The sequence below is a fragment of the Bradyrhizobium sp. G127 genome, from assembly GCF_021502575.1.
In the GTDB taxonomy this organism is placed as follows: domain Bacteria; phylum Pseudomonadota; class Alphaproteobacteria; order Rhizobiales; family Xanthobacteraceae; genus Afipia.
Map to the genome: position 1 here is coordinate 678835 of NZ_JAKFGN010000001.1, position 57222 is coordinate 736056.

General features: G+C 61.6%; 52 protein-coding genes, 1 tRNA gene, 1 other RNA gene and 2 pseudogenes (1 of these 56 only partly in view). 26 read left to right on the forward strand and 30 right to left on the reverse strand.

Annotation, left to right across the window (positions count from 1 at the left end; all coding sequences use genetic code 11):
* Window positions 1-235, reverse strand: the beginning of a protein-coding gene (gene pyrE, locus LVY71_RS03230; RefSeq protein WP_235098122.1) for an orotate phosphoribosyltransferase. The gene continues 329 nt to the left of window position 1, outside the view; only the first 235 of its 564 coding nucleotides appear in the window; the start codon lies at window positions 233-235; its stop codon lies off the left edge, out of view.
* A gap of 109 nt (window positions 236-344) precedes the next feature.
* On the opposite strand from pyrE, the gene LVY71_RS03235 reads away from it, so the two are divergent.
* Entirely contained in the window at window positions 345-971 is a 627-nt protein-coding gene (locus tag LVY71_RS03235; protein ID WP_235098125.1) for a glutathione S-transferase family protein, read from the forward strand.
* Between the two features lie 82 nt (window positions 972-1053).
* Here LVY71_RS03235 and polA read toward each other — a convergent pair whose 3' ends face one another.
* Both polA and LVY71_RS03245 read right to left on the reverse strand, forming a co-directional pair.
* Complete coding sequence (gene polA, locus LVY71_RS03240) at window positions 1054-4122, reverse strand: DNA polymerase I (protein ID WP_235098127.1); 3069 nt, start codon at window positions 4120-4122, stop codon at window positions 1054-1056.
* 218 nt (window positions 4123-4340) lie between these two features.
* On the reverse strand, window positions 4341-5399 hold the full coding sequence (locus LVY71_RS03245; RefSeq protein ID WP_235098129.1) for an acyltransferase family protein: 1059 nt from the start codon (window positions 5397-5399) through the stop codon (window positions 4341-4343).
* Window positions 5400-5542: 143 nt separating this feature from the next.
* Here LVY71_RS03245 and LVY71_RS03250 point away from each other — a divergent pair, with 143 nt between their 5' ends.
* From LVY71_RS03250 to LVY71_RS03260, 3 genes are all read left to right on the forward strand, one after another.
* Window positions 5543-6853 carry a UDP-glucose dehydrogenase family protein gene (locus tag LVY71_RS03250; RefSeq protein WP_235098130.1) on the forward strand — a complete coding sequence of 437 codons (1311 nt, stop codon included), beginning with the start codon at window positions 5543-5545 and terminating at the stop codon, window positions 6851-6853.
* A 160-nt stretch (window positions 6854-7013) separates the two neighbouring features.
* Window positions 7014-9485, forward strand: coding sequence for an ATP-dependent helicase HrpB (gene hrpB, locus LVY71_RS03255; protein WP_235100003.1), 2472 nt, complete (start codon window positions 7014-7016; stop codon window positions 9483-9485).
* A gap of 143 nt (window positions 9486-9628) precedes the next feature.
* On the forward strand, window positions 9629-10168 hold the full coding sequence (locus tag LVY71_RS03260; protein WP_235098132.1) for a TIGR02281 family clan AA aspartic protease: 540 nt from the start codon (window positions 9629-9631) through the stop codon (window positions 10166-10168).
* A 113-nt stretch (window positions 10169-10281) separates the two neighbouring features.
* Here the strand turns inward: LVY71_RS03260 and LVY71_RS03265 are convergent, their stop codons facing one another.
* The gene (locus LVY71_RS03265; RefSeq protein WP_235098134.1) at window positions 10282-10884 is read right to left on the reverse strand and encodes a DUF938 domain-containing protein; all 603 of its coding nucleotides are present in this window, start codon (window positions 10882-10884) and stop codon (window positions 10282-10284) included.
* A gap of 149 nt (window positions 10885-11033) precedes the next feature.
* Between LVY71_RS03265 and LVY71_RS03270 the strand changes: the two genes are divergently transcribed.
* On the forward strand, window positions 11034-12533 hold the full coding sequence (locus LVY71_RS03270) for a phosphomannomutase/phosphoglucomutase (protein ID WP_235098137.1): 1500 nt from the start codon (window positions 11034-11036) through the stop codon (window positions 12531-12533).
* Window positions 12534-12565: 32 nt separating this feature from the next.
* Window positions 12566-13039, forward strand: a complete 474-nt coding sequence (locus tag LVY71_RS03275; protein WP_235098139.1) for a lysozyme inhibitor LprI family protein — start codon at window positions 12566-12568, stop codon at window positions 13037-13039.
* Here LVY71_RS03275 and LVY71_RS03280 read toward each other — a convergent pair whose 3' ends face one another.
* The 6 genes from LVY71_RS03280 to LVY71_RS03305 all read right to left on the reverse strand — a co-directional run bounded on the left by LVY71_RS03280 (window position 13040) and on the right by LVY71_RS03305 (window position 18048).
* Window positions 13040-14506: a methyl-accepting chemotaxis protein gene (locus tag LVY71_RS03280; RefSeq protein ID WP_235098141.1), complete on the reverse strand. Its 1467-nt coding sequence runs from the start codon at window positions 14504-14506 to the stop codon at window positions 13040-13042. It lies immediately after the preceding gene.
* On the reverse strand, window positions 14503-14799 hold the full coding sequence (locus tag LVY71_RS03285; protein WP_349629883.1) for a hypothetical protein: 297 nt from the start codon (window positions 14797-14799) through the stop codon (window positions 14503-14505). Before LVY71_RS03285 ends, LVY71_RS03280 begins: the two co-directional genes overlap by 4 nt.
* Before the next feature lie 230 nt (window positions 14800-15029).
* Entirely contained in the window at window positions 15030-15539 is a 510-nt protein-coding gene (locus LVY71_RS03290) for an Lrp/AsnC family transcriptional regulator (RefSeq protein ID WP_235098146.1), read from the reverse strand.
* Between the two features lie 92 nt (window positions 15540-15631).
* A complete protein-coding gene (locus tag LVY71_RS03295) occupies window positions 15632-16579 on the reverse strand; it encodes a sugar kinase (protein WP_235098148.1) in 948 nt (315 codons plus the stop codon).
* Between the two features lie 94 nt (window positions 16580-16673).
* On the reverse strand, window positions 16674-17612 hold the full coding sequence (nudC, locus tag LVY71_RS03300) for an NAD(+) diphosphatase (RefSeq protein ID WP_235098150.1): 939 nt from the start codon (window positions 17610-17612) through the stop codon (window positions 16674-16676).
* A 22-nt stretch (window positions 17613-17634) separates the two neighbouring features.
* Entirely contained in the window at window positions 17635-18048 is a 414-nt protein-coding gene (locus LVY71_RS03305; RefSeq protein ID WP_235098151.1) for an HIT domain-containing protein, read from the reverse strand.
* Between the two features lie 180 nt (window positions 18049-18228).
* Here LVY71_RS03305 and ffs point away from each other — a divergent pair.
* From ffs to LVY71_RS03330, 5 genes and pseudogenes are all read left to right on the forward strand, one after another.
* Window positions 18229-18325, forward strand: an RNA gene (gene ffs / locus LVY71_RS03310) — signal recognition particle sRNA small type.
* A gap of 45 nt (window positions 18326-18370) precedes the next feature.
* Window positions 18371-20245: a DNA polymerase III subunit gamma/tau gene (locus LVY71_RS03315; RefSeq protein WP_235098154.1), complete on the forward strand. Its 1875-nt coding sequence runs from the start codon at window positions 18371-18373 to the stop codon at window positions 20243-20245.
* A gap of 17 nt (window positions 20246-20262) precedes the next feature.
* Window positions 20263-20589: pseudogene (locus LVY71_RS03320) on the forward strand (YbaB/EbfC family nucleoid-associated protein); the annotation flags it as partial.
* Window positions 20590-20624: 35 nt separating this feature from the next.
* Window positions 20625-21230 carry a recombination mediator RecR gene (gene recR, locus LVY71_RS03325; protein WP_235098157.1) on the forward strand — a complete coding sequence of 202 codons (606 nt, stop codon included), beginning with the start codon at window positions 20625-20627 and terminating at the stop codon, window positions 21228-21230.
* Window positions 21231-21252: 22 nt separating this feature from the next.
* Window positions 21253-21681, forward strand: coding sequence for a hypothetical protein (locus tag LVY71_RS03330; protein WP_235098159.1), 429 nt, complete (start codon window positions 21253-21255; stop codon window positions 21679-21681).
* On the opposite strand, the gene LVY71_RS03335 is transcribed toward LVY71_RS03330, so the two are convergent.
* Complete coding sequence (locus tag LVY71_RS03335; protein WP_235098161.1) at window positions 21650-23041, reverse strand: AmpG family muropeptide MFS transporter; 1392 nt, start codon at window positions 23039-23041, stop codon at window positions 21650-21652. The genes LVY71_RS03330 and LVY71_RS03335 overlap by 32 nt on opposite strands.
* A 95-nt stretch (window positions 23042-23136) precedes the next feature.
* The gene (locus LVY71_RS03340) at window positions 23137-24351 is read right to left on the reverse strand and encodes a DNA recombination protein RmuC (RefSeq protein WP_235098163.1); all 1215 of its coding nucleotides are present in this window, start codon (window positions 24349-24351) and stop codon (window positions 23137-23139) included.
* Between the two features lie 173 nt (window positions 24352-24524).
* Between LVY71_RS03340 and def the strand changes: the two genes are divergently transcribed.
* From def to LVY71_RS03360, 4 genes are all read left to right on the forward strand, one after another.
* Window positions 24525-25040 carry a peptide deformylase gene (gene def / locus LVY71_RS03345; RefSeq protein WP_235100004.1) on the forward strand — a complete coding sequence of 172 codons (516 nt, stop codon included), beginning with the start codon at window positions 24525-24527 and terminating at the stop codon, window positions 25038-25040.
* Between the two features lie 26 nt (window positions 25041-25066).
* Window positions 25067-25999 (forward strand): methionyl-tRNA formyltransferase, encoded by a 933-nt coding sequence (gene fmt / locus LVY71_RS03350; protein WP_235098165.1) that lies wholly within the window; start codon window positions 25067-25069, stop codon window positions 25997-25999.
* Complete coding sequence (truA, locus tag LVY71_RS03355; protein WP_235098167.1) at window positions 25999-26736, forward strand: tRNA pseudouridine(38-40) synthase TruA; 738 nt, start codon at window positions 25999-26001, stop codon at window positions 26734-26736. The genes fmt and truA overlap by 1 nt, the downstream gene beginning before the upstream one ends.
* A gap of 112 nt (window positions 26737-26848) precedes the next feature.
* A complete protein-coding gene (locus LVY71_RS03360; protein WP_235100005.1) occupies window positions 26849-27115 on the forward strand; it encodes a GIY-YIG nuclease family protein in 267 nt (88 codons plus the stop codon).
* 55 nt (window positions 27116-27170) lie between these two features.
* On the opposite strand, the gene LVY71_RS03365 is transcribed toward LVY71_RS03360, so the two are convergent.
* From LVY71_RS03365 to rpmH, 11 genes are all read right to left on the reverse strand, one after another.
* On the reverse strand, window positions 27171-27740 hold the full coding sequence (locus LVY71_RS03365) for a phosphorylase family protein (protein WP_235100006.1): 570 nt from the start codon (window positions 27738-27740) through the stop codon (window positions 27171-27173).
* Between the two features lie 11 nt (window positions 27741-27751).
* Window positions 27752-28906: a succinyl-diaminopimelate desuccinylase gene (gene dapE, locus LVY71_RS03370; RefSeq protein WP_235098169.1), complete on the reverse strand. Its 1155-nt coding sequence runs from the start codon at window positions 28904-28906 to the stop codon at window positions 27752-27754.
* Between the two features lie 6 nt (window positions 28907-28912).
* The gene (gene dapD / locus LVY71_RS03375; protein WP_235098171.1) at window positions 28913-29758 is read right to left on the reverse strand and encodes a 2,3,4,5-tetrahydropyridine-2,6-dicarboxylate N-succinyltransferase; all 846 of its coding nucleotides are present in this window, start codon (window positions 29756-29758) and stop codon (window positions 28913-28915) included.
* Between the two features lie 85 nt (window positions 29759-29843).
* On the reverse strand, window positions 29844-30542 hold the full coding sequence (locus LVY71_RS03380; protein WP_235098173.1) for a pyrimidine 5'-nucleotidase: 699 nt from the start codon (window positions 30540-30542) through the stop codon (window positions 29844-29846).
* Window positions 30539-31504, reverse strand: a complete 966-nt coding sequence (locus LVY71_RS03385) for a DUF1036 domain-containing protein (protein WP_235098175.1) — start codon at window positions 31502-31504, stop codon at window positions 30539-30541. Before LVY71_RS03385 ends, LVY71_RS03380 begins: the two co-directional genes overlap by 4 nt.
* Window positions 31505-31587: 83 nt before the next feature.
* A complete protein-coding gene (gene argB / locus LVY71_RS03390; RefSeq protein WP_235098177.1) occupies window positions 31588-32484 on the reverse strand; it encodes an acetylglutamate kinase in 897 nt (298 codons plus the stop codon).
* Between the two features lie 73 nt (window positions 32485-32557).
* On the reverse strand, window positions 32558-32938 hold the full coding sequence (locus tag LVY71_RS03395) for a DUF423 domain-containing protein (RefSeq protein WP_235098179.1): 381 nt from the start codon (window positions 32936-32938) through the stop codon (window positions 32558-32560).
* On the reverse strand, window positions 32935-33603 hold the full coding sequence (yihA, locus tag LVY71_RS03400; RefSeq protein WP_235098181.1) for a ribosome biogenesis GTP-binding protein YihA/YsxC: 669 nt from the start codon (window positions 33601-33603) through the stop codon (window positions 32935-32937). Before yihA ends, LVY71_RS03395 begins: the two co-directional genes overlap by 4 nt.
* Before the next feature lie 69 nt (window positions 33604-33672).
* The gene (gene yidC / locus LVY71_RS03405; protein WP_235098183.1) at window positions 33673-35517 is read right to left on the reverse strand and encodes a membrane protein insertase YidC; all 1845 of its coding nucleotides are present in this window, start codon (window positions 35515-35517) and stop codon (window positions 33673-33675) included.
* A gap of 17 nt (window positions 35518-35534) precedes the next feature.
* Window positions 35535-35921 carry a ribonuclease P protein component gene (gene rnpA, locus LVY71_RS03410; RefSeq protein ID WP_235098185.1) on the reverse strand — a complete coding sequence of 129 codons (387 nt, stop codon included), beginning with the start codon at window positions 35919-35921 and terminating at the stop codon, window positions 35535-35537.
* A 43-nt stretch (window positions 35922-35964) separates the two neighbouring features.
* A complete protein-coding gene (gene rpmH / locus LVY71_RS03415; protein WP_008542748.1) occupies window positions 35965-36099 on the reverse strand; it encodes a 50S ribosomal protein L34 in 135 nt (44 codons plus the stop codon).
* 327 nt (window positions 36100-36426) lie between these two features.
* On the opposite strand from rpmH, the gene LVY71_RS03420 reads away from it, so the two are divergent.
* The 6 genes and pseudogenes from LVY71_RS03420 (at window position 36427) to LVY71_RS03445 (ending at window position 42846) form a co-directional block, all read left to right on the forward strand.
* Window positions 36427-37908, forward strand: a complete 1482-nt coding sequence (locus tag LVY71_RS03420; RefSeq protein WP_235098187.1) for a sensor histidine kinase — start codon at window positions 36427-36429, stop codon at window positions 37906-37908.
* A 119-nt stretch (window positions 37909-38027) separates the two neighbouring features.
* Window positions 38028-38104: transfer RNA gene (locus LVY71_RS03425), tRNA-Arg, on the forward strand.
* 407 nt (window positions 38105-38511) lie between these two features.
* Window positions 38512-38809: pseudogene (locus tag LVY71_RS03430) on the forward strand (integrase core domain-containing protein); the annotation flags it as partial.
* Window positions 38810-39150: 341 nt separating this feature from the next.
* Complete coding sequence (locus LVY71_RS03435) at window positions 39151-40317, forward strand: acyl-CoA dehydrogenase family protein (RefSeq protein WP_235098189.1); 1167 nt, start codon at window positions 39151-39153, stop codon at window positions 40315-40317.
* Between the two features lie 257 nt (window positions 40318-40574).
* Window positions 40575-42035 carry an ABC transporter substrate-binding protein gene (locus LVY71_RS03440; protein ID WP_235098191.1) on the forward strand — a complete coding sequence of 487 codons (1461 nt, stop codon included), beginning with the start codon at window positions 40575-40577 and terminating at the stop codon, window positions 42033-42035.
* Between the two features lie 277 nt (window positions 42036-42312).
* A complete protein-coding gene (locus tag LVY71_RS03445; RefSeq protein ID WP_235098193.1) occupies window positions 42313-42846 on the forward strand; it encodes a TetR/AcrR family transcriptional regulator in 534 nt (177 codons plus the stop codon).
* A gap of 40 nt (window positions 42847-42886) precedes the next feature.
* On the opposite strand, the gene LVY71_RS03450 is transcribed toward LVY71_RS03445, so the two are convergent.
* The 5 genes from LVY71_RS03450 to LVY71_RS03470 form a co-directional block, all read right to left on the reverse strand.
* Window positions 42887-43690 (reverse strand): ABC transporter ATP-binding protein, encoded by an 804-nt coding sequence (locus tag LVY71_RS03450; RefSeq protein ID WP_235098195.1) that lies wholly within the window; start codon window positions 43688-43690, stop codon window positions 42887-42889.
* A complete protein-coding gene (locus LVY71_RS03455; protein WP_235098196.1) occupies window positions 43672-44712 on the reverse strand; it encodes an ABC transporter ATP-binding protein in 1041 nt (346 codons plus the stop codon). The genes LVY71_RS03450 and LVY71_RS03455 overlap by 19 nt, the downstream gene beginning before the upstream one ends.
* Window positions 44709-45611, reverse strand: a complete 903-nt coding sequence (locus LVY71_RS03460; RefSeq protein WP_235098198.1) for an ABC transporter permease — start codon at window positions 45609-45611, stop codon at window positions 44709-44711. Before LVY71_RS03460 ends, LVY71_RS03455 begins: the two co-directional genes overlap by 4 nt.
* A 5-nt stretch (window positions 45612-45616) precedes the next feature.
* Window positions 45617-46660 (reverse strand): ABC transporter permease, encoded by a 1044-nt coding sequence (locus tag LVY71_RS03465; protein ID WP_235098199.1) that lies wholly within the window; start codon window positions 46658-46660, stop codon window positions 45617-45619.
* A gap of 62 nt (window positions 46661-46722) precedes the next feature.
* A complete protein-coding gene (locus LVY71_RS03470) occupies window positions 46723-47886 on the reverse strand; it encodes an alkene reductase (RefSeq protein WP_235098202.1) in 1164 nt (387 codons plus the stop codon).
* Between the two features lie 934 nt (window positions 47887-48820).
* Between LVY71_RS03470 and LVY71_RS03475 the strand changes: the two genes are divergently transcribed.
* The 5 genes from LVY71_RS03475 to LVY71_RS03495 all read left to right on the forward strand — a co-directional run bounded on the left by LVY71_RS03475 (window position 48821) and on the right by LVY71_RS03495 (window position 55061).
* Window positions 48821-49486, forward strand: a complete 666-nt coding sequence (locus LVY71_RS03475) for a TetR/AcrR family transcriptional regulator (protein WP_235098204.1) — start codon at window positions 48821-48823, stop codon at window positions 49484-49486.
* Between the two features lie 55 nt (window positions 49487-49541).
* The gene (locus tag LVY71_RS03480) at window positions 49542-50774 is read left to right on the forward strand and encodes an ABC transporter substrate-binding protein (protein WP_235098206.1); all 1233 of its coding nucleotides are present in this window, start codon (window positions 49542-49544) and stop codon (window positions 50772-50774) included.
* A 128-nt stretch (window positions 50775-50902) separates the two neighbouring features.
* A complete protein-coding gene (locus LVY71_RS03485) occupies window positions 50903-52771 on the forward strand; it encodes an acyl-CoA synthetase (RefSeq protein WP_235098207.1) in 1869 nt (622 codons plus the stop codon).
* Window positions 52772-52857: 86 nt separating this feature from the next.
* Window positions 52858-53874 carry an NAD(P)H-dependent flavin oxidoreductase gene (locus LVY71_RS03490; RefSeq protein ID WP_235098209.1) on the forward strand — a complete coding sequence of 339 codons (1017 nt, stop codon included), beginning with the start codon at window positions 52858-52860 and terminating at the stop codon, window positions 53872-53874.
* Window positions 53871-55061, forward strand: coding sequence for an acyl-CoA dehydrogenase family protein (locus LVY71_RS03495; protein WP_235098212.1), 1191 nt, complete (start codon window positions 53871-53873; stop codon window positions 55059-55061). Before LVY71_RS03490 ends, LVY71_RS03495 begins: the two co-directional genes overlap by 4 nt.
* A gap of 693 nt (window positions 55062-55754) precedes the next feature.
* Here LVY71_RS03495 and LVY71_RS03500 read toward each other — a convergent pair.
* Window positions 55755-56354, reverse strand: coding sequence for a TetR/AcrR family transcriptional regulator (locus tag LVY71_RS03500; protein ID WP_235098214.1), 600 nt, complete (start codon window positions 56352-56354; stop codon window positions 55755-55757).
* 170 nt (window positions 56355-56524) lie between these two features.
* Window positions 56525-57196 carry a L,D-transpeptidase gene (locus tag LVY71_RS03505; protein WP_235100007.1) on the reverse strand — a complete coding sequence of 224 codons (672 nt, stop codon included), beginning with the start codon at window positions 57194-57196 and terminating at the stop codon, window positions 56525-56527.
* Window positions 57197-57222: the final 26 nt, after the last annotated feature.

The following is a 57222-nucleotide window of genomic DNA, read 5'->3' on the forward strand; positions in this document are numbered from 1 at the left end:
CTGCGATCGGCACCGCGCCCATCTCGAGACCGCCGATGTAATCGACCTTGTCGTCCTTCAGCGCATCGAGCGACAGCTCCGCCAGCAGCGCCGCGCCTTCGGGGTCGAGCATGGTGGGCTTGAGGTTGAAATAGAAATCGCTCTTGCGGCCGGAGGCCAGCGTGATTTCGCCGCGCCCGAACGAGCGTTTGCGGATGATGTCGGCAAGGCGAGCGCGGGAAGCTGATTTGGACACGGTGATCTCTTCAGGCTGCGGGGAATTGCGGAAATTTATCCTCTGCGACGTGGACATTCCACGGCGGATCGCTCACCGTCAACAGCGCAAGAGCAATAAAGGGGAGCAAATGACCATCGATCTCTACACCTGGAATACGCCCAATGGCCGCAAGATCAGCGTCGCGCTGGAGGAAATGGGACTGCCCTACAAGGTGCATCCTATCAACATTTCGAAGGACGAGCAGTTCGCGCCGGATTTCCTGAAGATCAGTCCCAACAACAAAATTCCTGCCATCATCGATCCCGATGGGCCGGGCGGCAAGCCGGTCAGTATTTTCGAATCCGGCGCGATTCTTTTGTATCTCGGCGAGAAGACCGGCAAGTTCCTGCCGAAAGATCTCGGCGAGCGGATTCCGGTGCTGGAATGGCTGATGTGGCAGATGGGCGGCTTTGGCCCGATGCCGGGTCAGGTCCACCACTTCATCGCGCTGGAGAATGAGCAGGACCGCCGCTACGGCCTCGAACGGTTTTCAAAGGAAACGCGCCGGCTCTACGGCGTGCTCGACGCGCGTCTTGCGGAGCATGAATTCGTCGCGGATAAAATTTCAATCGCCGACTTTGCCATTCTCGGCTGGGCCTGGCGGCACGAGCGCCACAAGGTGCCGCTCAGCGATTTTCCCAGCGTCGAGCGCTGGTACAAGACGATGATGGTGCGGCCCGGCGTGAAGCGCGGGTTTGAGGTGAGCTTGGGTTAGCTTCGCGACTTGTTCAGTTTGCCGTAAGCCGCGGATGCAATTTCGCGGGGACGACATTGCAAATGATGCGAGGACAGAGGCTCTAATGCGCCTCATCCCAATTGTTCGCGGCGCGGGCATCGACATGCAGCGGCACCGTCATGTCCACCGCGGGAAACGGCGCGTCCTGCATCACCTTCTGTACCACGGGCAGCGTTTTCTCCACCTCGTCGTCCGGCACCTCGAAGATCAGTTCGTCGTGCACCTGCAACAGCATCTGCGCCGACAGCTTCTTCACTGCCAGCTCGTCTTCCATCCGGATCATGGCGCGGCGGATGATGTCGGCGGCGGTGCCTTGCAGCCGCGCGTTGATCGCGGCGCGCTCGTTGAAGGCGCGGATCGACGGGTTCGAGGCCTTGATGTCCGGATAGTGGCATTTCCGGCCGAACAGTGTTTCGACATAGCCGTACTCGCGGCAGAAATCACGCGTTGAATCCATGTAGGCGCGAATGCCGGGAAAACGCTCGAAATACTTCTTGATATAGGCGCCGGCTTCCTCGCGCGGAATGCCGAGCTGGTTGGCGAGGCCGAACGCCGAGATGCCGTAGATGATGCCGAAGTTGATGGCCTTGGCGCGGCGGCGCACCTCGCCCGGCATGTCCTTGATCGGTACGCCGAACATTTCTGACGCCGTCATGGCGTGGATGTCGAGGCCGTCCTTGAACGCCTGCTTCAATGACGGAATGTCGGCGATCTCGGCGAGCAGCCGCAATTCGATCTGCGAATAATCTGCCGACACCAGTTTGTGGCCGGGCTTGGCGATGAAGGCCTTGCGGATCTTGCGGCCTTCCTCGTTGCGTACCGGAATATTCTGCAGGTTCGGCTCGTTCGACGACAGCCGGCCGGTGGTGGTCGAGGCCAGCGCGTAGGTGGTATGAACGCGTCCGGTCTGCGGATGAATGTAGGTCGGCAGCGCATCGGTGTAGGTCGATTTCAATTTCGACACCTGACGCCAGTCGAGAATCTTGCGCGGAAAGGCGTGTCCTTCCTCGGCGAGGTCTTCGAGGATCGAGGCCGACGTCGACCACGCGCCGGTCTTGGTCTTGCTGCCGCCGGGCAGGCCCATCTTGCCGAACATGATGTCGCCGAGCTGCTTCGGGCTGCCGGGATTGACCGGCTCGCCGGCCATCTCGCGGATTTCGGCCTCGACGCGCGCGGCGGTCTGCGCGAATTCGCCGGACAGCCGCGACAGCACCTGACGATCGATCATGATGCCGCGCCGTTCCATGCGCGCCAGCACGCCGACCATCGGCCGCTCCAGCGTCTCGTAGACCGTGTTCATGCGCTCAGACACGAGGCGTGGCTTCAGCGCGCTCCATAGCCGCAGCGTGACGTCGGCGTCTTCCGCCGCGTATTCCGTCGCCTTCTCGATCGAGACCTGATCGAAGCAGACCTGGTTCTTGCCGGTGCCCGCGACCTCGCTGTAGCTGATCGGCTTGTGGCCCAGCCACTTCTCGGACAGCGAGTCCATGCCGTGCGAGCCGCGTCCGGCATCGAGCACGTAGGAGATCAGCATGGTGTCGTCGATGCAGCGCATCTCGATGCCGTGCTGCGCGAACAGCAGCGCGTCGAATTTCAGGTTCTGGCCGATCTTGAGCACGCTGGCATCTTCAAGCAGAGGCTTGAGCGCGGCGAGCGCTTTCCGTGCATCGAGCTGATCCGGGGCCGCGCCGCCCGCGAACAGGCCCGAGCCGTCGCCACCCTGCTTGTGGATCAGCGGCACGTAGCAGGCCCGATCCGGCGGCAGCGCCAGCGAGAAGCCGCACATCTCCGCCTGCATCGGATCGAGGCTGGTGGTCTCGGTGTCGATGGCGAGATAGCCGATGTCCTGCGCGCGCGCGATCCATGCGTTGAGCTGATCCAGCGTGCGGACGGTTTCGTATGTACTGCGGTCGATTTTCGTGGCGCGCGCAGTTTCGATGCGCGAGGCGGCGAGGGCCTGAGTTGTGAGAGTGGCAGCCGCGGGCTTCCTTTCTTTTGCGTCAGCCGCAAACATATCAGGCGCAGACAGCGTTCCCTTGGCATGGGCATCCGGTTCGCCGCCGAGCGGCGGGGTCTCGGGCGAATCCGCGGCCACAGCGGGCGGCGCGAACGCGCTCTTTATACCAACGTCGGCTTCGACATCCGATGGATCGATCTGCGAATACTCCGCCACGCGCCGCGTCAGCGTGGAGAACTCCATCGCCTTCAGGAACGAGATCAGCTTGCGGGCGTCGGGTTCGTGCACGGCCAGCTCATCGAGCGGCACGTCGAGCGGCACATTGGCGTCGAGCTGCACCAGACGCTTCGAAATGCGCGCCTTCTCGGCGTGCTCGATCAGCGATTCGCGCCGCTTCGGCTGCTTGATTTCGCCCGCGCGCGTGAGCAGCGTTTCGAGGTCGCCGTATTCGGCAATCAGTTGCGCTGCGGTCTTGATGCCGATGCCGGGCACGCCGGGGACGTTGTCGACCGAGTCGCCCGCCAGCGCCTGAACCTCGACAACCTTCTCCGGCGGCACGCCGAATTTCTCGATCACCTCGGGAATGCCGATGCGCTTGTCCTTCATGGTGTCGTACATCGACACGCAGTCGGTCACGAGCTGCATCAGGTCTTTGTCGGAGGACACGATAGTCGCCGTCGCGCCGCGCTCGCAGGCTTCGCGCACATACGTGGCGATCAGGTCATCGGCCTCGTAGCCGATTTGTTCGAGGCACGGCAGGTCGAACGCGCGCACCGCCTCGCGGATCAGCGCGAATTGCGGAATGAGGTCGTCCGGCGCGGGCGGGCGGTGCGCTTTGTATTCGGCGTAGAACTCGTTGCGGAAGGTCTTTTCGGACTTGTCGAAGATGATGGCGAGATGCGTCGGCCTGTTCTCGGGCGGCATGTCGCGCATCAGTTTCCACAGCATGTTGCAGAAGCCGAGCACGGCATTGACCTGCAGGCCGTCGGACTTGCGGTTCAGCGGCGGCAGCGCGTGATAGGCGCGGAAGATGTAGCCGGAACCGTCCACCAGAAAGATGTGATCGCCCGAGGCGGGGACTTTCGCGGCAACCGGTTTGGCGGCGGGTTTCGCGGCAGGCTTGTCAGCTTGGGCGGCGGATGATTTCGCGGGGGATGCGGGCTTTTTCGGCATGGCGGCAACTTAAGGATTTTGGCCGCGATTAACACCCCCGAGCGACAAGGTTGCACATCAGAATTCGTCATGGCCGGGCATAGCCCGTCGAAAGACGGGCGTGAACGCCCTTGTGACCCGGCCATCCATTCGCAATTTTAAGGATAAGGACGACAAGGAGATGGATCACCGGGGCAAGCCCGGTGATGACGATCCCTATGTGATGGGAAAGCTGTGCCTTACTCCGCCGCCTGCAACGCCGAGCGCGGCCGCTTCGGCGCGATCCAGAACATCGCGGGCCGCTCGAACAGGAAGTTCAGTCCGACCCGTTTGGCCCCCCACCAGATCGCCAGCGCGCCGAGCACGCCCGCCGTGGTGACGATCAATGCGACAAGCCCGATGTCGGGAACGATGCCGGTCTTGAGCAGGACCACGCGCGTGATCACCATTGGCAGGAAGAAGGCGAGATAGATCACGATGGAGTGCTCGCCGCAGGTGCGCAGGAAGCCGAGCCAGTTCATGCGGGCCAGCAACGTGCCCGTAATGATGATGGCGCAAGCTCCGGCGAATCCCAGCGCCAGCGAAAGGCCCGGCCGCTCGGCAAAGCCCGCGAACACCAGCACGCCGTTGGCCACGGCCCATGCCGCCAGACCGATCAGGGCGCCGCCCGGATGGGCGCGGGCGCGTTCGGCCAGCACAAAAATGTAATTCGCAAACAGGTAGCCGGAATAGAAGTAGACGAAGCGCGCGGCGAATTCGTCGATCACGGTCCAGCCGGTGGAGACATGCGCCATTTCAAGCGCTGCGGCCGCGATCCAGATCACGGGCGCCGGCACCCGCCGCGCCGCCTTCGTCACCACGAAGAAGATCGGCAGCAGGTAGATGAACCACAGCGTGCCGAACGGCTCGATGAAAGATTGCAGATACATGACGCCGACATGCGCCCAGCCCTGCTCGGCGGCGAAGGCGGGTGCCTTGAAGCCGAACTGGATGGTGACCCACAGGACATAAAAGTAAGCGAAATGGACCACCTTGCGGTCCAGGTAGGTGCGCCAGTCGCGGTCAATGACGCGTGCCAGGAACAGGCCCGAGATCAGGAAGAAATCCGGCATCCGGAACGGCTTTGCGAACTCGACGAACAGGTGCATGAAGCCCTGCTGGCCGGCGGCCAGTTCGACGCCCAGCGTCGAATGCATCATCACCACCATGACAATGCAGATGCCCTTGGCATAGTCGACCCAGTCGATCCGCTCGGACGCGGGCGGCAGATACACGGCAGTTGTGCTGTTATTGCTCATGGTGTCCCGTTTCGGTCCAATCCGGCGCCATCCTGGGGCGCATGGGTTTCATTCTCCTTTATTCATACAAATGTTGTGCCCAATTCACGTGGAATTGCGTTAAAAGGCCCGCGAAAACAACGTCGTTAATTGCAGGATGAGACATGCGGATCGCCATGATCGGCACGGGCTATGTGGGGCTGGTATCCGGGGCCTGTTTTGCGGACTTCGGCCATCGCGTCACCTGCGTCGATACCGACGCCGGCAAGATCGCCGCGCTCAACCGCGGCGAGATTCCGATCTTCGAGCCCGATCTGGACCGGCTGGTGGCCGACTCCGTGAAGGCGGGACGGCTCGATTTCACCACGGATCTGGCCGGCCCCGTCAGCAAGGCCGATGCGGTGTTCATCGCAGTCGGCACCCCATCGCGGCGCGGCGACGGCCATGCCGACCTGACCTACGTCCATGCCGCAGCGCGCGATATCGCGAAGGCCTTGCAGGGCTTCACCGTCGTGGTGACCAAGTCCACCGTGCCGGTCGGCACCGGCGACGAGGTCGAGCGCATCATCCGCGAAACCAATCCGCAGGCCGATGTCGCCGTCGCCTCCAATCCGGAATTCCTGCGCGAGGGCGCGGCGATCCGCGACTTCAAGCACCCCGACCGCATCGTGGTCGGCACCGGCGACGAGCGCGCGCGCAAGGTTCTAGGCGAAGTCTACCGGCCGCTTTATCTCAACCAGGCGCCGATCATGTACACCGAGCGGCGCACGGCGGAGTTGATCAAGTACGCAGCCAATGCTTTTCTTGCCACCAAGATCACCTTCATCAACGAGATGGCGGATCTGTCGGAAAAGGTCGGCGCCGACGTGCAGGAGGTTGCGCGCGGCATCGGCCTCGACAATCGCATCGGCTCGAAGTTTCTCAACGCCGGTCCGGGCTTCGGCGGTTCGTGCTTTCCGAAGGACACCCGCGCGCTGGTGAAGACCGCGCTGGATCATGACGTGCCGCTACGCATCGTCGAGGCGGTGCTGGCGGTGAACGACAACCGCAAGCGCGCCATGGCCCGCAAGGTGGCGGCGGCGCTTGGCGGCAACCTGCGCGGCAAGACCATTGGTCTGCTCGGCCTGACTTTCAAACCAGACACCGACGACATGCGCGAAGCGCCGTCGATCCCGCTGGTGACCGGATTGCTCGATCTCGGCGCGAAGGTGCGTGCCTACGACCCCGAAGGCATGGAGCAGGCCAGGCACGAACTGCCGGACATCACCTATTGCGAAGATTCGTATGCGGTGGCGAAGGGTGCTGATGCGCTGGTGATCGTGACCGAGTGGCGGGAGTTTCGTGCGCTCGATCTGAAGCGCCTGAAGCGCGAGATGGCCAATCCGGTGATGGTCGACCTGCGCAACATCTATCGCCGCGACGAGATGGAAGCGCTCGGCTTCACATATGAGAGTGTGGGGCGCGGGAGAGTTTGAGCTTTTCACCTCTCCCCGTTTAAGAGGAGAGGTCGGAGGCACAGCCTCCGGGTGAAGGGCGCTTTCGAGACTTGTATCTGCCGGTAAGTTTCCTCTTTATGCTGATGGCCCCTCACCCCAACCCTCTCACCGCAAACGGGGAGAGGGAGCAGATCGCATGATGAATTTCTCCACGCCCCTTCCTATCGACACCGTCCTCGGCGAGCTCGCCGTAACGCTGGCACGCGGCAGCACCGCCGTGCTGGTGGCTCCGCCGGGCGCGGGCAAGACCACGCGCGTGCCGCTCGCGTTGCTCGATGCGGCATGGACGAAGGGTAAAAAGATCATCGTGCTGGAGCCGCGCCGGATTGCCGCGCGCGCCGCCGCCGAGCGCATGGCGCAGACGTTGAATCAGAAGGTCGGCGAGACCGTCGGCTATCGCGTGCGGTTCGGCTCGAAAATCTCTCGCGCGACGCGGATCGAGGTCGTGACTGAAGGCATCTTTACCCGGCAGATACTGGACGATCCGGAATTGTCCGGTGTCGCCGCGGTACTGTTCGACGAATTTCATGAGCGCTCGCTGGACGCCGATCTCGGGCTTGCGCTGGCGCGCGATGCACAGACTGGCCTGCGCGAGGATCTGCGCATTCTTGTGATGTCCGCGACGCTCGATGGTGCGCGGGTGGCGAAGCTGCTTGGCGATGCGCCGGTGATCGAAAGTGAGGGGCGCGCTTTTCCGGTGGACACGCGCTATCTCGGCCGCAAGCCGGATGTGCAGATCGAACGCCAGATGGCGGATGCCATCGCGACGGCATTGCGCGCCGATGCCGGCTCGGTGCTGGCCTTCCTGCCGGGTGCAGCCGAAATACGACGCACGCAGACGTTTCTCTCTGAGCGAATCAATGATGCCAGCACCGAGATCGTGCCGCTTTTCGGCGCGCTCGATGCGGGGGTACAGGACCGCGCCATCTCGCCTGCGCCGAAGGGCCAGCGCAAGGTGGTACTGGCGACGTCGATTGCGGAAACCTCGCTCACCATCGAAGGCGTCCGCATCGTGGTCGACTCGGGCATGGCGCGAGTGCCGCGTTACGAGCCCGATATTGGGCTGACGCGGCTGCAAACCATCCGCGCGTCGCGCGCCGCGGTCGATCAGCGACGCGGTCGCGCCGGCCGTACCGAGCCCGGCATCTGCTATCGGCTATGGGACGAGCCGCAGACCGTCGCTCTCGAAGCCTATACGCGCCCTGAAATTCTCTCCGCCGATCTGTCGTCGCTGGTGCTGGACCTTGCACACTGGGGTGCGACCGATCCGTCCACCCTGGCGTTTCTCGATCCGCCACCAGTCCCGGCGCTGACCGAAGCGCGCGCGCTGCTGCGTGAACTGAACGCGATCGATGACTCCGGCCGCATCACGAGAGAGGGCAACAGCCTGCGCGCGCTGGCGCTGCCGCCGCGGCTGGCGCGTATGATCGTGGACTCCCATCGGCTCGGCGCAGGCGAAGAGGCCGCGATGATCGCTGCTGTTCTCACCGAGCGCGGCCTCGGCGGCGACAGCGCCGATCTCGATGCACGGCTGGACAATTTCCGCCGTGATCGTTCGCAGCGGGCGCAAAGCGCGCGGCAACTCGCGGGTCGTTGGGCGAAACAAGTTGTGGCGAGCGAACCGTTCGACATTGACGATCAAGCACCATCTACCGGCATCATGCTGGCGCTGGCGTTCCCGGATCGTGTGGCGAGGAATCGCGGCAACGGGTCGTTCGTGCTGGCCAATGGACGCGGCGCTAGCATCGAGCAGACGTCGGTGCTGGCGAAATCGCCCTATATCGCGGTCGCGGAACTCACCGGCACGGCGGCGAACGGACGCATCCTGCTGGCCGCGCCGATCACGCAGACCGAAATCGAGCAGCAGTTCGCCGATCATATCCAGACCGATGACGAGGTGACGTTCGACAGATCGGCCATGGCGTTGCGCGCACGGCGCAGGAAGAAGCTGCACGCGATCACGCTGTCGGAACAGCCGCTGTCGATTGCGCCGTCGGCAGAGACCGCGCGGGTGCTGGCGGATGGTCTTGTCGCGGCGGGCATCGATCGCCTGCCGTGGTCGAAACCGCTCAAGCAATGGCGCGACCGGGTGATGTTTCTGCGCGCAGCCTCTCCTGATGACTGGCCTGATCTTTCCGACAATGCGTTGGCGGAGACGCGCGCCGACTGGCTCGCGCCTGCGCTGTTCGACAAGACCTCGCTGGCGGGCTTTTCCGCAGGCGATCTGTCGGATGCGCTGATGGCGCTGCTGCCGTGGGATGCCCGCGCGCGGCTCGACCGCGAAGCGCCGACGCATTTCGAGGCGCCGACCGGAACCTCGCTGCCGATCGACTATGAAGCGGAGCAGGGGCCGACCATCGCCGTGCGGTTGCAGGAATTGTTCGGGCTGACGGTTCATCCCTCGATTGCGAAAGGCAAGATTCCGCTGGTGCTGGAATTGCTGTCGCCCGCCCATCGGCCGGTGCAGGTGACGCGCGATCTGCCGGGCTTCTGGCGCGGCAGTTACGCCGCCGTGCGCACCGATCTGCGCGGGCGCTATCCGCGCCATCCGTGGCCGGAAGATCCGGCATCCGCGCCGCCGACCCGCCGGGTCAAGCCGCGTGGAACCTGAGCCGCTGCCTCAACGCAGATTGAAATTAACCCTTCGCTCACCCTTATCGCCGAAAACGCTCTCTTGACCGGATGGCTTGGTTTCAAGTGCCGGTCGACTGGGGTCAGGTCCGTGTGTGGGCCGTTTGAGTACAGGTGTGCGTCATGCGTGGCATCATGATTCTGGCGGCCATTCTCATCGTGCTCGGCACGTCGATGGCGCAGATGGCCGACAAGATCACGACCGACAAGGCGCAGGCCAAGGCGGTCGACAAGGCCAGGGCCATGAACGCCTTTGCATCGATGCAGCCGCAAACCACGGCACAGGCCGGTGCGCGCAGCGTGACGGTTCCGCGCGACAGCCGCGGGCATTTCCAGACCGAAGGCCGCGTCGATGGCCGCCGCCTCGGCTTCATGGTCGATACCGGCGCGTCGGTGATCGCGCTGAATGAAACCTCCGCCGCGCAGATCGGCGTGCGCCCGCTGCGCAGCGACTACACCGCCAACGTCTCCACCGCCAACGGTTCGGTCAAGGCCGCGCGCACGCGGCTTGCGATGGTGGACATCGGTGGTCTCGTGGTGCGCGACGTGGATGCGCTGGTGCTGCCCGACGCCGCACTGTCGGAAAATCTGCTCGGCCTGTCGTTCCTGTCGAAGCTCAAGCGCTTCGAATTCGCCGGCGGCAAGCTGGTGATGGAGCAGTAAGCATAGCTGCGGCTGCAAGAAGTCGTCATGCGCGGGCTTGACCCGCGCATCTATCTATAAAAATTTGTTTGAGAAGATGGATTGCCGGGTCAAGCCCGGCAATGACAACTTAACTACACCCGTCGGAACACCACGCTGAGATTATTCGCCGGCATTGCGGTGACGACCGGCGCTGAAAATCCACTATCCCGCGCCAGCGCCGCGACGATCTCCAGATCGCGCAGGCCCCATTCCGGATTTCGTGCCTTCAGGCTGTCGTCGAACGCCTCGTTGCTTGGCGCGGTGACGACGCTCGCCTGCCGATAGGGGCCATAGAGGTAAAGCGGCGCACCCTGGGGCAGCAGCGCAGCCGCCTCGCGCAACAGTCCTTCTGTTGCGCGCCATGGCGCAATGTGGATCATGTTGATGCACAGAATGGCGTCAGCTTTCCCCACCGGCCAGCGATCCGATGCCGCATCCAGCATCACCGGGGGCAACACGTTCGCCGCACCGGTGTCCTGCGTCCATGCCGCGATGCTGTGCAGGGCGGCATCTTCCGGGTCGGAGGGCTGGAATGTGAGATTCGGAAATGCCCGCGCGAAATGCACGACATGCTCACCCGATCCGCTCGCGATCTCGAGAACGATGCCCGCTTCGGGAAGCACACCGCGCAGGACATCGAGAATGGCGTCGCGGTTGCGCTCGGTGGCGGGATACTGAAGGCGATGGTCGATCATGGCATGCCCGATCTGAATGGAAGCTGTACGAAGTCGCTGCCAATATGCCGCAATTCGTTCGTAAATGCTTGGCTCCCGCCTTTCCTCGGCTTGAGGCATTCGCTAAAGCTGCTGGACTTTATTCGCCGTTTTTCCCGTGAGGCCATTTGATGTTTCCAAAACCGAAACCCGAACTCGTTCCCAATACCTACGCCTACGAATCCGAGCCGATGGTGAAGGCGACGGGTTTCCGCGAATACGATGCGCGGTGGCTGTTCGGCAAGGAAATCAACCTGATGGGAATTCAGGCGCTGGGCATGGGTCTCGGCACCCTGATCGGCGAGATGGGCCAGAAGCAGGAGATTGTCACTGCGCACGATTTTCGCGGCTATTCGGCCTCGATCAAATACGCGCTGATCTCTGGCCTTTTGGCGTCGGGCTGCAAGGTGCATGACATCGGGCTCGCGGTGACGCCGATGGCGTATTTCGCGCAGTTCGACCTCGACGTGCCTTGTGTCGCGATGGTCACCGCCTCGCATAACGACAACGGCTGGACCGGCGTGAAGATGGGCGCGAACCGTCCGCTGACCTTCGGGCCGGACGAAATGAATCGCCTGAAGGAAATCGTGCTCAACGCCGATTTCAAGCTGAAGCCAGCGGGCGGCTATCAGTTCCACGAAAATTTCCCGGCGCGCTACATCGCCGACCTCACCAAGCGGCCGAAGCTGAAGCGCAAGCTGAAGGTGGTGGTCGCCTGCGGCAACGGCACAGCGGGCGCGTTCGCGCCGAAGGTGATGGAAGCGATCGGCTGCGAGGTGATCCCGCTGGACGTTGAACTCGATCACACTTTCCCGAAGTACAATCCGAATCCCGAAGACATGGAAATGCTGCACGCCATCCGCGACGCGGTGCTCGAACACAAGGCGGATGTGGGCTTAGGCTTCGACGGCGACGGCGACCGCTGCGGCGTGGTGGATAACACCGGCGAGGAAATCTTCGCCGACAAGGTCGGCGTGATGCTGGCGCGCGACATGTCCGCGATCCACAAGAACGCGCAGTTCGTGGTCGATGTGAAATCCACCGGCCTGTTCGTGACAGATCCTCTCTTGCAGAAGCAGGGCGCGCAGACGACCTACTGGAAGACCGGCCACTCGTACATGAAGCGCCGCACTCACGAATTGAAGGCGCTGGCGGGCTTCGAAAAGTCCGGTCACTTCTTCTTCAACGCGCCGGTCGGCCGCGGCTATGACGACGGCCTCGTCTCCGCGATTGCGATCTGCGAGATGCTCGACCGTGCCACCGGCAAGAGCATGGCGGACCTGAAAGATGCGCTGCCGAAGACCTGGTCGTCGCCGACCATGTCGCCGCACTGCTCCGACGAGACCAAGTATGGAATCGTCACGCAGGTGGTGAAGCACTTCGAGGATTTGAAAGCCAAGGGCGCCAAGGTCGCCGGTCAGCCGATCCGCGATCTGGTGACGGTCAACGGCGTTCGCGTCACCTGCGAGGACGGAAGCTGGGGCCTGGTGCGCGCCTCAAGCAACAAGCCGGAACTGGTGGTGGTGGTCGAAAGCCCGGTCTCGGAGCAACGCATGCGCGACATGTTCGAGGCGATGGACTCGGTGCTGCGCACCCATCCCGAAGTCGGCGAATATAATCAGAAGATCTGACGCGCCGGCGCGCCTTTAAAACGGAGACGGCGATGAAATCGGCGATAGCACTTGTTGCGATCCTGATTTCAGGCTTCTCCGCCGCGCAGGCGCAGACCCCGCGCGCGAAGCCGACGGTCGAGGCCTGCCTTGCAAAATCGAAGGCCGGGCCGAATACCGATCTGTGCATCGGTGTGACGTCCAACCCCTGCATCGGGCCGGAGGAAGGCGCAAAGAGGGACTCCGGCCTGATCGCGTGTCTCAACGACGAACAGCAGCAATGGGACAAGGTACTGAACGCGTCGTTTCAGACGCTCATCAAAGGCCTTGAGCCCGAACAACAAGCCAAGCTGCGCGAGACGCAGCGCGCGTGGATCGCCTCGCGCGATCTGACGTGCAATTTCTATATGGATTATTTCGACGGCTCGATGGCCAATCCCATGATCGCGAACTGCATGAACCGCGAGACCGCGCGGCGCGCAATCTTTCTCAAGGGCTTTGCCGACGATCTTGCGCAGCGGAAATAATCACGCGGCGCGGATCGAGGCCAGAAAACCTTCGACTTCGGCCTGCAGCCGTTCCGACTGGGACGACAGGCCGCTGGCGGCGTGCAGCAGTTGCGTGACGGCCTGTCCGGCCTCCTGCGACGCTGCGTTGACGCCGGCGATGTTCTGATCGACGTCCCTGCTGCCGCTCGCGGCCTGCTGGACATTGCCCGCGATTTCCCGCGTCGCCGCGTTCTGCTGCTCGACGGCGGCGGAGATGGCGTTGGAAATCTCGTTGATCTCCGTAATGGTCGCGCCGATGGCCTGGATCGCGCTGACGGCCTCGACGGTGGCGGACTGGATATCGCCGATCTGCGCGGAGATGTCTTCGGTCGCCTTTGCCGTCTGGGTGGCGAGCGCCTTCACTTCGCTGGCCACCACGGCGAATCCCCGGCCGTGTTCGCCGGCGCGCGCGGCCTCGATGGTTGCGTTCAGTGCCAGAAGATTGGTCTGGCTGGCGATGGTCTGGATCAGTGTGACGACTTCGCCGATCTTCTGCGTCCCGGAGGCCAGCCCCTCGATGACGCTGTTGGTCTTGCGGGCTTCCTCGGCCGCCTTGCCGGCGATTTCCGAGGAGCGGGCGACCTGACTGCCGATCTCGCCGATCGACGCCGTCAGTTCCTCGGTGGCCGAGGCCACGGTCTCGACATTCTGCGAGGCCTGCGCTGATGCCGCAGCAGCGGAGGCCGTCCGTTGCGCGGTCTGCTCGGCGCTGCCACTGATCGCTTCCGAGGTCTGGTGCACTTCCTTGGCCGCTTCGGCGACTTCGCTGACGATGCGTCCAACGTTACGTTCGAACGTGGCCGCGAGATCCCGCCGCGCGGTGCCGCGTTGCACGCTTGCCTGCGCTTCGGCCCGGCTGCGTTCGGCGCTGGCCTGTTCCGCTGCCGCCCGCGCCGCCTCGGCTTCCTCGGTCTTGCTGGCCGTGACGTCGAACAACTGGGTGAGTTCGATCACGATCCAGACCAGCACACCGGTCTCGAGAATGAGAATGCTGGCGTGAAGAACGACGCGGCCGAAATCGCTGCCGCCGGGATAGAGCGCCGCTGGAAGCAGGAAATTCAGGGCGAGATGATGGACTGCGACGGCGACGGTGCCCGCCAGAATGGTGCGATAATCGCAATAGGCGACGAGGGTCGCCAGCGCCGCGAAGAAGTACATATGCATGTCCGGCTGCCACGGATGGCCCGCCATCTGATAGACAAGCAGCGAGACGTCGCCCATCAGCGCCACGGCCACGATCAGCCGTGTCGCCAGCGTGCTGCCCGAAGTCATCCATGACCATGTCGCCGCGCAGGCCAGCACAGCCATCACCACCGCTGGCATCATCCACTCCGTGCCGCGAAAGAGGCCGATGGCGACCGAGATCGGGACATGAAGCCAGAGCAGGGAGATGAGGGCCTTGCTGGCGGTTTCGCGGAGCGCTTGCAGGTCCGTGGCCTTGGTCATGCACCCGATCCTTCTGATCTGGTCGTGGTTGAATTCGAAAAACACGCCGCGACAGCCTGCGGGTCCAGCGCGAACCAGGCGCCGGCGGCGCGCAGTTTTGCAAGCCCGCCATTCTGAGCGGGTTGCACGATCATGATCGCCGGAATGGCGCCGGTACGAACGACCGAGGCTCCCGCCGCCGCCGTTGCCAGCATGGCCTGCTGTGCGCTCCACCACGGCGGAAAGATCGCCGCAACGGTGTCCGCGCCGGAGCGGGCCTGCATCGAGAGCGCCGCGATCACCACCGAACTCACGAGCAGCAAAGACCCGGCCTGCAACCAGGCGGACCGGCTATTCGCAGAGGATTCCGGCGTGGACTGCATTGCCGGTAAAATACGGAGGTAAAGCTAACTTCGGGTAAATTTGGACACACGGCTTGTGCTGCGCTGCGGCGACGCGGGTGCATCGACGCAAAGCGACCGGCAACGCACCTTATTCAGGGTGCGTTGCCGGCCGGATGATCCGGGTTATGAAATCAAGACCTTCAGGCTGCGGTGAGAGCGGGGACCGGCAGCGCCGTCACCGACTTGATCTTCTCCATCGCAAAGCGCGAGGTCACGTTCTTCAGCGCCACCGCGCTGATGAGTTTTTTGTAGAAAATGTCATAACTCTGCATGTCGGCGACGACCACGCGCAGCATGTAATCGACGTCACCTGCCATGCGGTAGAACTCCATCACCTCGGGCATGGCGCTGACGGCCTCGGCGAATTTCTTCAGCCAGACATCGGAATGGTCACCACTTTCGACGGAAACGAACACTGTGATGCCGAGGCCGATCTTGTTCTGGTCGACCAGCGCCACGCGGCGCAGGATGATGCCTTCGGCCTCCATGCGCTGGATGCGCTTCCAGCACGGCGTCGAGGACAGGCCGACGCGGTCGCCGATTTCAGCAACCGACAGGGAGGCGTCATCCTGCAAAACGGTCAAAATCTTGCGATCTATCGCGTCAAGACGGCGCGGAGCATCAAGAATTGCTACAGCAAGGTCAGACATTAGAAGAACTTTCTTCCATAATTGAGGGTTGATATCCTCATATATAGAAAATCATTCTATGACAAGCCCAAATCTGCGCCTTTAGATCGTCTCTATATCGTTGCGGCGACCGGGCCGGAGGCCAGAAGGGCATCGACTTCAGCGCGTTGCGGGGAAGCAAAGGCACCTCCGAAGCGGGTGCATTTCAAGGCGGCGGTGGCGGAGGCAAACCGCATTGCATCCTCAAGTGGCTGCCCCTCGGCGACCGCCAGGGTGAACGCGCCGTGGAAAGCGTCGCCGGCTCCCAGCGTGTCCACAGTGTGGACCGGGAAGGCCGGCATGTGTTTCGGCTCGCCGTTTTTGTTCAGCCATTCCACGCCCCTTGCGCCGGACGTGACGCCGAGAAAGGCGGGAGTCACTTGTGCCAGTTTGCGCAGCGCGGTCACATCGTCGCTCTCGCCGGCTGTGGCGTGCAGCGCCTCCGCTGAAAAGACGATGTGTGAGGCAACCTGCAAAAGCCCTTCACGCATCGACATGATCCGGTCCCCGTCGATGACGACGGGAATGCCGCGGCGCTTCGCTTCTGCGCACACATCGGTCCCGAATTCAGCGCAGCGGCTTTCGATCAGAATAGCGTCGCAGTCTGCGAGCAGGGTGTCGGATGGCGGCAGGGTCACGGTCCACAGCTTCGGATCTCGGAAAGTGGCAATGGTGCGCTCACCGCTCGGATCAATCAGCACACTGGAGATCGGCGTGACCACATCGTCGACAATAACAAGGCCGCTGGTGTCGATGCCTTCATTTCTGAATTGGTCGATGATGGCGGCGTTGCTCGCCGCCAACGCGCCGCCGATCGGGCCTGTGAGCAGTACGCGCCCACCGAGACGTGAAATCGAAATGGCGGCGTTGGGCGAATTGCCGCCCGCGACTTCAATGAACTCGCTGGCATATTCCTTATGTCCGCGCGCAGGAACCTCCGGCACGCGAAAGATCAGATCACGCACCGGCATGCCGATGCAGAGAATTCGCGGCGTGGTTTTCTTAGGGTGGTGGATGTTCATTGACGCTGCGCCTCGCCCGAGGGGTCATTTCGCGATGACCGGACAATCGATGAAACGCGATGCGGTTCCCATTTTATGGAAACCGCGCGGAATCTCACGCGGTTTGCGCGATCCAGTTGGCCAGAAGGTGATGCGCGATTGCGACCGGATGAGGGCCTGTCAGGCCTTCTGGATGCTGCCTCGCCAGCATCGCCACGGCTTCATCACGGCTGAACCAGCGCGCGTCTTCGAGTTCGTTTTTGTCCACGGTGATGTCGGTGGTGGTGGCGCGCGCGATGCAGCCGATCATCAGCGATGACGGATAGGGCCACGGCTGCGTCATGTAGTAACGTACGTCGGTGCATTGGATGCCGGCCTCTTCGAGAATTTCGCGCTGGACAGCGCTCTCGATCGTTTCCGCCGCTTCGACGAAGCCGGCGAGACATGACCACATGGTCGGCGGAAATTGCGACTGGCGTCCCATCAGACATTTATCGCCCGCCGTCACCAGCATGATGACTACGGGATCGGTGCGCGGAAAATGCTCTGTCTTGCAGCTTGGGCACACGCGCTTCCAGCCGCCGTCGGCCATCGCGGTGCGGACGCCGCAATTGGCGCAGAAGCCGTGGCGCTGATGCCAGCTCACCAGCGACTTCGCCATGGCGATGGTTGAAAGTTCGCGCGCCGGCACAGCGCCGCTGGCGGCGACCGCGCGCAGATTCTCCACGCCGACATCCTTGCGGCCCATCAGGTCTTCGGCGGCGGTGGCGCTGATGCCCATGCCAAAGATCGGCGCGCCCTCATGAAGACCGAGGAAGATGGTGCCGGGATTGGCGCCGAATTTTCGCGCTTCATCCAGCGTCAGCAGCGCGCGCGGGCCGTCCGCGCCCTGCGTCACCAGCAGCGAATCGCGATGTATGACATAGGCCCGCGCATTGCGGTGGCTTTCCAGCGCGAACAGTTTATCGGCGTCGGTGCGGATATGCGCCGCGCGGTCGATGGGATGGGATACGAAGCCCGGTTGTCCAAGGGGAAATGGATTTTCTGTTGTCATTGATTTTCAACTCTGTGGGAAATCAGCTTAGCCAGATCTTGCGGCGCAGGGCGCCGATGAATGCCTCGACCTCCTGTGGGTCGTGAGGGAGGGCGGGCACGACGCCCCAAACCGGGCGCGGCCATGCCGCGTCGGTGGTCCGGCGTGCGATAATATGAACATGCAGTTGGGGCACGACGTTGCCCAATGCGGCGATGTTCAGCTTGTGGGCTCCGGTGACCTCTTTCAGCGCGCGCGCGACGCGGTTGATCTCGGTGGTGAGTTGCGCCTGCTCGATCTCGTTCAGGTCGATGATCTCGACCGCATCCGGCCGGCGCGGGACCAGCAGCAGCCACGGGTAATTCGCGTCCTTGATGACCAGCACACGCGACAGCGGCAGGTCGCCGATATTGATGGTGTCTTTTTCAAGCTGTGGATTCAGCGACCATGCGGACATGAGGGTTCTCGGATACTTTCGGCAGCTTCGCAGGGAGGGGGCCTGCGAACAACGCCCGTGATGCCCGGAATAAGCCCTGTGGCGACCGTAGCCAAGGGTTTCCCCGGAAGGCAATAACGGGCGGAACATGCCTGCGCCGCGCGCTTGCTTTCCGGCGCTTTTGGCCCCAAATAGGGACCGGGAGATTGGCGGTGGACGAGCCACTCGCCAACCGGGTCAGGTCCGGAAGGAAGCAGCCCTAACGAGGTCCGGATCGGGTCGCTCGTCAGTCTCCTACCTCTCTTTTTTCGCGCGCACAGCGTGTTCAATCGCGGATCGATTGATGACCGATGCTGACATTGCCGGCGCGACCCCGAACGATCAGCCCGGTTTCGCACTCGGCGGAGCGCCGGGACCTGCGGCGGCGGCGGGTGGCTCTCCGCCCGGCTATCGCGTGCTCGCGCGCAAATACCGTCCCTCGACCTTCGACGATCTGATCGGCCAGGAGGCGATGGTCCGCACCATCTCGAATTCGTTCGAGACCGGACGCGTGCCACAGGCCTGGATTCTCACCGGCGTCCGCGGCGTCGGCAAAACCACCACCGCGCGCATTCTCGCTCGCGCGCTGAACTACGAATTGCCCGATGGCTCGGTGAAGGGGCCGACCATCCACATGCCGAAGATGGGCGTGCACTGCCAGGCGATCATGGAGAGCCGGCACATCGACATTCTGGAGATGGACGCGGCGTCGCATACCGGCATCGACGATGTGCGCCAGATCACGGATGGCGTGCGCTATGCGCCATCGAGTGCAAGGTACAAGGTCTACATCATCGACGAGGTTCACATGCTCTCGGAGAAGGCGTTCAACGCCTTCCTGAAGACGCTGGAAGAGCCGCCGGAGCACGCCAAGTTCGTGTTCGCCACCACTGAAATCCGCAAGGTTCCGGTCACCGTGCTGTCGCGATGCCAGCGCTTCGATCTCAGGCGCGTCGATGCCGATGTGCTGATGGCGCATCTGGCGAATATTTCCGGCAAGGAAGGCGTTGAAGCGGAGCCCGAAGCGCTCGGGCTGATCGCACGCGCCGCCGAAGGTTCGGTGCGGGATTCGCTCTCCCTCCTCGATCAGGCGATTGCGCATGCGGCCGGCGCGGTCCGCGCCGAGGATGTGCGGCAGATGCTGGGTCTCGCCGACCGCAGCCGCGTCATCGACCTGTTCGCCTCGCTCGCCAGCGGCGACATCGCGGCGGCGTTCAAGGAGTTTCGCGATCAATACGATACCGGTGCCGATCCGGTTGTGGTGCTGAGCGATCTCGCCGAGTTCGTGAACTTCGTGACCCGCGTGAAAGTTGTGCCGGCGACGGCGGACAATCTGGCACTGGGCGAGACCGAGCGCACGCGCGGCCGAGATTTCGCGGCCAAGCTGTCGATGCGGGTGCTGTCGCGGATGTGGCAGATGCTGCTCAAGGGCATCGCCGAGGTGCAGTCGGCGACGCGGCCGCAGGCCGCCGCCGAAATGGTGCTGGTCCGAATCGCCTATGTCGCCGATCTGCCGACGCCGGACGAAGCCATCAGAATGATCGAGCAGGGCGGCGGTATGTCGCCTGCGCTCGGCGGTAACAACGGCGGCAACGGCGCGCCGCGCGGTACCTCCGCGTCGCTGTTGTCCGGTGGCGATGAGGGTTCGCAGTTGCGCGCGGTCGGGTCCAGCGCGCGGCCGGCGCTTGATACGTCGCCGCGCCCGCAGATGAATACGCCCGCGCCCGCTCCTGTTGAAGCAGCGCCCGTAAGGCGGTTGAACACGTTTGCCGAGCTTGTGGCGCTGGCGGGCGAGAAGCGGGATCTCCAGATCAAGAGTGCGCTGGAAGCCGACGTGCGTCTCGTTCGCATGGAGGACGGCAAGCTCGAAATCGCGCTGGAACGCAGCGCCGCGCGCTCGATGATCCAGGATCTGTCGCGCAAGCTCGAGCAATGGACGGGCCGGCGCTGGGCGGTTGTCGTCTCCAACGATGCGGGCCAGCCGACGCTGCGCGCCCAGGCGCAGGCCGCGAAGGTAAAACTCACCGACGGCGTCCACGCCGATCCGCGCGTGCAGGCGGTGATGTCGCGCTTTCCTGGTGCGCAGGTGGTGGACGTACGGCGCATCGCGCCGGACGCTGCTTTGGGAGCCGACGATGCCGGGCCGGTGGCTGCGGCGGAAGAAGACGACGATCTTTAACTCAATTCGACAAGGGACCGTTCATGGCTGACTTTCTCGGCATGATGAAAAAGGCGGCGGAGCTTCAGTCCAAGATGAAGGCTTTGCAGGACGAACTCGATACGGTCGAGGTCGAAGGCCTGTCCGGCGGCGGCCTTGTCACCGTGCGCATGACCGCCAAGGGCGAAGTCAAGGCGGTGAAAATCGACCCGTCGCTGATCAAGGCGGACGAAGCCGAGATTCTCGAAGACCTGCTGGTGACAGCGCTGAACGACGCACGCCGCAAGGCCGAAGCCGCGATGCAGGAGAAAATGCAGGGGCTGACCGGCGGACTTGGCCTGCCTCCGGGGCTGGGTTTCGGCTAGAAACTCGCTGCACCATCAAGATGAAAATGCCCTGAATGGTATCGTCCGTCGCCGGTCCCGAAATCGAACGTCTGATCCAGTTGCTGGCGCGGCTGCCCGGTCTTGGCCCGCGCTCGGCGCGCCGCGCCGCGCTGCACCTGATCAAGAAGCGCGAGGCGCTGATGACGCCGCTGTCCGCGGCGTTGCAGGTGGCAATCGATAAAATTCAGGTGTGCACCACCTGCGGCAATATCGACACGCAGAATCCCTGCACGGTCTGCACCGATACCCGGCGCGATCCGTCGATCATCGTTGTTGTCGCGGATGTCGCCGATCTCTGGGCTCTGGAACGCGCCCATGCCACCAACGGCTTCTATCACGTGCTCGGCGCAACGCTGTCGCCGCTCGACGGCGTCGGTCCCCAGGATCTCACAATCGATGCGCTGGTTCAGCGCGCGCACGATCCGCGCGTCACCGAAATCATCCTGGCGCTGAATGCAACGGTCGATGGCCAGACCACCGCGCATTACATCACCGACCTGTTACAGGACGCCAACGTCAAGGTCACACGGCTCGCACACGGCGTGCCGGTGGGCGGAGAGCTTGACTATCTCGACGAAGGAACGCTATCGGCTGCCATGCGGCAGCGGACTCTGTTCTGATACTCACTGAAATGGAAACCGCATGATCTCGCGTCGATTGAAACCCGCGCTGACGAAGTCCGCAGTGATTCTCGTTGCCGGATGTTGTCTCGCCTCTTTGCCGTCGTTCGACGCCTTCGCGCAGCAGAAGAAGGCGAAGCCGATCACCAATGGCGGGGTGTTGTCGGGAGAACTGACCGCGCTGCGGTCAGGACCGAAGAAGAAGCGCGTCATTACCTATCAATTGACCAGCGAGCCGCGTCAGCTTCCGCCGCCGTCAGGCCTGTGCAATCTCGAAACCGGGCCGGAAACATTCCAGATCGTCGCCAACAGCGACGCGGAGGCGGCAGCGCTGAAGCCCTATATCGGCAAGAGCGTCGCGCTGAAAGCAGATGAATTGTCTTGCGCGCAGTCGGCCGGACAGTTCAGCGACGCCATCGTCACGAAGTGGAGCGTGCTGACGAAGCATTGAGAGGCGCTGTCTGTCTCAGCGCTTCAAAATGCCCGCGCCGCTGCAGCCATGCCAGCAGGATCAGGCTCGGTATCGCAACCAGCACGCTGAGCGCAAAGAAGAGTGGCCAGCCGGTAGCCTGCGCGACATAACCTGCGCCCGCCGACAGATAGGTTCGGCCCACGGCGGAGAGCGCGGCCAGCAGCGCATACTGGGTCGCAGTGTGCAGCGGGCTCTGGCATAGCGATGAGAGATAGGCAACGAAGATCACCGTGCCGATCGCGCTGGTGAAATTCTCCACCGTGATCGCCAGCGCCAGTGCCCACTGGTTCAGTCCGACAAAGGCGAGCCACGCAAACGCGAGATTCGAGATGGCCTGCAAGATCCCGCCGACCCACAGGCAGGCTTCGAGCGACCACGCCCGTGCCAGAAAGCCGCCGGCGAATCCGCCAATCAGCGTCGCGGCCAGGCCGACGCCCTTGACGATGGCGGCATAGTCGTTGCGCGTGAACCCGAGATCGATCACGAACGGCGCCGTCATGGTGCCGGAAAACGAGTCGGTGAACTTGAACAGCACCACGAAGGCGAGCACCGCCCAGACGTCCTTGCGGGTAAGGAACTCGGTGAAGGCGCCGACGGCTGCGGTCGTAATACGCGTCATGGCGCTCGCGCCACTGGTGGCTTCTTCGGCGCGGCGCGATTGCTCGGGTTCGGTGGCGGCCAGCGCCGCGATCATGCCGATCAGCACCATGCCCGCCATGGCGGCATAGCCCCACATCCAGGCGGATGATTTTGCAAGGCCGGTCGCCTCGAAGGCGCTGACCAGAAACAGCGCGCCCGCTGTCGAGATCAGCATGCCGATGCGATAGGCGGCGACATAGGATGCCATGCCAGCGGCCTGTTCGCTTTCCGGCAGGCTCTCGACGCGGAAGGCATCGACCACGGTGTCCTGCGTCGCCGAGGCAGTCGCCACCAGCAACGCGCCGAGCGCCACATAGAACGGTGACTTGGCCGGATCGGTCAGCGCCAGCAGCAGGATCGCCCCGATCAGCAGCAGTTGCGCGAACACCAGCCAGCCGCGACGACGGCCAAGGAGTTTCGACAGCAGCGGCACATGCAGCGCATCGATAAGCGGCGCCCAGAGAAACTTCAGGGTGTAGGGGGTGCCGACCAGCGCGAACAGGCCGATGGTGCCGAGGTCGACGCCGGACTCGCGCATCCACACCAAGAGCGTCGAGCCGGACAATGCGAGCGGCAACCCGGAGGAGAAGCCGAGGAACAGCACGATCAGCACCCGCGGCTGAAGATAGACCGCCATCGCCTCGCGCCATGTGGCGCGGGGAGGGGCTTCGGACGGTTTGACGATTTCGGGTGCTGTCATGGAGGGGTGTTAGCAGATTCGAGCGACTTCTCCCTCTCCCCGTAAACGGGGAGAGTGAAAAAGCACGGAGCGAGGCGGAAGGAGCGCTCCGGAAATTACTCCCCCGCCTGCAGCTTGCGGAGGGGATGTGTCGGAAACAGGTCACTGCCGTTTGGCGCGACGGGACGCGGTGTCTCGGCCGGCTCGCTGGCGGTGCTGAAATCCAATTCCTCGATGCGGCCGGCGCGCTTCTCGATCTTGTCGGCGGAAATCAGAATCTGCCGCACGTCCTCGTTGACGTTGCCAAAGTCCTTTTGCAGCTTCAGCACGCGCTCGCGCAGCCGTGCGAGATCGTCCGACATGCTGATGACCTCGGTGCGGATCTGGTCGGCGGCGTCGCGCATCCGCGCGTCTTTCAAAATCTGCTGCATCACCTGGATGGCCAGCATCAGCAGCGACGGCGACACCAGCACCACGCGGGCGCGGTAGGCCTTCTGGATCACGTCGTCGAAACCGTCGTGGATTTCCGCGTAGACCGACTCCGACGGTACGAACATCAGCGCGGTGTCCTGCGTCTCGCCGGGGATCAGGTATTTGTCGGCGATGTCGGTGACGTGCTTCATCACGTCCTGCCGCAACCGCTGGGTGGCGTATTTCTTCTCCTCGTCGCTGCGCGCGTCGCGCAGCGCGGTCACCGCCTCCAGCGGAAACTTTGCGTCGATGCACAGCGGCCGCTGGTCAGGAAGGAACACCACGCAGTCCGGCCGTTTGCCGGTGGAGAGCGTGTGCTGGAACGCGTAGGAGCCCTTCGGCATGCCGTCCTGCACGATGGCTTCCATCCGCGCCTGCCCGAACGCGCCGCGCGACTGCTTGTTAGCGAGCACGTCGCGCAGGGTGGTGACCTGTGAGGTGAGATCGGTGAGATTCTTGTGGGCGTTGTCGATGATGCCGAGACGTTCGTGCAGCGCGCTCAGGCTGGCCACCGTGCTACGGGTGGTATGCTCCATCGATTGCCCGACTTTTTGACTGACGGAATCCAGCCGCTCATTGACGGCGCGCGACATCTCCGCCTGCCGACCGACAAGCGCTTGCCCCATTTCGTGGACCCGGCCTGCCGCTTCGTTCTGGATGCGCAGCACTTCGCTCAGACGTTCCTCGAGTTCGTCCGCGCGCAACGCCTGCGCCATCGCAGCCTCGGCGCCCTTGCGGCCGGAGCGCGCGATGACGATGGCGATGGTCAATAGCAGCAGCAGCGCCAGCGCGCCGAAACAGATCAGGGCGAGGCCCACGCGAACCGGCACATCGCCGACGATGAAAAGAATCTCATTCATGCCGCCCTTGTAACCCGATTCGCGGCCAAACGCGAACGAAGGGGGAACATTTAGGGTTAACAAATCATTGATTTCTATGGTTAATCGCAGGTTAACGGCCCCGCGAGGCTGCCCAAGCGATTGGCGTGACAAGAGGTTTGACCGCAGCGGGCGCTCCCATTACATCGCGCAGCATGGCCATTCGCGACATCATCATTCTGCCGGACACGCAGCTCCGGCTGATCTCCAAACCCATCGAGAAGATCACGGCGGACATCCGTGCGCTGGCCGATGACATGCTCGAGACCATGTACAAGGCGCCGGGCATCGGCCTCGCCGCGATCCAGGTTGCGCAACCGGTGCGGCTGATCACGATGGATCTGTCGAAGAAGGAAGGCGAGACCAATCCGCGCATCTTCGTCAATCCGGAGATTCTGTCGGTCTCAGAAGAGTTGTCGGTCTACGAGGAAGGCTGCCTGTCGATCCCGGAATATTACGAGGAAGTCGAGCGCCCGGCGCAGGTGCGCGTGCGCTTCACCGACATTCACGGCAAGGTCCACGAGGAGGATGCCGAGGGGCTTTACGCCACCTGCATCCAGCACGAGATCGATCATCTTAACGGCGTGCTGTTCGTCGATTACCTGTCCAAGCTCAAGCGCGACCGCGTGATGAAGAAGTTCACCAAGGCCGCCCGGCTCGCGGCGAAATAAATTCCGTCGCCGAAAGCGATTTCGACATGCCGCTTCGTCTGATCTTCATGGGCACGCCGGAGTTTGCGGTGCCGACGCTGCTCGCGCTCGCGGACCATGGCCACGAGATCGCGGCGGTGTATACGCGCGCGCCGAAGCCGGCCGGGCGCGGGATGAAATTGCAGCCGACGCCGGTGGAGCAGGCGGCGCGGCAACTCGGCATCCCGGTGCTGACGCCGAAGACACTCAGGACGCCGGAAGCCGAAGCGGAGTTTCGATCGCACAATGCCGACGCCGCCGTGGTCGTCGCTTACGGCATGATCCTGCCGCAGAACATTCTCGAAGCGGTGCCGCTCGGCTGTTTCAATCTTCATGCGTCGTTGCTGCCGCGCTGGCGTGGCGCGGCGCCGATCCAGCGCGCCATCATGGCAGGCGATGCCGAGAGCGGTGTCATGGTGATGAGGATGGATGCCGGCCTCGACACCGGCGATGTCGCGATGGCCGAACGCCTGCCGATTACCGATACGATGACAGCCCAAGACCTGCACGACGCCCTGGCTCCGCTCGGTGCGGATTTGATGGTGCGGGCGATGGGTGGACTGTCGCGCGGCGGTCTGCAACTGACGAAGCAGGGCGAGCAGGGCGTCACCTACGCCGCCAAAATCGACAAGGCCGAAGCGCGCATCGACTGGAGCAAGCCGGCGCGAGAGGTGCTGCGGCATATCCACGGCTTGTCGCCGTTTCCCGGCGCGTGGTTTGAGATCGTCCTCGATGGCGAACCGGTGCGGATCAAGGTTCTGCGCTGTGAACCGACGAAAGGTTCGGGCGCGCCCGGCGATGTGCTGGACGACAGATTGTCGATGGCCTGCGGCGGCGGCGCGATCCGCATTCTCGAATTGCAGCGCGCCGGTAAGCCGCCGATGAAGGCCGATGCTTTCCTGAACGGGACACCGCTCAAGCCGCCGCTGCGGGTGAGTTGATGCCGCGCTACAAGCTCATCATCGAATATGACGGCGCGCCGTTCTGCGGCTGGCAATATCAGGACAACGGACCGTCGGTGCAGGGTGCGCTGGAGGCCGCGGTGAAGGCGATGACGGGCGACGCTGTGCGCGTCAATGGCGCCGGCCGGACCGATGCCGGGGTGCATGCGCTGGGGCAGGTGGCCCATATCAATCTTACGAAAGACTACAAGGCGGATCGCGTGCGAGACGCGCTAAATGCGCACTTGCGGCCGCATCCCATCGGTGTGCTGTCGGCGGAGATCGTGCCGGAGACCTTCGATGCGCGCTTTTCCGCGACCAAACGGCACTACATTTACCGGATCGCCAACCGCCGCGCCAATCTGGCGCTCAACGTCGGCCACGCCTGGCGCGTCGCGCGCCCGCTCGATGTAACGGCTATGAACGAAGCAGCGCAGGTGCTGATCGGCAAACACGACTTCACGACATTTCGCGATACCGAGTGTCAGGCGAAGTCGCCGGAGAAAACGCTGGATACGCTGGACGTCGTGCGCGACGGCGACGATGTGAATATCGCCACCTCGGCGCGGTCGTTTTTGCACAGCCAGGTCCGCTCGATGGTCGGCTCGCTGGTGTGGGTCGGTCACGGCCGCTGGAATGCAGACGGCATGCGCCGCGCGCTGGAAGCCCGCGACCGCACCGCCTGCGGTCCCGTCGCGCCGCCGGGCGGGCTGTATCTGGTGAGGGTGGAGTATTGAGACCCCAAAGTTCGTTGGATCTCACACTGCAACGGTTACTCCCGTCATGGCCGGGCTTGTCCCGGCCATCCACGTCCTTTATCATTCGCATATGGCTGGAGGCTAGGTTTACATACTGGCAAGCGCGCCGAACGGCATATTATATGTCGGTGTTACAAGCGATCTCATTCGTCGTGTTTATGAACACCGGTCTGGCTTGGTTGCAGGCTTTACAAAGCAATATGGAATTAAGCGTCTCGTTTATTTTGAACAATATGAGGACATCCAAACTGCTATTCAGCGCGAGCACAATATGAAGCACTGGTCGCGGAAATGGAAAGTCAGATTGGTTCTCGCTGAAAATCCGGAATGGAATGATCTGTATGAATCGATAGTTTAAGAACGTGGATGGCCGGGACAAGCCCGGCCATGACGGTCTTTGCTGCCAATCCCATTCACAATCGGATGCTCTTCACCGTCTTCAACACATCCCAGAACAGATCCTCGCCGTTGGCGACATTCTCGTTCCAGTGATCGGCGGCGTTGTCGTCGGCTGCGTCGGTGATGAACTTGAACGCGCGCCACGGCACGCCGTGACGCTGGCAGACATGGGCAATCGCAAACAGCTCCATATCGACGATGTCGATGCTGTTCTCCACCAGCCACGGATCGGTCGCGGTGACGAAACTGTCGCCGGTGCCGCAGACGACATTGCCGAAGCCGGACGACAGCCGGTCCAGTTCCGGTGAGAACGGCGTGCGCCCGCGCGGCGCCAGCGGCATCGCTGCCATGTCGCGCTGAACAACGTCGGCGACTTCCACGAGACCATTGTGAATGTGCGCGATCTTGCCGGCGGTACCGTAGTTGATGACGAGTTTCGGTTGCAGCGCCATGACAGCAAGCGTGGCGATGCTTGCCGCATTCACCTTGCCGACCCCGGTGTAGATTACTTCCACGCCGTCCGGTGCGCGCGCCTTGTTCAGTTCCGTATCGATAGCGGTGAGAATGACGATGTGGCCGCTCATGTCCGGACCGCTCATGCGAAGTAGCGCTCCAGCACGCCGCGATAGATGCGCGTCAGCTTTTCGAGATCGGACACCGGCGTGCGCTCGTCGATCTGGTGCATGGTCTGGCCGACGAGGCCGAATTCCAGCACCGGGCAGTAGTTGACGATGAAGCGTGCGTCCGATGTGCCGCCGCCGGTGTTCAGTTCGGGCCTGCGCCCCATCACGTCCTCGATGGCCGAAACGACAAGATCGGTAAAAGGTCCGGGCTGGGTGCGGAACACGTCGGCGTTCGACGGCTCCCAGACGATATGCGCCTTGATGCGGTTGCCGCTGGCCTTCGTCATGCGCTCTTCGATCAGCGCGCGTAGCGACTCGCGGGTGTGGCAGTCGTTGTAACGGATGTTGAAGCGCGCGCGCGCCTGCCCGGGAATCACGTTCCACGCCGGGTTGCCGACATCCACCGAGGTGAATTCGAGATTCGACGGCTGGAAATATTCAGTGCCCTTGTCGAGCGGATCGCCGCTCAGTGCCGCGATCAGTGTTGCAATGTCCGGCACCGGGTTGGAGGCGCGGTGCGGATAGGCGACATGCCCCTGCACGCCCTCCACAATCAGCGTGCCGGATTGCGAGCCCCGCCGCCCGGTCTTGATGGTGTCGCCGATCTCGTTGACGTTGCTTGGCTCGCCCAGCATGCAGTGATCGAACTTTTCGCCGCGCTTTGCCGCCCATTCCAGCAGTTTGATGGTGCCGTTGACGGCAATGTCTTCCTCGTCGCCGGTGATCAGGAACGAGATCGAGCCTTTGGGCTGACCGCCATTCGCTGCGAGATAATCCAGCGTGGCGGCGACGGCGCAGGCGATGCCGCCCTTCATGTCCACCGCGCCGCGGCCGTAAAGCATACCGTCCTTGACCTCGCCGGCGAATGCGCCATGGCTCCATGCAGCTTCGTCGCCCGCGGGCACGACATCGGTGTGACCCGCGAAGGTGATGTGCGGTGAGCCGGCGCCGATGCGTGCGTAGAGATTGTCGATGTCAGCCGCGCCGGGCTCGGAGAACGTGACGCGGTGGACATCAAAGCCGGCGGCGCTCAGCAGTTTCTCCAGCACGCCCAACGCGCCCGCATCCGCCGGCGTCACCGACGGACAGCGCAGAAGATCGCGGGCGATGGAGAGTGCGTCAGCCACGCGCGATTAATCCCGCAGCAGTTCGTTGATGCTGGTCTTGGAGCGGGTGCGCTCGTCGACGCGCTTGACGATCACGGCGCAGGCTGTGTTCGGGCCGGGCTGGCCGTTCTTCAACGGCTTGCCCGGCAGCGTGCCCGGCACCAGCACGGAATATTCCGGCACTTCGCCGATGAAGGTTTCTCCGGTTTCGCGATCCACGATTTTCGTGGAGGCGCCGAGGAAAACGCCCATCGCCAAAACTGCGCCCTTGCGGACGATCACGCCTTCGGCGACTTCGGAGCGCGCGCCGATGAAGCAGTCGTCTTCGATGATGACAGGGCCGGCCTGCAATGGCTCCAGCACGCCGCCGATGCCGACGCCGCCCGAAATATGCACGCGCTTGCCGATCTGGGCGCAGGAGCCGACGGTGGACCAGGTATCGACCATGGTCGATTCATCCACATAGGCGCCGAGGTTGACGAAGGACGGCATCAGCACGACGTTCTTCGCAATGAACGCGGAGCGGCGCACGATGGCGCCGGGCACCGCGCGGAATCCGGCGTCGCGGAAACGGTTCTCGCCCCAGTCGGCGAACTTCGATGGCACCTTGTCCCACCACTGCGCACCGCCCGGGCCACCGGTGATCGGCGCCATGTCATTCAGGCGGAAGGACAGCAGCACGGCCTTCTTGAGCCACTGGTTGACGTGCCACTTGCCGTCGGCCTGCCGCTCCGCGACGCGGGCCTCGCCCTTGTCGAGCAGGTCGAGTGCCAGCTCCACGGCGTCGCGCACCTCGCCCTTGGTATTGGCGTTGACGGTGTCGCGGGCGTCAAAGGCGGCATTCAGCGTGGATTCAAGCGCGGAGAGAGACATCGGTGTTCCTTGGGGAGGGGAGTGCGAGAACTTTTATTATGGCGCTTTTGTCGGGATTTGAAGGCTTTGAGTCAAGCTGACGCGGTCAGTTTGATGCCCTGATCGCCGCCAAAAACCCCGTCAGATCGTCGGTGATGTGATCGACATAGGCGGCGTCGCGGCCCTCCAGCTCCCAGTCCTCGCGGACCACGTTCCGCGTGCCGTCGGGCACCACCAGAACGGTGGTCATGCCGAGATCGTGCGGGGTCACGAGGTTGCGGGCGAGATCCTCGAACATTGCGGCCTTCGATGGATCAACACCATGCAGCTTGAGAAAGCGCAGGTAAGTTTGCCGCGCCGGCTTCGGCTCGAGGTCGGCGGCGACGATATCGAACACGTCCTCGAAATGGCTGTGGATGCCGAGGCGTTCCAGCACCTTGCCGGCATGGGCGCGGGAGCCGTTGGTCAGGATCAGCTTGCGGCCGGGAAGCGTTTCGATCGCGGCTCCCATCGCCGGGTTGGGCTCCAGCGGCGAGTGGTCGATCTGATGGACATATTCAAGAAAGTCGTCGGCGTTGAGGCCATGCTCGGTCATCATGCCGCGCATGGTGGTGCCGTAGCGGCGATAGTAGTCCTTCTGGATTTTGAACGCTTCGTCCTTCGACACTTTCAGATATTCCGCGACGAAATCGCGAATCCGCACGTCCACCTGTTGCCAGAGATTGACGTGATGCGGGTACAGCGTGTTGTCGAGATCGAACACCCATGTCTCGATGTGGGCGAAGCTGCGCTGTTGTTTTGTCATGGCGTTCCGAATCGCAACGTCTTGCCCGTGCCCGCGCTGATGTCGATACGCTCATAGCCGCTGGCGTTCAATCCGCGCGCGCCGCAGTCGCCCTGTTCGGTAAATTCGAACTGCGTCTCGCGGGTGCAGAGCGTGGTCGTGCCGCCCCAGTTTAGCGGCCGGCTGTTGATCTTGATGGTACGGCCGTCGGCATCGACGGCTTCGGCAAAGCTGAAGATCTTGCGCGGCTGTCCCGTCACATCGGGATGCAGGCACTTGCCGGGCTCGATGCGATACCAGCCGCGGCTGGTGACGGCCTTGCCGTCGTCGGTGGCGATGGAGGCCATCACGCGATACTGGGTATCGTTGCACCAGGTGAGGCCGGTGGCGGACGGCTGCTCCACCGCAGCGATCATGGTGTCGAAGAAATTCGGCCCCTGCGCGGCGTCGGCGCCAAGGCCGCGCGCTTTCAGAAATGCGGCAAGGGCGTTCTGAGTCTTGGGGCCATCGACGCCGTCGATGGGGGCGGCGTCATAGCCGGCGATCACCAATAGTCGCTGGATCGCGGCGAGTTTCGCCTGCTCGTCGTCGTATTCCGCGCCTTCGGCGAGATAGGCGATCTGATTGCCGTCCTCGCCGGTGCTTGGCTTGATCTCGGTGAACGGCACGGCCGTCTGGCCGCCGCGGCACTGGCGTCCGGCGATGACGAAATCTTTCTGCGCGATGCAGAGGTTGTCGGTGCCGTTTTGCGGCGCGGGCGATGCCCCATATACGGGAAGGGATCGCGCATGCAGCAGAATGCGCTCCGCTGTGATGTTGCCCTGCGCCACCACGCGGCAGGCGGCTGGATCGATCCGGAACCAGCCGCGTGTTGCCGTCGCGGTCCGTTCGTCGATGCCGATGGCGGCCTCGACGACGTAACTCATGCGATTGCAAATTTTGAGATCGGCTTGGGCGGGGGCGGCAACAAGAAGCACCGTCATTGCGAGGAGCGCAGCGACGAAGCAATCCTTTTTGATCTGCGTGGATTGCTTCGTTTGGCTCGCAATGACGGCGTGCGATGTCATCACTTGTGGATCAGCGTTCCGGTGCCTTGATTGGTGAACAATTCAAGCAACACGGCATGCGGGGTCTTGCCGTCGATGATGACGACGCCCTGGACGCCGGCTTCCAGCGCGTAAATGCAGGTCTCGACCTTCGGAATCATGCCACCGGAAATGGTGCCGTCGGCGATCAGCTTGCGTGCATCCTTGATCGACAGTTCGGGAATGAGCTTCTTCGACTTGTCGAGCACGCCGGGCACGTCGGTGAGCAGCAGCAGGCGCTTGGCCTTCAGAGCACCTGCCACGGCGCCGGCAAAGGTGTCGGCATTGACATTGAAGGTCTGGCCGCTGGCGGACGAGGCGAGCGGCGCCAGCACCGGGATCAGCTCGTAACCGATGAGCTGATTGAGCAGGGTGAGATCGACCTTGTCGGGTTCGCCGACGAAACCGAGATCGACCACCTTCTCGATGTTGGAACCGGGATCGACCATGGTGCGCGTCGCCTTAACGGCGGTGACCATGTTGCCGTCCTTGCCGCACAGGCCCACGGCCTTGCCACCTGCCTCGTTGATGTGGCTGACGATCGATTTATTGATCGATCCGGCCAGCACCATCTCGACGATTTCCATGGTTGGCGCATCGGTGACGCGCAGACCCGCCGCGAATTCCGACTTGATGCCGAGCCGCGTCAGCATGGACGCGATCTGCGGACCGCCGCCGTGCACGACGACCGGATTGATCGCGGTCTGCTCCAGCAAGACGATGTCGCGGGCGAACTGCTTGGCGAGCGCTTCCTCGCCCATGGCGTGGCCGCCGTATTTAATGACGATGGTTTCGTCGTCATACTGCTGCATATGCGGCAGTGCTTCGGACAGAATGCGGGCCTGATCCTGCGGGCTGATATTGGGCAAATCGATCATGGGGAATCTCGTTGACGCGGGCTGGCAGGGTTTAGCCGATTGCGTCAACGGCGCAAAGCGTCTGCGTCGCGGATCAGGTGGCCGGGCGCGGCCAGACGGCGGCGAGGGCCAGCACCAGCCAGCTTAAAATCAGGAGCGTGCCGCCGGTCGGCGCGGCCATCGGGAACAGGCCGTGACCGGCATATTGGCGCAGCACGAGGTCGCCTGCGAACAGGGCCGCACCGGCCACGAAGCCGAAGGTTGCGGTAAGGCCGGGCGCTCGCCGGGCGATGCCGTACCCGGTCAGCAGCGCGGCACCGGCCACGGCGCTGGCGTGGAACAGCAGCATCGACGATGCGGAGCCGAGCCGGGTCGCATCGGGCTGGTGGGCGGCTGTGGCCGCCAGTGCGACACCGGCCGCGCCCATCAGTCCGGCGAGGACAACGGCGAGGCGCAAGGCGCTGGTCTGGGTCATGAGATACGTTCCCTCAGCAGACGGATCATGGCGGCGCGCAGTTCGGGCATGCCGTCGCCGGTTCGCGACGATGTCACCAGCACCTCCGGAAATGCCGCCGGATGTTTCGACAGCGCCGCTTTCGTCGCTGCAAGGGTCGCTTCAAGCTCCGATTTCTTCACCTGATCGGCCTTGGTCAGCACCACCTGATAACTCATGGCGGATTTGTCGAGCGTTTTGAGAATGTCGTTGTCGACATCCTTCAGGCCATGACGTGAATCAATCAGCACATAGACGCGGGCGAGATTGGCGCGGCCTTGCAGGAATTTGTGGATCAGCGCGGTCCACGACGCCACCTTGGTTTTCGGCGCGGACGCATAGCCGTAGCCCGGCATGTCCACCAGTCGAAGGCCTGCGTCCTTGCCGTCTGCCGGGGTCGGTCCTTCGAAGAAAATCAGCTCCTGGGTGCGGCCCGGCGTATGCGAGGTGCGCGCCAGCGCGTTGCGGCCGGTCAGCGCATTGATGAGGCTCGACTTGCCGACATTGGAGCGGCCGGCGAATGCGACCTCGACGCCCTTCATCGGCGGCAGCGTTTCGATCGACGGCGAGGCCCAGAAAAACTGCCAGTCGCCGGCGAAGATTTTTCGCCCCGCTTCAATCAGCTCCGCATCGGTTTTATCGGTCATGCGAAGGTTCTCGGACATGGAAAACGCCCGGCGATGCGCCGGGCGTCAAAACTATAAACCAAAAAGGCGCTACGTCGTCTTTTTGCTGCCGGCGAAGGTCGCCTTCACGTTGTCGAACAACTCGATCTTCGCGCCGTTCTTTTTCATGATGTAGCTCTGCTGCAGCACCGAGAGCAGGTTGTTCCACGCCCAGTAGATCACGAGACCGGCCGGGAAGCCCGCGAGCATGAAGGTGAAGATCAGCGGCATCCAGTCGAAGATCATCTTCTGCGTCGGATCGGGCGGCGTCGGGTTCAGCTTCATCTGGAACCACATCGTGATGCCCATGAGGATGGGCCAGATGCCGAGATGCAGATAGTAACCAAGCACCGGAAGCTGGGTCGGATCGAATGCCAGAAGACCGAACAGGTTGAAAAGGTTGGTCGGGTCCGGTGCGGACAGATCCTTGATCCATCCGAAGAACGGCGCGTGACGCATTTCGATGGTGACGAACAGCACCTTGTAGAGCGAGAAGAACACCGGAATCTGGATCAGAATCGGAAGACAGCCCGCGATCGGGTTGATCTTCTCCTTCTTGTAGATTTCCATCATCTCCTGCTGCTGCTTCATCTTGTCGTCGGGATACTTGTCCTTCAGCGCAGCGAGCTGCGGCTGCACGGCCTTCATCTTGGCCATGGACGCATAAGATTTGTTGGCGAGCGGGAAGAAGATCAGTTTGACCAGCACCGTCACCGCCAGGATGGCGACGCCGAAGTTGCCGAAGATGTGGAAGAACCAGTCGATGGCCCAGAACATCGGCTTGGTGATGAAGTAGAACCAGCCCCAGTCGATCAGGCGGTCGAACTTGTTGAGGCCGAGCTGCTTGTCATAGGCGTCGACGGTGGCGCTTTCCTTGGCTCCCGCGAACAGACTGGTCGATGTGCTGGCGGTACCGCCGATGGCGACGGTCAGCGGATCGAGCAGGTAGTCGGTCTGGTAGGTGCGCAGCGTTCCGACCAGATTCGACGAGAAGCGCGCTTGCACGTTGGCCTTCGGGCTCGGCAGCAGCGTACCCGCCCAGTATTTGTCGGTGATGCCGAGCCACGCATTGGTGACCTTGAACTCGACCGCTTTGGCGTCGTCGATTTTCTTGTAGCCGTACTCTTGTAGTCCTTGGTCGCCGAGAACGCCGATCAGGCCTTCGTGCAGGATGTAGTAGCCGGAGACGTGCGGAGTGCCGTGGCGCGAGATCAGGCCGAACGGGTACAGCGTGACCGCGGCGTCGCCGACGTTGGAAACGTCGTCCTTGATGGTGAAGAGGTATTTGTCGTCGATGGAAATCGTGCGCTTGAAGGTCAGCCCCTGGCCGTTGTTCCAGGTCAGTACCACTGGCGTGGCCGGGGTCAGCGCGTTGGCGCCTTCCTGTTTCCAGACCGTGTCCTTGTCCGGCATCTTCGTGGTCGCGCCCGCTGCCGGCACGAAACCGAATTCCGCGTAGAACGGCTCCTTGGTGCCCGAGGGCGAGAACAGTTCGATTGCAGGCGATTTCGGATCGACGGTTTCACGATACTTGACCAGCGCGACGTCATCGATGCGGCCGCCGGTCAGCGCGATGCTGCCGCTGATGCTCGGCGTATCGATTTTCACGCGGGGGCCGGCGGCGATTGCGGCGGCCCGGCTCTGGACCGGCGCGGCTGTTGCCGGCGCACCGGGGATCGGCGACTGCGAAGGCGTGCCGGGTGCCGCAGGCGTGCTCGATGGATTGGCTGGCGTCGCCGGCGACGCTGCAGGATTGGCGGCCTGCTTCTGCGCAAGCTCGGCCTGCTGCGCGGCGCGCTGCTTTTCCATCGTCGGGATGTTGTAGAAATATTGCCAGGCGATCAGCACAAGACCCGACAGGATGACGGCGAGGATGGTGTTGCGATTTTCGATCATCGTTCAGGTCTCGTCATTCACTCGCGTGCGCGGGAAGTGGGTGCTGCGTTGGGCTTCAGGTCGCTGGGCTGCTTCGGCGTCTGGCGCTCGAGGCGGCTGAGCGCCGAGCGCAGATCGTTGAACATCGTTTCGAAGCCGCGGTCCAGCGCGGCCCGACGGCCCACTATCACATAATCATGGTGGGGTCGCATGGATATGACGTCGAGCCGCTTCACCAGTTCGCGAAGCCTGCGCCGGACGCGGTTGCGTTCCGTGGCGGTTCCCACCTTCTTGGTGACGGTAAAACCGACGCGGACCGGGCCACCGTCGTCGCGCGAGCGGGTCTGCACCACAAAGGCAGGGCTGGCCATGCGCGGGCCCTTGGCCGCGGCGACGAAATCGGCGCGCTGCTTCAACCGGTCCATGATTCCAACCGGCGCATGGGAAAGGGTCCCGGATAAGGTCGGTTCAGGCGCTCAGACGCTTGCGGCCACGGGCGCGGCGGGCGGCGAGAACCTTGCGGCCACCGGCGGTCGCGAGACGGGCACGGAAGCCGTGACGGCGCTTGCGCACCAGTTTGCTGGGTTGATAAGTCCGCTTCACGGGTCGTTCTCCGCTGCCGAAGTGCTCGTCCGACTGGCTGGTCGGAGGCATTTCGCCGATAATGGTGTGAAATCCAGCGATGCCGGCCCTGAAGAGGACCAATTTCGATCCAAAATGAACCGGCCCGGTCAAGCCGGGCCATCGAGGACAGTTGGCGCGGCTTATACGGGAGCAGCCTGTTTTCGTCAATCTTGGGGTTTTAGATACATGCTGGCCGTAACGGGTGTCCCGGCTGGCTAAACCATAGGCGTTCCAGAGGTTTGACCCCGGTCGCGGCGGGGAGCATCCTGCACCGGCAAATCCTCTCAACAGGCGGGCATTCAATTCATGGCGGCATCGGACGATGAGCCAGATCTGATGACGGCCAGCCGGCCCCCGGCGAGGCTCCGCTTCGGGCTGTCCGGCAAGCTGTTGCTGCTGACGATCCCGCTGATCCTGATCGCGGAAATCCTGATTTATGTCCCGTCCATCGCCAACTTCCGGATGAACCGGCTCAACGACCGGCTGGCGGCGGCGAACACTGCGGCGCTGGTTCTGGATGCTGCGCCGAGCGGCTTGGTGCCCGAGGTGCTGGCGCGGCAGATACTCGCCAGCATCGGCGCGCGCGCGGTAGCTATCAAGACCGGCCAGCAGCGTCGGCTTCTTGCCGCCGCCGACATGCCGGCGAAGATCGACCATGACGTCGACATGCGCGACATGAACGCGTGGTCCGCGATCGTCGATGCATTCCAGGTGATGCTCGACAGCGGTGACGAAGTCATGCGTGTGCTGGGGCCGGCGCCGGGCAGTGGACAGTTCATCGAAGTGGTGGTCGACGAGAAGCCGCTGCGCGATGCGATGTTCCGCTTTTCACGAAACGTGCTGCTGCTGTCGCTGGTGATGACCAGCATCACCGCAGGGTTGATCTATTACGCCCTGCACCACCTGTTCGTGCGGCCGATGCGGCGCGTCACCGCCAATCTCGTTGCTTTTCACGAGAATCCCGAAAGCCCCGCGCATATCATCGCGCCATCGAAGCGCGGCGATGAAATTGGGCTGGCGGAGCGCGAACTCTCCGATATGCAGCGCGACCTGGTGTCGATGCTGCATCAGAAAAATCACCTCGCGGCGCTTGGGCTCGCGGTGTCGAAGATCAACCACGACCTGCGCAATCTGCTGGCGTCGTCGCAACTGTTGTCCGATCAGCTTGCCAGCGTGCCCGACCCGCGCGTGCAGCGCTTTGCACCGAAGTTGATGCGTTCGTTGGAACGCGCCATCGCGTTCTGTCAGTCCACGTTGTCCTATGGCAAGGCGCAGGAGGCTCCGCCTGACCGCCGCATGATTCTGGTCGAAGCTGTCGTCAACGAGGTGCGAGAATCGGCCGGGCTCGCCGCCGATACCTCGATCGAGTGGGTCAATGCCATCGAGCGCGGGCTGGCCGTCGATGCCGACCCCGATCAGTTGTTCCGGGTGCTGCTCAATCTGGTGCGCAACGCAGCCCAGGCGCTGGACAGCGACAGGTCGAAAGTCGCCACCGCCAAGCAAATTCGCGTGACCGGTCGCCGCGAAGGCAGCGTGACCATTCTGGAAATTTCGGACACCGGCCCCGGCATTCCGGCCAGAGCCCGCGAACACCTGTTCGAGGCGTTTCAGGGGTCGTCGCGCGACGGCGGCACCGGCCTCGGGCTTGCCATCGCGGCGGAACTGGTCCGGGCGCATGGCGGAGAGCTCAATCTGGTGGAAGGTACCATCGGGGCGACGTTCCGAATCATGATTCCCGATCGCGCCGTGGAGTTGCATAGCCATCGCGATGTGCGGATCCGAGCCTGAAAACCTGCATTTTGGACCGAAATCCCTTGTCTATCGATCTTGCAAAGCCGTTCCGGAGCCGGTAGCTATGGCGCTCTTTCGCGGAGCGGCCTCCGGCTCTTCTTTAATCTGCGAAATGCGCGCCCGTAGCTCAGCTGGATAGAGCACCAGACTACGAATCTGGGGGTCAGGAGTTCGAATCTCTTCGGGCGCGCCATCTTCAGTTGTTTTTATTGATATTTTTCGCCATCACGCGATGGCGTTACCGAGTGTTACCATAAGGATAATCGCGCCATCTCAGCGCTTTGGCGATGTCGATCAAGACCTGTCGCCTGACAATTCTCCCCTGAAACAGGCAGTGGTTGGTACTGATCTAGCAGGTCAGGAATCTCGCTGCCTCTGTCGAAAGACTTCCCTCGGGACCGAACACGAGAACCTTGCTGTGCCCGCGTTGATCAAGCCAGCGCAGGATCGCAAAGCGCGGTAGCTTGTCCGTTCTCTTGTTATTCGTCGGAATGGTGTCGCGCATCTGAAGAGCCGCCACCGCGAGTTGCCGCGAGCCAAACCTTCCTGCCACTCCGGTGATGGACTCACATGTTCGGAGAGCGGGATATCCATTGGAAGCATCTGCGGGGCGCGCCGTCACCCGCAGACCCAGGGGAAAAATCGAGCGCGGGCACCTGACTCTGAAGAACCGCATTCTGCTCGACAATTATATCTGCCTAGAGACCTGGAGCAGCAGATCAATGCCTTCGTCGAGCATTATAACCGCATGCGCTATCATGAGAGCATCAACAACCTCACTCCCGCCGATGTCTATTTCGGCAGGGCTGAGATGATGCTCACAGAACGTCGGTGCATCAAGCGCGCCACCATCGCAAACCGTCGCTTGCAGCATCGACTGCAGGCCGCGCGCGCATGACTTTCTTACGTTTGTGGGGCTGGCAGCCTTCGTCGAAGAAAAAAGCTTTCCGCCGGCTTTGGCCGCTCCGATGTGATCCATGGCATCGACATTGAAGTGCCGAAAGGTCGCGTCGTCTGCCGCGAGACGGGAACGCCTTTCGGGATGATGCATCCCCGCATAGGTTACAGAATTTCCTAGTCGCGGCTACGGGCAGAAGGAAATTCTAGCGCCATCGCTTTTTCCGAAATCGACAAGACAGACCAGTCTGTCTAATAAAATTGCCTGGGTTCCATGTGCCTTCCAGGGTGCGAGGACTCCAACGAGTCTCACGACAGCAGTCCCACCCGGAAAGCAGACGCATGAACCCCGTCATCAAGCTACAGAGTCCTTTTCCGAACGATGAGGTTCTTGCCTCTCTGCGCCGGGAGTTCGCTGCGACCGCGGCGGAGCACGACGAACACGCATCCTTTCCACACCATAACTTCAAGCGGCTTGCCGAACTCGGATTGCTGACGCTGACAACACCGGCGGATTACGGCGGTGCGGGCGGCGGATTGCAGGAAGCCGCGCGCGTGGTCCGCGCCGTGGGCGGCGGCGAGGCCTCGACCGGCCTGCTTCTGGCGATGAACTATCTGATGCATCATCTGCTCGGCAACAGCCGTCCCGCGATCTATCAGAGCGTCGCGCGCGCGGCGCTGGACGGAAAAGGAATCCTGAATGCCCTGCAAGCGGAGCCCGATCTCGGCTCCGCCATCCGGGGCGGTCTGCCGGGCACCGTGGCCACGCGCCGCGCCGACGGCAGTTGGGAAATAAATGGCCGAAAGGCCTGGGCGACGGGAAGTCCGATCGTCAACTGGTGGCTGGTTCTCGCGCGCGTCGATGAAGGAGAGACGCCGCAGGTCGGAAGCTGGCTGGTGCCGGGGAATGCGCCGGGACTGTCCGTTTTGCCGACATGGAATCATCACGGCATGCGCGCCACCGCCAGTAATGAATTGCTGCTTGAGAAGGTCGTCGTGCCAGCGGAAGCCGCGCTGGATATCATGACTCCTGGGTCGGAGAAATTCCTGCAACGCGGTGCGCGGGTTCAGGTCTGGAACGGCCTGCTGATCGCGGCACTCTACGACGGCATCGGCATCGCAGGCCGCGACTGGCTGTATAAATTTCTGCGCGAGCGCGTCCCGTCCAATCTGGGCAAGCCGCTATCGACAGTCCCGCGGATTCAGGCGGTCGCGGGCGAGATCGAGTCGCTGCTGCTGATCAACAGAACCTTGATCGACGACGCGACCTATCGGGCCGACACGGTCGAGGCGCTGGATCCGACGCGGGCGCAGCAGGTCAAGAACATTGTCACGAACAATGTCGTGCGCGCGCTCGAACTGGCGATGTCGGTGACCGGAAATCACGGACTGGACCGGCGCAATTCGCTGGAGCGGCATTATCGCGATGCGCTTTGCGGCCGTGTCCACGCGCCCCAATCGGACATCGTTCTCACCAATGCCGGCCGCATCGCGCTGGAAACGATTTGAACGCCGCGCGACGTCCGGGTGCGCCGCCCTGACGCTCTAGTGGTCCGCCAGCACGTATTCGATCTCGACACCGGGTCGAGGGCTAATTTTTTCAACATGCGAAAGGTGATGCAATCATGATCATGCGCGCTTCCAGACCAAGTCTGCTCCTTGCCGGCTTATTTTGCGCCTTCGCTTTCCAGCCCATTGCAGCTCCTGCGCAGACACCCGTGCGGGGCGGAACGCTCGTTGCCGTCTCGTCTCCCAATGAGCCTTCCGTGTTGACGGCCGCCTTCAATCAGACCGGCGATGTCGCCGTCATTTCGACCAAGATCTTCGACGGGCTCATCCATATCGGCGCCGACTTCAAGCCGGAGCCGGAACTGGCGCGGAGCTGGGACATCGCGCCGGATGGAAAAGAGGTGCGTTTCAATCTGCGTCGGGGCGTGAAGTGGCATGACGGCAAGCCGTTTACGTCGGCGGACGTCAAGTTCACGTTCGATGAGGTGTGGACCAAGATTCATCCGCGCGGACGCTCGACCTTTGCCGCCGTTGAGGCCGTGGAGACGCCCGATCCGCTCACGGTGGTTTTCAAGCTCCGGAATCCGTCGGGTGTTATCTTCAGCGCACTCAGCAGCGGTGAATCCCAGATCCTTCCCAAGCACATTTATGAGGGGACGGATATTCTCAAGAACCCCGCGAACATCAATCCTGTCGGAACGGGACCTTTCCGCTTCAAGGAGTGGGTGCGGGGCGATCATATCACGCTCGAACGCAACCCCGAATATTGGGACACCGGCAGGCCCTATCTCGATCAGGTGATCTTCCGCGTCATTCCGGACCGGACCGCGCGCTTCGCCGCCTTCACAACCGGCGCGCTGCACTTTGGCGTGCTCGGCCCGATCTCGGTCATCGATCTGGAGCGCGCGCAAAAGGACGAGAATCTTCAGGTGCTCTTCAAGGGTTACGAGTGGCTGGGCTCCCGCTCGTCGATGGAATTCAACGTCCGCAAACCTCCGTTCAACGACGCCAATGTTCGCCGCGCTGTCGCCCATGCGCTCGACCTGGGCGCGCTCTCGAAACTCGCGACCCGGGGTCTCGGAAAACCCGGAACATCGCCCGTCATTTCGACCCATGCGCGCTTCTATTCGACGGACGTGCCGTCCTATCCCTTCGATCTGAAGAAGGCGGAGCAGTTGCTGGATGCCGCCGGCTATCCGCGCAAGCCCGACGGAAATCGTTTCTCGGTGGCGCTGGACTGGCTGCCCTTCGGAGAGTCGTACCAGCGGACCGGCGAGTTCGTCCGGCAATCCCTGCGCCGGGTCGGGATCGACGTCGAACTGCGAAGTCAGGACCTGCCGCGCTTCATGCAGCGCGTCTACACCGACAATGACTTTGATTTCATCGTGACACACTGGGCCAGCTTCGGCGACCCGCAAATAGGCACCACCCGGAACTACTGGTCGAAGGCTATCCTGAAGGGTGTGCCGTGGTCCAATGCCAGCGGTTACAGCAATCCGGAACTCGACAAGGTCGTCGAAGACGCCCAAAAGGCTCCGACCGAGGAGCAGCGTGTCGTGCTATTCAAGCAGTTCCAGAAGATCGCCATGTCGGACATTCCGACCTACGTCCTTCTCGAAAATCAGCCGTATTCGGTTGCGTCAAAGCGGGTCCGAGGGCTGAGTACATCGTCCGACGGCGCGTATGATTCCCTGAAGAACGCTTGGCTATCGGAATGAGGGGGCTGCCGTCGGCTTCGATGGCATTTCCGGGTCCAGTCGCCGGTTCACATGAAGAGACGACGGGCCGTGCGCCCAGGCAAGGCAATAGACAGCGACGCGCTTTGCAGTCTATTGCAGGCGCGGCTTGCGCGGCGGTGATCTTGCGGGCATCTTTCGCGCGGAATGTAAGGGCAATCAGGTGAGCGTCAGCACACTTCGTCCGTCTCGGCGGCCGAGAAAGACTTCCCGGAACGGAGCAGAGGCGCGCCTCTCACCGTCCGATGACCAGCATCTAATGCGCGACCACATCGTCGCGACGGCGTCGCGGCTGTTCTACAGGAGCGGCATCAGGGCCGTCGGCATGGACCTTGTGATCGCGGAGGCCAATATCGCCAAGGCAACGCTCTATCGGTACTTTCCGACCAAGGAGCAACTGGTTGTCGAATACCTGAAAGCCCGCAGTGGCCGCGTTCTGGCCGCGATGGAGGTGGCCGTAGCGGCAGACACAAATCCAGCCAAACGTGTCGCCAGCCTTTTCCGTCACCTCGAACAGGATGCGCATTCCCCCGAGTTTCGCGGCTGCGCATTTGCGCTGGCGGTCGCCGAGCACGAAGAATCCGACGCCATCAGAACTGTGGCGCGCGGGCATAAGGATGCGGTGAGGCGCATTTTTCTGGATGCGATCTCGGAGCCGCGAAAGGCCGGCGCGAAACGGCTGTCCGAACAGTTGGCGCTTCTGTATGACGGCGCCCTTGCGTCGATCCTCGTATACAGGAATCCCCAGGCGGCAAAGAACGCGGCTCTTGTCGCCAGCGAATTGCTCGCCTGAGCCTCAGCCTGCGGCGCGGGTTTGAAAGAGGAAAGTCACTCTATCCGAGGGACGCGCGCAAAGCCGGTCGCGCATCAAGCAGCTTGCGCGTGTAGTCGGTTTGGGGATGATCGAGAACCGCCGACAACGATCCGGTCTCGAGTATTTGTCCCGCGAACATCACGGCCAGGCGATCCGCGAAATATTCCACCACGCCCAGATCGTGGGTGATGAACAGAAAAGCCAGCCCTCGATTCGCCTGTAGGTCCGACAGCAGATTCAGAATCTGCGCCTGCACGGAGACGTCGAGCGCGGACACGGCCTCGTCGCAGATCAAAAGGTCCGGTTCACTGGCCAGCGCGCGGGCGATGCCAACCCGCTGGCGCTGTCCTCCGGACAACTCATGAGGACGCCGCGACAGCAGCGAGGACGACAGGCTGACCTGTTCGAGCAACGCAGCGGGATGTTGCTTTGCGCCCGCCTCACGTTGCGTGCCCATCAGCCGGAGCGGCTCCAACAGCACCTGTTCGACCGTGAAACGCGGGTTGAACGCGGCGCTGCTGTCCTGAAACACCATGCTGATGCGACGACGCTGCGCCCGCGTCCGCTTCGATGCCGGTCCCGGCAATGGAGAGCCGTCCATCAGCAAGCTGCCGTGGCCGGGTGTAATCATCCCCAACAGGGCGCGCGCGAGGGTACTCTTTCCGGACCCCGACTCTCCGATGATGGCCAGAACCTCGCCGGCCTTGATGTCGAGCGACACATTGCGGACGGCATCGGTGCGTCCGGCGGCGCCGTGGAACCACACGCTCAATCCGTTCGCGCTGAGGAGAGCAGGCGGCGTGCTCACGCTGGCTCCAGGCATGGGGCCGTCCTTTCCGTGGCAAGATGGCACGCCACGACACCGGGATCATCGGCGAGATCGTCCAGCGTGGGCACCTCGACGAAACAGCGTTCAACAGCTACCGCACAGCGGCTGGAAAAAACGCATCCGGCCTGATGGGTGCCGATGGCCGGCACCATGCCGGCGATCTCCGTCAGGCGGTGACGCGGGCCATGCGCCGGCCGCCGGCTTGGCCGCGCGCGGATCAGCGCGTGGGTATAAGGATGCAACGGCCGCTCCAGCAGTTTCTTGGTGGCGCGTTCTTCCACCTTCCGGCCGGCATACATGACGGCGACACGTTCGGCCCAGCGGTCGACGATGCCGAGATCATGCGTGATCATGATGAGAGCCATTCCGCTGGCGCGCTGGATGTCATGCAGGAGGGACAGAATCTCGAACTGAACCGTCGCATCCAGGGCCGTCGTCGGCTCGTCGGCGATGAGAAGGTCGGGCTGGTTGCTGATGGCGATGGCGATCATCACGCGCTGGCGCATTCCGCCCGAGAGTTGATGCGGATAATCCGCCATCCTTTCCCGTGGCTTGGGAAGCCGCACGCGCGCGAGCAAGTCTTCCGCCTGCGCCCGTGCCTCCTTTCGCGTGATCGCCTGATGCGCGAGAATGGCTTCCTCGATCTGCTCGCCGATCGTGAGCACGGGATTGAGGGCCGACATGGGGTCCTGGAAAATCATGCCGATGCGATTGCCGCGCAGATGGCGCAGCCGGGATTCCGGAAAGGCGGATATTCGCTGACCGAGAAGGTCGATGTGACCCGACGTAATTCGCGCATCCGCGGGCAGCAGACCGGCGAGGGCGAGGGCGGTGATCGACTTTCCGCATCCCGACTCGCCTACGATGGCGACAGTTTCACCCACATGGACCATCAGATCGAAACCCTGAACCGCCGCCAGTACCGCTTCAGCCGAACTGTCCGGAAGCGTCGACCGGAATCCGATTCCGAGATTGGTCACCGCGAGAACCGGCGTGTGGGTGTCGGGGGCCTTCATCGGTGCTTCTTGGGGTTGAGCAATTGGTTCAAGCCGTCGCCGATCAAGCTCAGGGCCATGACGGTCAGCAGGATGGCCGCTCCCGGAATGAGCGTCATGTACGGCGCGTCGAGCAACGCCTCCCGAGCCCCGCCGATCATGCCACCCCAGCTTATACGGTTGCTGTCGTTCATCCCGAGAAACGCCAATCCGCATTCCATCAGAACTGCCGAAGCCGTCAGGATGGATGCCGCAACGATGACCGGCGGAAAGGTATTCGGCAAAATGTGCGTCAGGATGATCCTGAGCGGGCTCGCGCCCATCACGGCCGAAAGTTTGACATAGTCATTTTCGCGCAGCACGAGCGTTTCCGCGCGGACCAGGCGCGCGATGACTGTCCAGCTCGTCACTCCTATCGCGAAGATGATGTTCGACAAGGTCGATCCCCAGATCGCGATCAGGGTGAGTGCGAGAAGGAAATGCGGAATCACCTGAAACAACTCGGTGACGCGCATGAGCGCATGATCGAGCCAGCCGCCGAAATAGCCGGACAGCAGACCGATTGAGCCGCCGATCACGGTGGCGATGATGGTCGCGGCCAGACCGACCAGAAGCGAGACGCGCGCGCCGTAAACAATGCCCGCCGCGATATCGCGCCCCATCAAATCCGTACCCAACGGAAAGCTTGCATCGGTGAAAGGTGGAGTGAAGGCCAGTCCGACAAATTCGAACGGATCGTTCGGATAGAGCCAGGAAGCCGCGAACGCCAAAACAATTTCGGCTAACAGGAGGATCAGCCCCGCTCGCAGGGCGAGCGGCCATGTCCGCCAGTTCGTTCTGGCGCGGCTTGAGCGCACACCGAACTGAATCGCCGGGATATGTCCGCGATCTACCGGCGTTGAATCAAGAAAGTTTGGCATTTCGATCATCGGATGCGCACTCGCGGATCGAGGAGGCCGTACACAAGGTCCACCAAGAGGTTCATGACGATGACCACCGCGCCGCTGCACAGGATCAGACCCGCGAGGAGATTGTAGTCGCGCTGCTGGAGCGCCTCGAACGCGAGCCGTCCCAGTCCGGGCCATGCGAAAACGGTTTCGACCAGAATAGCGCCCCCCAGCATCGCGCCGCTCTGCATCCCGATAACAGTTACAAGCGGCAGCAGCGCGTTGCGCAGGCTGTGGCGCCAGATCACGCGATACGGAGACACGCCCTTGGCTCTTGCCGTGCGAACGAAATCCAGTGTCTGGACTTCCAGCATCGCCCCGCGCGTCAGGCGGATGTAGATGGCGGCGTAGGCGGTCCCCAGCGTGAGCGCGGGCAAGACCAAATGTCTCGCGATGCTGGCGGCGCGCTGCCACGGCGTGTTGATTCCGTAAGCATCGGCAAACCCGCCGATCGGAAGCCAGGGCAGGGCAACGCTGAAAAGAAGGATCAACCCGATGCCGGTAAGGAAGACCGGAGTGGCGTAAATTAAGAGGGCGGATATGGAGATCGCGTGATCTTGCCATTTTCCGCGATAGGTGGCCGCGATCACGCCGCACCCGATGCCGACAACAACGGAGATGAACAGCGCTGCCGTGGCCAATAGCAACGTTGCGGGCAGCCTGCTCATCAGCAATGTCGCCACCGAAACGTTGTTGCGAAACGAAAATCCCAGGTCGCCCTGAAAGACGGCGCTTATATAATGTATGAACTGGATGTGAAGCGGCGCATCGAGACCGAAGCTTTCGCGCAGGCGCGCGATATACTCCGGAGACGCGCCGCCCGACTCGCCGGCAATCACCTGCACGAGGTCGCCTGGGGCCATTTTCAACAGCACAAAAGCGGTCAGGATGATCAGCAGCAGCGTCGGCACCATCTGGATCATGCGGACCCAGATGTAACGCAACCATCTGCTACGCGGAGCCTGTTCAGCTTCGCTGCTTGTATTATAGCGATCATCAAGGGCCGGAGCGTCGCTGCTCATCTTGGTGACATCACCTTGCCGAGGAGGGAATGGCCGCACCTTTCCACACGTTCGGCTCTGCCCTAGGGCGCGAGCGCGAGTTCCTGATTCAGAAACGGATAGTCGATGTATCCCTTGGGACCGCCAGCGAAGTATGTGCTCGGATCAGGTTGAGTTAGCGTCGCGCCGACGCGAATCCGTTCCGGCAAGTCCGGGTTGGAGATGAACATGCGCCCGAAGGAGACCGCGTCCGCGCGGCCTTCCTCGACCATCATCGTAGCTGTCTCCGGATTATATCCGCCGTTCAAAATCAGCGCTCCGTCGAAAACCTCGCGGACCATCGGCGCGAGGAATGGCTCGTCGCCGGACGGGCCGTGGGCATTGCCCGACTTCTGCATGCGCAGATACTGCTCCTCGAACGGGTTGGCGTCGCGCTCCAGTCCTTCGGTCAAGTGAATGAAGGCGATGCCCCGCTCGTTGAGCTTTTCAGCCACATAGCGATATGTTTCGGGCGGGTTCGAGTCCGCGCTTCCGTCCATTCTGAAATGAGGCGATAGCCGAACGCCGACTCGATCTGCGCCCAGCACTTCGAGCGCCGCATCGACCACTTCGAGGAGAAAGCGGGCGCGGTTTTCGATTGGTCCGCCATAAATGTCGGTGCGCTTGTTGATGCCGTCGCGCAGAAACTGATCCAGAAGAAAGCCGTTCGCCGCGAGGAGTTCGACTCCGTCGAACCCTGCATCGCGCGCGTTGATGGCCGCGCGACGAAACTGGTCGATGATTTGAGGAATTTCGCTCAACTCGAGCGCTCGCGGAACCGGAAATGGCTCCAGTCCGCTGGCGCTCAGAATACCGCCGCTTGCGGCGAGGGCGGACGGTGCGATCGGCAACTGGCCAGGCGGCAGCGTGGAGAGTAGCGCCTTCCGCCCCACATGATAAAGTTGCTGGAAGACAATGCCGCCGGCATCATGAATCGCGCGGACAACACTGGTCCACTGCTTAATTTGCTTGTCCGTGTAGTGCGCCGCTGCGGTCTTGCGCGTTACACTGAATTCGGAGACGTGGGTTCCCTCAGTGACGATAAATCCGGCAGACGAACGCTGCACATAATATGTCGAGACCATATCCGTCGGCGCACGATCCTCATCGCAGCGCGCCCGCACCAGCGGCGCCATGACGACCCGGTTTTTGATCGTGCGTCGTCCGAGTTGTAAGGATGAAAGGATTTTCTTGTCCGAAAGTGCCACTCGTCGGCTCCCATGTGCGTGCAAAGCAACAGATTCCTCAGGTTTGCACCGCATCTAAGACAGACTGGTCTGTCTTGTTAAGAAGAAAGTTGGAAGTTCAGCAACTTAAGTATGACGGCAACGCCGGGGTCGCGTTTCGCAGAATATTTGTTCCTGCAAGTTGTCTTGAGAAGAAAGGTTGCTGTCGTGGCCGCGAGCTCCATCCGTTGCCGCGCGCTGGCCCTTTTTGTCTGTCCGGAGGCGGTTAAAGGGTGCTGAAACCCCACGCCATCGTCGCGCGACGGCATGCGTGCGCGTCCCGGCCAGCCCCGGCGCAAGGCCTAGCGGGATGTCCCACCGGACCGCCGTGCTCCGGTCTCGAAAGGGGACGCGCGGTCGCCGGCGGCCGCGAGCATCTGGTCGAGCGTCGCCGTGACGTCGGAAACGCATACCAGCCTCAGCCGGTGATCTTGAGATAGGTGAAGTCGGTCTGCCAGAGTTGGTTGATAGCGGTTGTCGCCGCGATGCAGATCGGCTGTATGCTGATACAATCCGCCGGGCTGTCGTTACATCCCATTAATCCAACATCGTCGAGAGGTGGCGCTTGAATCACCCTTCGGTGGTTTTGCCGCTCTAGGTCGGACCGCATAAGCTCGGCGACCGCGTGGCGAAGGCCACCGAGGCTATGCCGCGGACAACAAGAGCGTGGCTTCCGTGCGCTGAATGCGGAGCACTGTAAGCAACGCACACGGCCGATGGGCTCATCGTTGCGGAGGCATTTCCCGTCGTGCAGGTCGGTGGGAAAATGCTAGAACGCCTTACGTTTACTTAGCCGCGGCACCTTCGAGCGAGGCCCGGTGATCAATCTCGCAATGCCCTCTATCGCAAGGTAAATTCTATGCGAAGTGAACACTATCCATCTGACCTGAAGCCTATCGCGGGCTAAGAATAGCGTATGAGAAAACAGCTCACTGACGACGAAGTCGATGCATTTCGAGCGCGCTTGGTTAAGGCGGCCGAAGGATTGTTTGCGAAGCATGGAGTGGCTGGCGTTACCATGCGACAGATCGCTCACGTTTTGGGTTACAGCCAGACGGCTGCATATCGCTATTTTGCTGATAAAGACGAGATCCTCGCTGCAGTCCGGACAAGTGCCTTGAACCGCTTCTGTGATCAGCTTGAGAGCGCCTTTGATCTGCGTTGCGATGCGCGTCAGAACGCGCGAAACGTCGGCAAGGCCTTTCTTGATTTTGCGTTGAACCACCCGAATTCCTACCGATTTATTTTCGATGCCGGGCAACCCGTTCCCGCAGACCTGCCGGGTTTTGATGGTGTCGCAAAACGGTTTAACTCTACAATGGTTAGTTACGTTCAAGCCCTCATTGATGAAGGTCTCATTGTCGGAGACGCCCAGGCGATCGGGCATTCGTTTTGTGTCGCGGCGCATGGCATCGTTATGATGCACCTCAGCGGACATATTCCTACGGTCAAGGCACGCGACGAATTGCACCGGCGGACAATGCGAATGATGTATCTGGGCGTGAAGAAGCCGGATGGCGTGAAAAAACGTATGCAACTCAAGGATATGTCGGTGAAAATCCGAAAATCGCCCAAAACTTGACGCTGTTAATTTAATCCCTTACCAACTTCCTCAACAAAAAATGGGGAAGCGCTAAATGCTTATTTCAAGTTCGACTTTTCACGTCGTGTCAATTGCCGCTGCTTTGATGGTCGGATGCAGTGCCGTCGCTTCAGCACAAACCAAACAATATGATGTAGGCGCGACGGACACCGAGATCAAAATCGGCAATATCATGCCGTACAGCGGCCCAGCCTCGGCATTCAGCATTTTGGGCAAGGCTGAGGCTGCCTATTTCAAGAAGATCAACGACGAAGGCGGCATCAATGGCCGCAAGATCAATTTCGTCTCCTACGACGATAGCTACTCACCGGCGAAGACGGTTGAACAGGCGAGGCGGCTTGTCGAGAGCGATGAAGTACTCCTGTTGTTCAGTCCGCTTGGGACGGCATCAAACACGGCAATCCAACGTTATCTCAACACGCGGAAAATTCCGCAGTTGTTCGTTGGGAGCGGCGCTTCGAAGTGGAACAATCCGGCCGAGTATCCGTGGACCATAGGGCTTGCGCCAAGCTATCTTAGTGAGGGGAAGGCCTATGCGCGATTCTTGCTTAAGGAACATTCAGACAGCAAAATTGCGGTCATCTACCAGAACGATGACTTTGGCAAAGATTTCCTGAATGGCCTGAAGCAGGGCCTTGGAGATAAGCTTGCGACGATGATCGTGGCATCTGAGGGCTACGAGATTACCGAGCCGACGGTCGACTCGCGGGTAGTAACTCTCAAGGCCAGCGGCGCGAGCGTGCTGGTGAATATCTCCTCCCCGAAGTTCGCTGCCCAGGTTATCAAGAAAACCAATGAACTCAGCTGGAAGCCGGTGCACATCATCGTTTCGATTAGCGCGTCGATCGAAACGGTGATGAAGCCTGCGGGTATCGAAACGGCGCAAGGAATCATCTCCGCAACTTATGTGAAGGATCCAGCGGACCCGCAGTGGAAAGATGATGCCGAGGTCAAGGAATACGACCAGTTTCTTGCAAAATATTATCCAGAGGCCGGACGCTCAGACGTACTCATTGGCGCAGGTTACATGACTGCGCAGGCCCTGGTTCATGTCCTCAGACAGGCAGGCAATAATCTCACGCGGGAAAACGTGATGAAGCAAGCTGCCAGCATGCAAAACGTTCACGCGAAGATGCTGCTTCCGGGAATCTCGATAAACACATCCGCGACGAATTATGCGCCAATTCAGCAGATGAGGTTGATCAAGCTCACGGGGGACAGGTGGGAAATATTTGGCGACGTCATCAATACGAGTGATGCCAAGTAGTCAACTTCCCTTGAGTGAAGGAGGCGACTTCGTCTACTGCGCGGCGAGCTTTCTCGCACAAGATCGAAAGAGAACCCGCAAGCAGTCATTGAGTTGAAGCTTTCCGCCAACCGTGTCGAGGACATACGATGCCGTTCGCCCGCGATTTTCCCATACGCAATCTTCAAGATGTGAAGCGTTTCGAGAGCGAGAAAACCTTCGCCGAACGGTGTCCAGCGCAAAGCGTCTACGATATCTTCCGCCACGCCGCAGAACGCTTTCCGTCGCACACCGCCCTGACGATGCTTATGACGGGAGTGCCTGACGAAAAGCCGCGCATCGTGTCCTACACGGAATTGCTTGCCGGCATCACGCGCGCGGCAAATTTCTTCGCGGATATCGGCGGTTCGCGGCCGGGCATTGCGTTCATACTGCCAAGCCTGATCGAGACCCAATTCGTGCTGTGGGGTGCGGAAACGGCGGGCTACGCACTGCCCATCAATTTTTTGCTTCAGCCTGAGCACATCGCGCATCTTATCCAGGCGGCTGATGTTCATATCCTGGTCGCGCTCGGCCCCCATCCTCAACTCGATATCTGGGAGAAAGCAGTCACCGTCGCAGAACTGGTTCCTGGTCTGAAACTAGTGCAGATCTCGCTGTCTGATGCGCCGCCGCCAGAGGGCGTGCAATCGTTCATTCCGTCTCTGAGCAAGTACGACGGGCAACGCCTTACGTTTGGAGCGCCGGGATCAAACAACGAAGTCGCTGCATATTTCCACACCGGTGGCACGACGGGCGCGCCGAAACTCGTCACGCATACTCATCGCAATCAGATCACCGCTGCGTTCGGCGGAACTGTCCTTTACGATTTCTCGGACAAGGACGTGATGACCAACGGATTGCCTCTGTTTCATGTGGCGGGCACTATCCTGTGTGGTTTGTCTATGTTTCTTGCTGGTGTGCATCTCGTGATCATGTCGCCAGGCGGCATGCGCAATCCGGCGATGATCCAGAATTTCTGGAAGATCATCGAGCAATACCGGGTCACCATCGGAGGTGGCGTTCCGACCGTTATGGCAGCGTTGCTGAGCGTTCCGGTTGGCGATGCAGACATCTCCAGTCTTCGCTTTTCGATCTCAGGCGCGGCTGCGGCGCCAAAGACCATCGTGGAGCAATACGAAGCGAAGACCGGCAGGCGCGTGCACGAGTGTCTTGGAATGACCGAGTGTGGCGGGTTGATTTCCATTTCCCCGCCGGCTGGAGACCGTGTCATTGGATCGGTCGGTTATCGCCTTCCGTATATCGAGACCGCCGTTCGCAAGCTGAATGCGGATGGTTCTCTCGGAGCAGAATGCGCCCCGCGTGAGATAGGCGTGCTGACGATTTCCGGGCCGAATGTAACGCCAGGCTATCGCGACCGGAAAGACAACGACGGTTTGATCGTCGACGGTGTCCTCAACGGTGGCGATCTCGCCTATACCGACGAAACCGGTCGTATCTTCATTGCAGGTCGCGCCAAGGACATCATCATTCGAAGCGGCCACAACATCGATCCGCAAGCCATCGAGGACGCTGTTGTTGGTCATCCCGCGGTCATCGCTGCCGCGGCGGTCGGCCAGCCCGACAAATATGCCGGCGAACTTCCGGTTTGTTACGTGGCGCTCAAGCCGGGCGCTTCTGTCACGGCAGATGAACTGCGCACATTTGCAGAGCCGCGAATCGCCGAACGTCCGGCGTGGCCCAAGAGCTACTTCATTGTGGACACGATTCCAGTCACCGGCGTTGGCAAAATATTCAAGCCGCCGCTGAGAAGCGATGCCGCCCGAAGGCTTATCGAAACGGTTGTGACCGAGGTGACGGGGACTTCAGAGGTAACCGTGAGCGTCGCTCAAGGCGGCAAGCGCGGTAGTGAGGCAGTCGTTACGCTTCCCGCGCATCTGTCGAAACACGTTCTGGAAGTTGAAGCTGCTCTCTCTGGCTATCTCTTCGACTACAAGGTCGTTCTGCCCCCGGCGTAGCCGGCAGGTTGCTCGCAACTTCGCTATCCATTGGTCCCACACGTCGCTCTGGTTTATCGTTCACGTTCTCAAGAAAGATCGGCCCTATGTCTCTTCCAGGTTTCCTTAAAAACTCTCTTGAGTTGCCGATCGTCGGTTCACCGCTGTTTATCGTTTCCGGGCCAGAACTGGTCATTGCGCAATGCAAAGCGGGAATCGTGGGCTCATTTCCTGCGCTCAACGCGCGGCCCGCTCATGTGCTCGGGGAATGGCTGACCCGAATTGAAGGCGAACTCGGGGAATATCGCGCCCAGAATCCCGGGAAGAAAGTGGCGCCCTATGCGGTCAATCAGATTTGCCATTCATCCAATGACCGGCTGTTCGGGGATATGGAAACCTGTGTGCAGCACAAGGTGCCGATCATCATCACATCGCTTCGTCCTCCGGCCGAGATCGTTGAAGCCGCGCACTCCTATGGCGGCGTGGTGTTTCACGATGTGATCAACGTAAAGCACGCGCGCAAAGCTGTTGAGCAGGGTGTCGATGGCTTGATTCTGGTTTGTGCCGGCGCGGGCGGACATGCCGGCACGTTGTCTCCATTCGCTCTCGTTCGCGAAGTCAGACAATGGTTCAAGGGTACTATTCTTCTCTCCGGCGCGATCTCGGACGGCTGGAGCGTTGCATCGGCCTTGGCGCTTGGTGCGGATCTGGCTTACATGGGGACACGCTTTATCGCGACACAGGAAGCTGCCGCAGCGGCGGCCTACAAGGATGCGCTGACCACCGCCGATTACGCTGCCGACGACATCGTTTATTCGAATCTCTTTACCGGTGTTCACGGCAATTATCTTGGGCCGTCGATTGCCGCCGCGGGGCTTGATCCGAAGAATCTGCCGGTTGCCGATAAGACAATCATGAACTTCGGTTCGGGCGGCAACATGGGCGCCAAGGCGTGGCGTGATATCTGGGGCGCCGGTCAGGGCATCGGACAGATCACCGACGCACCGCCTGTGGCTGAGTTGGTTGAACGCCTGAAGATAGAGTTCGCTGAAGCCTCCGAGCGCTTCGTGTCTGTCGCGCGTCCGCCGGAGGACGCTCCAAGCATTCAGGCCGCGGCATCATGAAGTTTACCGAGGAGCACGAGGCACTGCGAACCACGGTGCGTCGGTTCATCGAGGATGAAATCAATCCTCATGCGGATGAGTGGGAAGCTGCAGAAGCTTTCCCGGCCCACGAGATTTTCAAGAAGATGGGAGATCTCGGGCTGCTCGGTATCACCAAGCCTAAGGAGTATGGGGGAGCGGGGCTCGATTTTTCGTTTGGCGCAATTCTCGACGAAACGCTGGGCCATATCGATTGCATCGGCGTCAGCATGGCGATCGGAGTTCAAACGGAAATGGCGACGCCGGCGCTTGCGCGCTTCGGCTCTGACGAAATAAAGCGCACGTTTCTTGCGCCTTCTGTCAGCGGAGATGTCGTCGCCTGTATCGGCGTCTCCGAAAACGGTGCGGGATCGGACGTTGCGGCAATCAAGACCGCGGCTGTTCGCGATGGCGATGACTACGTCATCAACGGCACAAAAATGTGGATCACAAACGGTGCGCAAGCCGATTGGATGTGTATGCTGGCCAATACCTCGGATGGAGCGGCCCACAACAACAAGTCTCTGATTTGCGTCCCTCTCAAGGAGAACGGAAAATACGTCCCGGGCGTCACCGTGTCCCGGAAGCTGAAGAAGCTCGTTGCGCACTCCTCGGACACCGCGGAAATCCATTTTGACAACGTGCGTGTCCCCGTTCGTAACCGTATCGGCGAAGAAGGGCACGGCTTTCGCTATCAGATGATGCAATTCCAGGAAGAGCGCATGTACGCCGCTCTTGGAGCCATTGTCAGTTGCGAAAAGTCTATCGCTGAAACCATCGAATACACAGCCACCCGTCGAATCTTCGGGCGCCCCGTACTCGACAATCAGGTGGTTCATTTCAGGCTTGCTGAACTGATGACGGAAGTCGAATCTCTTCGCGCCCTGACATGGAGCGCGGTCGATCTTCATGTAAGTGGAGGCGATTGCACCAAACTTGCTTCAATGGCCAAGCTCAAGGCGGGCCGTCTTAGCCGCGAAGTCAACGACGCCTGCCTTCAATATTTTGGTGGCATGGGTCTCATGGCTGAAACGCCTATCGCGCGTCGATACCGTGACGGGCGTCTCGGATCGATCGTCGGCGGTGCCGACGAGGTGATGTTGGGCATTATCGCGAAGTACATGGGCACCTTGCCTTCGAGGCAGAAGCAAAAGATCGAGGAGCGCTGATCTCGGCGCGATGGCTGAGGGACGAGGGAATTCCTGAAATAGATGACAACGTCGACTTCGCAGCATGATTTTGTTCAGAGGCTTGTCGATTGTACACACTACATATTGACCGCGTGGCCTTTCCAATCATGAGTTGTGATTTCCGTAGTCGTTTCATGCGTCGACCCACCACGCCGGCGTAAAGACGACCGGAAAGACGCCTGCATGTCCTGTGGCGGCGCATCGAGGATTTCGGGCAGGGAGCAACAATCAGCAATCGACGGTCGCGGCGTTGACCGCGGGGATTGCCCGATCGCTCGTCGGGAACAACCGATTTATTTCGATGTTCCTATGCAGGGCCGCGAACCGTCGGCGGGGAGCCTTCGCCATGACACCTTGTGGGAAACAGTCATGAACGATCATAGGAATATCCCGACAATTGACCGCCGTACGCTCCTAAAGGCTGGCATCGCGTCCGTCACGCTGTTGCCAACCGAAGTCGGCATGGCGATGGCCGCTGCACGGGAGAAGACCGCGCCCTCAATGCGAACTATCCGGCAAAGGTTAGCATCGCGGGCGATGCGGGGGCGGTACTGAAGCAGTTGCTCACGCAGCTTGAGGGCAGCGCCCCGCGACAGGGAATGCAGGCAGATCGTTTGCAGATATCCAGGCTGCCGAGGTGCTGACGCCAAGTGAAATCCAGGTCAGGCGCTTTTACTTGCGCGGTAAAACAAGATTCAGCGCGGCCAGGGCCGGGCGCACCATACCGTTGAGAAGTTTGGCGTCGGGACGTATGCGTGCAAGCAAACGCAAACCAGCCAGCAGGCCGAGCAACATACGAGCTATATCCTCGGCAGGCTGGCCCTTGGGAATCTCGCCGGTCTTTTGACCTGCGACAGCGCAACGATAGAAAAATCGCTCAATGATCGCCGTCTCATCCGCCACGATGCGCTGCATCTCCGGGTCGCCAGTCGTGACTTCCATCGCAGTATTCATGAGCATGCAGCCGCGATGCTCCGGGTCTGCAAGCGAGCGAGAGATAATCTCACGAAAGAATCCAGCAATAGCGCGGCCGGGCGATTGCGTGCTTTCCAGGCGCACGATGCGCTCACGGAGCGTTTGATCGAGATAATATCTAAGGGCACGAAGGAAGAACCCTCGCTTGTCGCCAAAGGCATTGTAGATGCTGGCAGGCGTCAGCCCGGTGCATTCCGTCAGAGCGCGGGTTGATGTTGCTTCAAAACCAAGCGCCCAGAAGACGTCGCCGGCGGCGGCCAGCACTTTATCTTCATCGAATTCTCGCGGACGACCCATGGTACTATTTTTTCTCGCCACGCTGCCTGGGATTCTCATCCCGTCCCCTTGGATCGTGTTTAGATCGACCGATCCGGCCCGGCAAGGCCTGAGCCAGCACCGTAAGCTGACACTGGCTCAACCCTAACCACTCATCTGTACCCGGCTTGCGGTGAGATCGTCACGGGACGTCAGGATATATCAACGCCGCGAGCTGGAAGTACGACGACCTTCGTGCCGACCGGAACGCGATTATAGAGATCGATGATGTCCTGATTAATCAGGCGTACACAGCCTGATGAGACCATCGTTCCAATCGTTGAGGGCTCAAGTGTTCCGTGCAGCCGGTAATAGGTATCTCGTCCGTTCTGATACAGATAGAGCGCCCGCGGCCCAAGCGGATTATCGGCGCCTCCGTTCAATCCATTGGCGTAAGGGCCATATCGCTTCGGCTCACGCTTGATCATGTCAGGGGTCGGTGTCCAACGCGGCCACGCCGCTTTTCGTGCGATCGTGGCTTCACCCTGGAAGTTGAAAGCCTCCTGTTTGCCGACGCCGACGCCGTAGCGGATGGCTCGACCGCCGGCTTTCACCAGATAGGCATAGCGGTTGCCGGTATCGACCACGACTGTCCCGGGTTGTTCATTCGTGCGATAGGCCACCTCGCGACGAAGAAATTTGGGATTGATCTCGCTCAGATCCACAGCGGGAACTGGAAACGGCTCGTTGTCTATCGTTCCGTACATCGACGCATAGCGTGCTTCACGCTCCATACCAGGAGCGGTGGTCATAGGCCCCTCCTGCGTCACGCATCCCGCGAGGATGAGTGGCGCTCCAAACACTAATGCACGTCTATCAAACATCGATCGTTGTCCTTGCTCGGGGGCAG

Bases quoted from the DNA above. Each gene is read 5' to 3' on its own strand.
- yihA (WP_235098181.1), bottom strand. From the start codon at position 33,603: ATGACCGATAAAACCGATGCGGAGCTGATTGAAGCGGGGCGAAAAATC.
- LVY71_RS03465 (WP_235098199.1), bottom strand. From the start codon at position 46,660: ATGAGCAGCGACGCTCCGGCCCTTGATGATCGCTATAATACAAGCAGC.
- LVY71_RS03340 (WP_235098163.1), bottom strand. From the start codon at position 24,351: ATGAATGAGATTCTTTTCATCGTCGGCGATGTGCCGGTTCGCGTGGGC.
- dapD (WP_235098171.1), bottom strand. From the start codon at position 29,758: ATGTCTCTCTCCGCGCTTGAATCCACGCTGAATGCCGCCTTTGACGCC.
- LVY71_RS03280 (WP_235098141.1), bottom strand. From the start codon at position 14,506: ATGACCAAGGCCACGGACCTGCAAGCGCTCCGCGAAACCGCCAGCAAG.
- LVY71_RS03485 (WP_235098207.1), top strand. From the start codon at position 50,903: ATGCCGTTCGCCCGCGATTTTCCCATACGCAATCTTCAAGATGTGAAG.
- recR (WP_235098157.1), top strand. From the start codon at position 20,625: ATGGTATCGTCCGTCGCCGGTCCCGAAATCGAACGTCTGATCCAGTTG.
- argB (WP_235098177.1), bottom strand. From the start codon at position 32,484: ATGATCGATTTGCCCAATATCAGCCCGCAGGATCAGGCCCGCATTCTG.
- LVY71_RS03495 (WP_235098212.1), top strand. From the start codon at position 53,871: ATGAAGTTTACCGAGGAGCACGAGGCACTGCGAACCACGGTGCGTCGG.
- LVY71_RS03460 (WP_235098198.1), bottom strand. From the start codon at position 45,611: ATGCCAAACTTTCTTGATTCAACGCCGGTAGATCGCGGACATATCCCG.
- LVY71_RS03330 (WP_235098159.1), top strand. From the start codon at position 21,253: ATGATCTCGCGTCGATTGAAACCCGCGCTGACGAAGTCCGCAGTGATT.
- LVY71_RS03290 (WP_235098146.1), bottom strand. From the start codon at position 15,539: ATGTCTGACCTTGCTGTAGCAATTCTTGATGCTCCGCGCCGTCTTGAC.
- hrpB (WP_235100003.1), top strand. From the start codon at position 7,014: ATGAATTTCTCCACGCCCCTTCCTATCGACACCGTCCTCGGCGAGCTC.
- truA (WP_235098167.1), top strand. From the start codon at position 25,999: ATGCCGCGCTACAAGCTCATCATCGAATATGACGGCGCGCCGTTCTGC.
- LVY71_RS03380 (WP_235098173.1), bottom strand. From the start codon at position 30,542: ATGACAAAACAACAGCGCAGCTTCGCCCACATCGAGACATGGGTGTTC.
- LVY71_RS03270 (WP_235098137.1), top strand. From the start codon at position 11,034: ATGTTTCCAAAACCGAAACCCGAACTCGTTCCCAATACCTACGCCTAC.
- rnpA (WP_235098185.1), bottom strand. From the start codon at position 35,921: ATGGACCGGTTGAAGCAGCGCGCCGATTTCGTCGCCGCGGCCAAGGGC.
- LVY71_RS03295 (WP_235098148.1), bottom strand. From the start codon at position 16,579: ATGAACATCCACCACCCTAAGAAAACCACGCCGCGAATTCTCTGCATC.
- LVY71_RS03385 (WP_235098175.1), bottom strand. From the start codon at position 31,504: ATGACGGTGCTTCTTGTTGCCGCCCCCGCCCAAGCCGATCTCAAAATT.
- LVY71_RS03315 (WP_235098154.1), top strand. From the start codon at position 18,371: ATGACCGATGCTGACATTGCCGGCGCGACCCCGAACGATCAGCCCGGT.
- LVY71_RS03235 (WP_235098125.1), top strand. From the start codon at position 345: ATGACCATCGATCTCTACACCTGGAATACGCCCAATGGCCGCAAGATC.
- LVY71_RS03500 (WP_235098214.1), bottom strand. From the start codon at position 56,354: ATGGGTCGTCCGCGAGAATTCGATGAAGATAAAGTGCTGGCCGCCGCC.
- fmt (WP_235098165.1), top strand. From the start codon at position 25,067: ATGCCGCTTCGTCTGATCTTCATGGGCACGCCGGAGTTTGCGGTGCCG.
- LVY71_RS03260 (WP_235098132.1), top strand. From the start codon at position 9,629: ATGCGTGGCATCATGATTCTGGCGGCCATTCTCATCGTGCTCGGCACG.
- LVY71_RS03365 (WP_235100006.1), bottom strand. From the start codon at position 27,740: ATGAGCGGCCACATCGTCATTCTCACCGCTATCGATACGGAACTGAAC.
- yidC (WP_235098183.1), bottom strand. From the start codon at position 35,517: ATGATCGAAAATCGCAACACCATCCTCGCCGTCATCCTGTCGGGTCTT.
- LVY71_RS03435 (WP_235098189.1), top strand. From the start codon at position 39,151: ATGAACCCCGTCATCAAGCTACAGAGTCCTTTTCCGAACGATGAGGTT.
- LVY71_RS03455 (WP_235098196.1), bottom strand. From the start codon at position 44,712: ATGAAGGCCCCCGACACCCACACGCCGGTTCTCGCGGTGACCAATCTC.
- nudC (WP_235098150.1), bottom strand. From the start codon at position 17,612: ATGACAACAGAAAATCCATTTCCCCTTGGACAACCGGGCTTCGTATCC.
- def (WP_235100004.1), top strand. From the start codon at position 24,525: ATGGCCATTCGCGACATCATCATTCTGCCGGACACGCAGCTCCGGCTG.
- LVY71_RS03450 (WP_235098195.1), bottom strand. From the start codon at position 43,690: ATGCCTGGAGCCAGCGTGAGCACGCCGCCTGCTCTCCTCAGCGCGAAC.
- LVY71_RS03335 (WP_235098161.1), bottom strand. From the start codon at position 23,041: ATGACAGCACCCGAAATCGTCAAACCGTCCGAAGCCCCTCCCCGCGCC.
- LVY71_RS03305 (WP_235098151.1), bottom strand. From the start codon at position 18,048: ATGTCCGCATGGTCGCTGAATCCACAGCTTGAAAAAGACACCATCAAT.
- LVY71_RS03475 (WP_235098204.1), top strand. From the start codon at position 48,821: ATGAGAAAACAGCTCACTGACGACGAAGTCGATGCATTTCGAGCGCGC.
- LVY71_RS03480 (WP_235098206.1), top strand. From the start codon at position 49,542: ATGCTTATTTCAAGTTCGACTTTTCACGTCGTGTCAATTGCCGCTGCT.
- LVY71_RS03420 (WP_235098187.1), top strand. From the start codon at position 36,427: ATGGCGGCATCGGACGATGAGCCAGATCTGATGACGGCCAGCCGGCCC.
- LVY71_RS03445 (WP_235098193.1), top strand. From the start codon at position 42,313: ATGCGCGACCACATCGTCGCGACGGCGTCGCGGCTGTTCTACAGGAGC.
- LVY71_RS03250 (WP_235098130.1), top strand. From the start codon at position 5,543: ATGCGGATCGCCATGATCGGCACGGGCTATGTGGGGCTGGTATCCGGG.
- LVY71_RS03275 (WP_235098139.1), top strand. From the start codon at position 12,566: ATGAAATCGGCGATAGCACTTGTTGCGATCCTGATTTCAGGCTTCTCC.
- LVY71_RS03395 (WP_235098179.1), bottom strand. From the start codon at position 32,938: ATGACCCAGACCAGCGCCTTGCGCCTCGCCGTTGTCCTCGCCGGACTG.
- LVY71_RS03245 (WP_235098129.1), bottom strand. From the start codon at position 5,399: ATGAGCAATAACAGCACAACTGCCGTGTATCTGCCGCCCGCGTCCGAG.
- LVY71_RS03490 (WP_235098209.1), top strand. From the start codon at position 52,858: ATGTCTCTTCCAGGTTTCCTTAAAAACTCTCTTGAGTTGCCGATCGTC.
- LVY71_RS03505 (WP_235100007.1), bottom strand. From the start codon at position 57,196: ATGTTTGATAGACGTGCATTAGTGTTTGGAGCGCCACTCATCCTCGCG.
- LVY71_RS03265 (WP_235098134.1), bottom strand. From the start codon at position 10,884: ATGATCGACCATCGCCTTCAGTATCCCGCCACCGAGCGCAACCGCGAC.
- polA (WP_235098127.1), bottom strand. From the start codon at position 4,122: ATGCCGAAAAAGCCCGCATCCCCCGCGAAATCATCCGCCGCCCAAGCT.